The 57,671-nt window shown below is 38.2% G+C and carries 59 protein-coding genes, 1 rRNA gene and 1 pseudogene (1 of these 61 running past the window's edge); 18 read left to right on the top strand and 43 right to left on the bottom strand.

Translation table 11 applies throughout. The features are described 5' to 3' along the window. Both DZB84_RS19655 and DZB84_RS19660 read right to left on the bottom strand, forming a co-directional pair. Positions 1-88: ribosomal RNA gene (locus DZB84_RS19655) — 16S ribosomal RNA — on the bottom strand; the annotation flags it as partial. A 291-nt stretch (positions 89-379) separates the two neighbouring features. Next, positions 380-1,249, bottom strand: a complete 870-nt coding sequence (locus tag DZB84_RS19660) for a nucleotidyltransferase-like protein (protein WP_116354022.1) — start codon at positions 1,247-1,249, stop codon at positions 380-382. Between the two features lie 141 nt (positions 1,250-1,390). Between DZB84_RS19660 and DZB84_RS19665 the strand changes: the two genes are divergently transcribed. After that, a complete protein-coding gene (locus DZB84_RS19665) occupies positions 1,391-1,759 on the top strand; it encodes a YgzB family protein (RefSeq protein ID WP_116354023.1) in 369 nt (122 codons plus the stop codon). 23 nt (positions 1,760-1,782) lie between these two features. Here the strand turns inward: DZB84_RS19665 and perR are convergent, their stop codons facing one another. From perR to bcp, 15 genes are all read right to left on the bottom strand, one after another. Further along, entirely contained in the window at positions 1,783-2,226 is a 444-nt protein-coding gene (gene perR / locus DZB84_RS19670; RefSeq protein ID WP_116354024.1) for a peroxide-responsive transcriptional repressor PerR, read from the bottom strand. Positions 2,227-2,361: 135 nt separating this feature from the next. Next, the gene (locus tag DZB84_RS19675) at positions 2,362-2,910 is read right to left on the bottom strand and encodes a cob(I)yrinic acid a,c-diamide adenosyltransferase (RefSeq protein ID WP_116354025.1); all 549 of its coding nucleotides are present in this window, start codon (positions 2,908-2,910) and stop codon (positions 2,362-2,364) included. A gap of 1 nt (position 2,911) precedes the next feature. Beyond that, a complete protein-coding gene (locus DZB84_RS19680; protein ID WP_116354026.1) occupies positions 2,912-3,868 on the bottom strand; it encodes a D-2-hydroxyacid dehydrogenase in 957 nt (318 codons plus the stop codon). Between the two features lie 367 nt (positions 3,869-4,235). Then, positions 4,236-4,976, bottom strand: a complete 741-nt coding sequence (locus DZB84_RS19685; protein WP_116354027.1) for an ABC transporter permease — start codon at positions 4,974-4,976, stop codon at positions 4,236-4,238. 16 nt (positions 4,977-4,992) lie between these two features. Then, on the bottom strand, positions 4,993-5,709 hold the full coding sequence (locus tag DZB84_RS19690) for an ABC transporter ATP-binding protein (RefSeq protein WP_116354028.1): 717 nt from the start codon (positions 5,707-5,709) through the stop codon (positions 4,993-4,995). Positions 5,710-5,887: 178 nt separating this feature from the next. Further along, positions 5,888-6,646 (bottom strand): ABC transporter ATP-binding protein, encoded by a 759-nt coding sequence (locus DZB84_RS19695; RefSeq protein ID WP_116354029.1) that lies wholly within the window; start codon positions 6,644-6,646, stop codon positions 5,888-5,890. Between the two features lie 13 nt (positions 6,647-6,659). Beyond that, complete coding sequence (locus DZB84_RS19700; RefSeq protein ID WP_116354030.1) at positions 6,660-8,966, bottom strand: ABC transporter permease; 2,307 nt, start codon at positions 8,964-8,966, stop codon at positions 6,660-6,662. A gap of 33 nt (positions 8,967-8,999) precedes the next feature. Beyond that, positions 9,000-9,632 (bottom strand): TetR/AcrR family transcriptional regulator, encoded by a 633-nt coding sequence (locus tag DZB84_RS19705; RefSeq protein WP_116354031.1) that lies wholly within the window; start codon positions 9,630-9,632, stop codon positions 9,000-9,002. 160 nt (positions 9,633-9,792) lie between these two features. Then, entirely contained in the window at positions 9,793-11,010 is a 1,218-nt protein-coding gene (locus DZB84_RS19710; protein ID WP_116354032.1) for a sensor histidine kinase, read from the bottom strand. 21 nt (positions 11,011-11,031) lie between these two features. Further along, positions 11,032-11,742, bottom strand: a complete 711-nt coding sequence (locus DZB84_RS19715; protein ID WP_116354033.1) for a response regulator transcription factor — start codon at positions 11,740-11,742, stop codon at positions 11,032-11,034. 881 nt (positions 11,743-12,623) lie between these two features. Then, a complete protein-coding gene (locus DZB84_RS19720) occupies positions 12,624-13,643 on the bottom strand; it encodes a siderophore ABC transporter substrate-binding protein (protein WP_116354034.1) in 1,020 nt (339 codons plus the stop codon). Between the two features lie 211 nt (positions 13,644-13,854). Further along, positions 13,855-14,622 (bottom strand): iron ABC transporter ATP-binding protein, encoded by a 768-nt coding sequence (locus DZB84_RS19725; protein WP_116354035.1) that lies wholly within the window; start codon positions 14,620-14,622, stop codon positions 13,855-13,857. Continuing rightward, positions 14,619-15,572 (bottom strand): iron chelate uptake ABC transporter family permease subunit, encoded by a 954-nt coding sequence (locus DZB84_RS19730; RefSeq protein WP_116354036.1) that lies wholly within the window; start codon positions 15,570-15,572, stop codon positions 14,619-14,621. Before DZB84_RS19730 ends, DZB84_RS19725 begins: the two co-directional genes overlap by 4 nt. Continuing rightward, a complete protein-coding gene (locus DZB84_RS19735; RefSeq protein ID WP_116354037.1) occupies positions 15,562-16,515 on the bottom strand; it encodes an ABC transporter permease in 954 nt (317 codons plus the stop codon). The genes DZB84_RS19730 and DZB84_RS19735 overlap by 11 nt, the downstream gene beginning before the upstream one ends. Positions 16,516-16,738: 223 nt before the next feature. Beyond that, positions 16,739-17,209 (bottom strand): thioredoxin-dependent thiol peroxidase, encoded by a 471-nt coding sequence (gene bcp, locus DZB84_RS19740; RefSeq protein ID WP_116354038.1) that lies wholly within the window; start codon positions 17,207-17,209, stop codon positions 16,739-16,741. A gap of 137 nt (positions 17,210-17,346) precedes the next feature. Here bcp and DZB84_RS19745 point away from each other — a divergent pair, with 137 nt between their 5' ends. After that, positions 17,347-18,633, top strand: coding sequence for a glutamate-1-semialdehyde 2,1-aminomutase (locus DZB84_RS19745; RefSeq protein WP_116354039.1), 1,287 nt, complete (start codon positions 17,347-17,349; stop codon positions 18,631-18,633). 165 nt (positions 18,634-18,798) lie between these two features. Here DZB84_RS19745 and lepB read toward each other — a convergent pair whose 3' ends face one another. After that, positions 18,799-19,410: a signal peptidase I gene (gene lepB, locus DZB84_RS19750; protein WP_189655316.1), complete on the bottom strand. Its 612-nt coding sequence runs from the start codon at positions 19,408-19,410 to the stop codon at positions 18,799-18,801. Between the two features lie 600 nt (positions 19,411-20,010). Between lepB and DZB84_RS19755 the strand changes: the two genes are divergently transcribed. After that, complete coding sequence (locus tag DZB84_RS19755; RefSeq protein ID WP_116354041.1) at positions 20,011-21,087, top strand: FUSC family protein; 1,077 nt, start codon at positions 20,011-20,013, stop codon at positions 21,085-21,087. 29 nt (positions 21,088-21,116) lie between these two features. On the opposite strand, the gene nikC is transcribed toward DZB84_RS19755, so the two are convergent. The 5 genes from nikC to DZB84_RS19780 all read right to left on the bottom strand — a co-directional run bounded on the left by nikC (position 21,117) and on the right by DZB84_RS19780 (position 26,784). Next, on the bottom strand, positions 21,117-22,007 hold the full coding sequence (nikC, locus tag DZB84_RS19760) for a nickel transporter permease (RefSeq protein WP_116354042.1): 891 nt from the start codon (positions 22,005-22,007) through the stop codon (positions 21,117-21,119). Positions 22,008-22,021: 14 nt separating this feature from the next. Continuing rightward, positions 22,022-23,026 (bottom strand): ABC transporter permease, encoded by a 1,005-nt coding sequence (locus DZB84_RS19765; protein WP_116354043.1) that lies wholly within the window; start codon positions 23,024-23,026, stop codon positions 22,022-22,024. Between the two features lie 85 nt (positions 23,027-23,111). Next, positions 23,112-24,746: an ABC transporter substrate-binding protein gene (locus DZB84_RS19770; RefSeq protein ID WP_116354044.1), complete on the bottom strand. Its 1,635-nt coding sequence runs from the start codon at positions 24,744-24,746 to the stop codon at positions 23,112-23,114. An 84-nt stretch (positions 24,747-24,830) separates the two neighbouring features. Beyond that, on the bottom strand, positions 24,831-25,796 hold the full coding sequence (locus DZB84_RS19775) for an ABC transporter ATP-binding protein (protein ID WP_116354045.1): 966 nt from the start codon (positions 25,794-25,796) through the stop codon (positions 24,831-24,833). Then, entirely contained in the window at positions 25,768-26,784 is a 1,017-nt protein-coding gene (locus tag DZB84_RS19780) for an ABC transporter ATP-binding protein (protein WP_116354046.1), read from the bottom strand. Before DZB84_RS19780 ends, DZB84_RS19775 begins: the two co-directional genes overlap by 29 nt. A gap of 232 nt (positions 26,785-27,016) precedes the next feature. Here DZB84_RS19780 and DZB84_RS19785 point away from each other — a divergent pair, with 232 nt between their 5' ends. Beyond that, a complete protein-coding gene (locus tag DZB84_RS19785) occupies positions 27,017-27,628 on the top strand; it encodes a hypothetical protein (RefSeq protein WP_116354047.1) in 612 nt (203 codons plus the stop codon). A 58-nt stretch (positions 27,629-27,686) separates the two neighbouring features. Here DZB84_RS19785 and DZB84_RS19790 read toward each other — a convergent pair whose 3' ends face one another. The 4 genes from DZB84_RS19790 to DZB84_RS19805 all read right to left on the bottom strand — a co-directional run bounded on the left by DZB84_RS19790 (position 27,687) and on the right by DZB84_RS19805 (position 31,406). Then, a complete protein-coding gene (locus DZB84_RS19790; RefSeq protein WP_116354048.1) occupies positions 27,687-29,438 on the bottom strand; it encodes an ABC transporter ATP-binding protein in 1,752 nt (583 codons plus the stop codon). 81 nt (positions 29,439-29,519) lie between these two features. Then, positions 29,520-30,050 carry a nucleoside tri-diphosphate phosphatase gene (gene ntdP / locus DZB84_RS19795; RefSeq protein WP_116354049.1) on the bottom strand — a complete coding sequence of 177 codons (531 nt, stop codon included), beginning with the start codon at positions 30,048-30,050 and terminating at the stop codon, positions 29,520-29,522. 178 nt (positions 30,051-30,228) lie between these two features. Next, positions 30,229-30,483: a YgaB family protein gene (locus DZB84_RS19800; protein WP_116354050.1), complete on the bottom strand. Its 255-nt coding sequence runs from the start codon at positions 30,481-30,483 to the stop codon at positions 30,229-30,231. A 746-nt stretch (positions 30,484-31,229) separates the two neighbouring features. After that, the gene (locus DZB84_RS19805) at positions 31,230-31,406 is read right to left on the bottom strand and encodes a gamma-type small acid-soluble spore protein (RefSeq protein ID WP_116354051.1); all 177 of its coding nucleotides are present in this window, start codon (positions 31,404-31,406) and stop codon (positions 31,230-31,232) included. Between the two features lie 184 nt (positions 31,407-31,590). Between DZB84_RS19805 and DZB84_RS19810 the strand changes: the two genes are divergently transcribed. Then, a complete protein-coding gene (locus tag DZB84_RS19810) occupies positions 31,591-31,818 on the top strand; it encodes a cytosolic protein (protein ID WP_116354052.1) in 228 nt (75 codons plus the stop codon). Positions 31,819-31,831: 13 nt separating this feature from the next. Here DZB84_RS19810 and mutY read toward each other — a convergent pair whose 3' ends face one another. Then, complete coding sequence (gene mutY, locus DZB84_RS19815; protein ID WP_116354053.1) at positions 31,832-32,911, bottom strand: A/G-specific adenine glycosylase; 1,080 nt, start codon at positions 32,909-32,911, stop codon at positions 31,832-31,834. 201 nt (positions 32,912-33,112) lie between these two features. Between mutY and DZB84_RS19820 the strand changes: the two genes are divergently transcribed. The 3 genes from DZB84_RS19820 (at position 33,113) to DZB84_RS19830 (ending at position 34,667) form a co-directional block, all read left to right on the top strand. Further along, complete coding sequence (locus DZB84_RS19820; protein ID WP_116354054.1) at positions 33,113-34,096, top strand: metal-dependent hydrolase; 984 nt, start codon at positions 33,113-33,115, stop codon at positions 34,094-34,096. 161 nt (positions 34,097-34,257) lie between these two features. After that, positions 34,258-34,416 (top strand): small, acid-soluble spore protein K, encoded by a 159-nt coding sequence (locus DZB84_RS19825; RefSeq protein WP_116354055.1) that lies wholly within the window; start codon positions 34,258-34,260, stop codon positions 34,414-34,416. 98 nt (positions 34,417-34,514) lie between these two features. Continuing rightward, positions 34,515-34,667 (top strand): YpzG family protein, encoded by a 153-nt coding sequence (locus DZB84_RS19830; RefSeq protein WP_116354056.1) that lies wholly within the window; start codon positions 34,515-34,517, stop codon positions 34,665-34,667. A 35-nt stretch (positions 34,668-34,702) separates the two neighbouring features. On the opposite strand, the gene DZB84_RS19835 is transcribed toward DZB84_RS19830, so the two are convergent. Further along, positions 34,703-35,020, bottom strand: coding sequence for a YfhH family protein (locus tag DZB84_RS19835; protein WP_116354057.1), 318 nt, complete (start codon positions 35,018-35,020; stop codon positions 34,703-34,705). A 1-nt stretch (position 35,021) separates the two neighbouring features. After that, entirely contained in the window at positions 35,022-35,843 is an 822-nt protein-coding gene (gene recX, locus DZB84_RS19840; protein WP_116354058.1) for a recombination regulator RecX, read from the bottom strand. Positions 35,844-35,942: 99 nt separating this feature from the next. Here recX and DZB84_RS19845 point away from each other — a divergent pair, with 99 nt between their 5' ends. The 6 genes and pseudogenes from DZB84_RS19845 to DZB84_RS25570 all read left to right on the top strand — a co-directional run bounded on the left by DZB84_RS19845 (position 35,943) and on the right by DZB84_RS25570 (position 39,791). Continuing rightward, complete coding sequence (locus DZB84_RS19845; protein WP_116354094.1) at positions 35,943-36,851, top strand: TIGR01777 family oxidoreductase; 909 nt, start codon at positions 35,943-35,945, stop codon at positions 36,849-36,851. 327 nt (positions 36,852-37,178) lie between these two features. Beyond that, on the top strand, positions 37,179-37,736 hold the full coding sequence (locus DZB84_RS19850) for a GNAT family N-acetyltransferase (RefSeq protein ID WP_116354059.1): 558 nt from the start codon (positions 37,179-37,181) through the stop codon (positions 37,734-37,736). Positions 37,737-37,827: 91 nt separating this feature from the next. Continuing rightward, on the top strand, positions 37,828-37,947 hold the full coding sequence (locus DZB84_RS19855; protein WP_116354095.1) for a YfhE family protein: 120 nt from the start codon (positions 37,828-37,830) through the stop codon (positions 37,945-37,947). A 105-nt stretch (positions 37,948-38,052) separates the two neighbouring features. Then, positions 38,053-38,241 (top strand): YfhD family protein, encoded by a 189-nt coding sequence (locus DZB84_RS19860; RefSeq protein WP_116354060.1) that lies wholly within the window; start codon positions 38,053-38,055, stop codon positions 38,239-38,241. Positions 38,242-38,741: 500 nt separating this feature from the next. Further along, positions 38,742-39,254 (top strand): annotated as a pseudogene (locus DZB84_RS25565) (peptidoglycan recognition protein family protein); the annotation flags it as partial. 54 nt (positions 39,255-39,308) lie between these two features. Beyond that, positions 39,309-39,791, top strand: a complete 483-nt coding sequence (locus DZB84_RS25570; protein ID WP_278186156.1) for a peptidoglycan-binding domain-containing protein — start codon at positions 39,309-39,311, stop codon at positions 39,789-39,791. Positions 39,792-39,908: 117 nt separating this feature from the next. Here DZB84_RS25570 and larC2 read toward each other — a convergent pair whose 3' ends face one another. Continuing rightward, a complete protein-coding gene (larC2, locus tag DZB84_RS19870; RefSeq protein WP_116354062.1) occupies positions 39,909-40,382 on the bottom strand; it encodes a nickel pincer cofactor biosynthesis protein LarC2 in 474 nt (157 codons plus the stop codon). Between the two features lie 101 nt (positions 40,383-40,483). Then, complete coding sequence (gene uxaC / locus DZB84_RS19875) at positions 40,484-41,884, bottom strand: glucuronate isomerase (RefSeq protein ID WP_116354063.1); 1,401 nt, start codon at positions 41,882-41,884, stop codon at positions 40,484-40,486. Between the two features lie 311 nt (positions 41,885-42,195). Between uxaC and DZB84_RS19880 the strand changes: the two genes are divergently transcribed. Then, positions 42,196-43,182 (top strand): LacI family DNA-binding transcriptional regulator, encoded by a 987-nt coding sequence (locus DZB84_RS19880; protein WP_116354064.1) that lies wholly within the window; start codon positions 42,196-42,198, stop codon positions 43,180-43,182. A 30-nt stretch (positions 43,183-43,212) separates the two neighbouring features. Here the strand turns inward: DZB84_RS19880 and DZB84_RS19885 are convergent, their stop codons facing one another. The 5 genes from DZB84_RS19885 to DZB84_RS19905 all read right to left on the bottom strand — a co-directional run bounded on the left by DZB84_RS19885 (position 43,213) and on the right by DZB84_RS19905 (position 48,769). Continuing rightward, positions 43,213-43,953 (bottom strand): response regulator transcription factor, encoded by a 741-nt coding sequence (locus DZB84_RS19885; RefSeq protein ID WP_116354065.1) that lies wholly within the window; start codon positions 43,951-43,953, stop codon positions 43,213-43,215. Next, positions 43,928-45,778, bottom strand: coding sequence for a sensor histidine kinase (locus tag DZB84_RS19890; RefSeq protein ID WP_116354066.1), 1,851 nt, complete (start codon positions 45,776-45,778; stop codon positions 43,928-43,930). The genes DZB84_RS19885 and DZB84_RS19890 overlap by 26 nt, the downstream gene beginning before the upstream one ends. A 117-nt stretch (positions 45,779-45,895) precedes the next feature. After that, entirely contained in the window at positions 45,896-46,918 is a 1,023-nt protein-coding gene (locus DZB84_RS19895) for a TRAP transporter substrate-binding protein (RefSeq protein ID WP_116354067.1), read from the bottom strand. 57 nt (positions 46,919-46,975) lie between these two features. Continuing rightward, positions 46,976-48,271, bottom strand: coding sequence for a TRAP transporter large permease (locus DZB84_RS19900; protein ID WP_116354068.1), 1,296 nt, complete (start codon positions 48,269-48,271; stop codon positions 46,976-46,978). After that, complete coding sequence (locus DZB84_RS19905; protein WP_116354069.1) at positions 48,272-48,769, bottom strand: TRAP transporter small permease; 498 nt, start codon at positions 48,767-48,769, stop codon at positions 48,272-48,274. Between the two features lie 251 nt (positions 48,770-49,020). Here DZB84_RS19905 and DZB84_RS19910 point away from each other — a divergent pair, with 251 nt between their 5' ends. Beyond that, positions 49,021-50,367, top strand: a complete 1,347-nt coding sequence (locus tag DZB84_RS19910; protein ID WP_116354070.1) for a hypothetical protein — start codon at positions 49,021-49,023, stop codon at positions 50,365-50,367. Between the two features lie 67 nt (positions 50,368-50,434). Here DZB84_RS19910 and DZB84_RS19915 read toward each other — a convergent pair whose 3' ends face one another. The 3 genes from DZB84_RS19915 to DZB84_RS19925 all read right to left on the bottom strand — a co-directional run bounded on the left by DZB84_RS19915 (position 50,435) and on the right by DZB84_RS19925 (position 53,088). Next, positions 50,435-51,460 (bottom strand): Gfo/Idh/MocA family protein, encoded by a 1,026-nt coding sequence (locus tag DZB84_RS19915; RefSeq protein ID WP_116354071.1) that lies wholly within the window; start codon positions 51,458-51,460, stop codon positions 50,435-50,437. 149 nt (positions 51,461-51,609) lie between these two features. Next, positions 51,610-52,566 carry a DUF4097 family beta strand repeat-containing protein gene (locus DZB84_RS19920; RefSeq protein ID WP_116354072.1) on the bottom strand — a complete coding sequence of 319 codons (957 nt, stop codon included), beginning with the start codon at positions 52,564-52,566 and terminating at the stop codon, positions 51,610-51,612. 3 nt (positions 52,567-52,569) lie between these two features. Next, a complete protein-coding gene (locus tag DZB84_RS19925; protein WP_116354073.1) occupies positions 52,570-53,088 on the bottom strand; it encodes a DUF1700 domain-containing protein in 519 nt (172 codons plus the stop codon). A gap of 238 nt (positions 53,089-53,326) precedes the next feature. Between DZB84_RS19925 and DZB84_RS19930 the strand changes: the two genes are divergently transcribed. Together DZB84_RS19930 and DZB84_RS19935 are read left to right on the top strand one after the other, a co-directional pair. Then, on the top strand, positions 53,327-54,520 hold the full coding sequence (locus DZB84_RS19930; protein ID WP_223254516.1) for a sensor histidine kinase: 1,194 nt from the start codon (positions 53,327-53,329) through the stop codon (positions 54,518-54,520). Then, entirely contained in the window at positions 54,521-55,171 is a 651-nt protein-coding gene (locus tag DZB84_RS19935; protein WP_116354075.1) for a response regulator, read from the top strand. A 54-nt stretch (positions 55,172-55,225) separates the two neighbouring features. Here DZB84_RS19935 and DZB84_RS19940 read toward each other — a convergent pair whose 3' ends face one another. The 3 genes from DZB84_RS19940 to DZB84_RS19955 form a co-directional block, all read right to left on the bottom strand. Next, the gene (locus tag DZB84_RS19940; protein ID WP_116354076.1) at positions 55,226-56,419 is read right to left on the bottom strand and encodes a DEAD/DEAH box helicase; all 1,194 of its coding nucleotides are present in this window, start codon (positions 56,417-56,419) and stop codon (positions 55,226-55,228) included. A 325-nt stretch (positions 56,420-56,744) separates the two neighbouring features. Next, on the bottom strand, positions 56,745-57,470 hold the full coding sequence (locus tag DZB84_RS19950; protein WP_116354078.1) for a polymer-forming cytoskeletal protein: 726 nt from the start codon (positions 57,468-57,470) through the stop codon (positions 56,745-56,747). A gap of 16 nt (positions 57,471-57,486) precedes the next feature. Further along, positions 57,487-57,671: the 3' portion of a YhbD family protein gene (locus DZB84_RS19955; protein WP_116354079.1), read on the bottom strand. Its footprint extends 442 nt past the window's final position; only the last 185 of its 627 coding nucleotides appear in the window; the start codon falls outside the window, past its right edge; its stop codon occupies positions 57,487-57,489.

Below are 57,671 nucleotides of genomic sequence, written 5' to 3' on the forward strand. Positions count from 1 at the left end.
GGAGCAAGCTCCCTCAGATTCGCTCGACTTGCATGTATTAGGCACGCCGCCAGCGTTCATCCTGAGCCAGGATCAAACTCTCCAATAAGAGTATTGATTGCTCAATAAGTTTGTTACTTAGAATTAAAACGTTGACGCTTGTATTGTGTTCAGTTTTCAAAGGACTTTTTTTGACTCGCCTCTCAGAAGCGACTTTATTAATATATCATGGTGATTTATTAATGTCAATAATATTTTTCAAAAGTTTTACCGGCTGATTTCTCTTTTTCAGCGGCGAAATCTAATATAACACGGGGATTGATTGTCCGTCAACAGTAATTGCAAATATTTTATCAAAATAATAAAAACCCCTTCAATAGTATGAAGGAGTTTTGGAACGTTACTTATTTACACTATAGGTTCTATGGTAGATACCTTTTCCTTTTGTTTCGAGTTTTTCTACATTAATAAAATGTTTATCTACAAGGAATTCGAGATATACTTCAAGATCCACTGAGTATACTTTTAACTCGGGAATTTCCATCATCTCCCCGAATGTCCAAGAACCACTTCTTTGAGATAGAACATTTAAAATATGGTTAGCTCCACGTTTTGCTCTAGAATGAATGAGAAATTCACTTGCAAGGAAGAGAAGCTCCAAACGTTTTTCAAGTGTCTCTTCACTTTCTAAGAGTTCAATATATAATTTATAAATTTGTGGATCAATTTGTTTTACTTGGGTCCAGACGGTTATTTCAGGATGAAAGCCATTTTCAATAATAGCTAGCCGTGCTAGATGATGAAGTGCATGAATGACATAATTATAGGCATCTAAATGTTGGTTTGCATTAAAAAATGCTTTACCGTCCTGGTACCGACGAATTAGTTTGGCAAATTCGATTCCCATTTTAATTTGTCGTTCCTCTGCTGGAAATTCATGCAGCTTGTTCCTTAAGTCAGTAATATATTCATTTCGATCAAATAGAACTTTTCCGTTAACAATCCAGTCTACGATTTTTCGATTAGAACCGAATAAAAGCCATTCTTTTAATTGACTTTCTTTTACTGTATACAAAGTTGCTTTGTTTTTATTGTAGTCATAATGTTTAATAAACACATTTTTCTCTGCCTCTTTTACGATTACGAGTAAGGCTAAGTCAAAGTGATCCGTATGTGTAAAAGCATCCTTCCCCTTTTCGATCAGAATAACCCCTAGCGTATTGGGTTGGCTTGCTCTTTCTTGGTAAAGAGGTCGAAGTAAATCCTCCATTTTTGATTTCCTCCATTCAAATCCATTGCTAATATATTTCGACGCACCAAAAATAAAACCCTGCACATTTTATGTAGAATCTTTTTTTATTTTTATCTTTCTTTTTTTATTGTATAGTATAGAAAGGAGGTTAGATTAACAATGGGTGTAAAATATTCTAGTAAAATTAATAAAATTCGTTCTTTTGCTCTTGCTCTGATCTTTGCAGGATTTATTGTCATGTACGGGGGAATCTTCTTTAGAGAAAATGTTGTCTTAATGACAATCTTTATGATTCTTGGTCTCATTTTTATTTTAGCAAGTACAGTGGTATATTTCTGGATCGGCATGCTTTCAACTCGAACCATCCAGGTGGTCTGTCCTTCTTGCCAAAAGCCGACTAAAATGTTAGGTCGAGTGGATGTGTGTATGTATTGTAAAGAACCATTAACTCTTGATCCAGAGCTTGAAGGAAAAGAGTTCGATGAGAAATACAATAGTAAAAAATATAAAAAAGTAGAAAAAAGCTGACAGGATGACCTGATCAGCTTTTTTTAGTGTGCTGCTTTCTTTTGACATTCTTGACACGAGCCGTAAATTTCCATTCTATGATGACTAACTTTAAAGCCAGTTACATGTGCAGCCAATGCTTCCACTTCATCTAAACCTGGGTAATGGAAGTCCACAATTTTACCACAGTCTTCACAAATCACATGATAGTGTTGTGTCGTGATAAAATCAAAACGGCTCGATGAATCTCCGTATGGTAATTCCTTTACTAAACCAACTTCACGGAATACACGAAGATTGTTGTACACAGTAGCGACACTCATGTTAGGGAACTTTCCTTCAAGTGCTTTATAAATATCATCTGCAGTCGGGTGACTCATTGAATGAATTAGATACTCTAATATCGCATGACGTTGCGGAGTGATTCGAACTCCGGATCCTTTCAACGTATCAAGCGCTTCTTTCAAATGATTGTCTGACACCGCCATGCACCTCTTTTCTAGTAAACATTATTACTTTATAATCCTTATAATTAGTGTATCTTGCTTACACTACTTTTGTCAACATATCTACCATTACTATATGACTAATCCCATTAAAATACGCTTATTTTACTGATTATTTCATTGATGGAGTGTAGGTTCACTTTGGCCAAGATTATGGTTAACATAACGCGCGGCAACAAATAGAAAATCTGATAGGCGGTTTAAGTAAGAATTCACCAATGGATTTACATCTTCCCCAATAGCTACAGCGTTTCTTTCAGCTCTTCTCACGATTGTTCTTGCAACATGGAAGGCTGCTCCCGCTTGACTACCACCAGGTAAAACAAAGTTGGTAAGCGGAGGATTCTCAGCATCCCATTTATCAATTGTTTCTTCCAATAAGGTAATGTCCTCTTCGGATACCTTCCACTTTACTTCCTTTCCTGCAGGCGTCGCTAACTCTGCACCGACGTGAAACAAGGTCGTTTGGACTTTTTTAAAAACCTGCTCAATCTCTTCTTTGCCTTCGAATTGAAGTTCATTTAGGTGACCTAAGGCTAATCCAATCATGGAATTTGCCTCATCACATGTTCCATACGCTTCAACACGTAGATCTGTTTTTGAAACCCGCTGCCCATATACCAATGAGGTTGTCCCTTTATCCCCTGTTTTTGTATAGATTTTCATCTTAATACCCCCGGTTCAAGTCAATTTTATTAATAAATTCACTGCCACCTAGCTTATATATATGAAGATTTTTTTCAAAAATTTCAAAGGATCTTGGTTGATAAAACTTTGACTTACTTGAAATATGCGGGGTTACGGTCACATTTTCAAGTGTCCAAAATGGATGATCACTTGGAAGTGGTTCCTGTTCAAATACATCTAGGACTGCATGTGCAATCTTTTTGGATTGTATCGCTCGTAGTATGACCTCATCTTTAACTAAATCGCCGCGTCCAATATTGATAAAAACGGATTCCTTTTTCATTCTGTCAAAATGGGTATCGTTCAGAATGTATTTTGTTTCGTTCGTGCTTGGAAGAACCGAAACTAGATAGTCAGCTTTCTCGCAAATATAATTGAGCTTATCATATTGGACCATTTCATCTATGTATTCATGCTTGTTTCCACTGCGATTTAATCCGATCGTCTTCATGCTAAAAGCTTTCGCTAATCGTGCAATTTCACCACCGATGGCACCAACACCTAGGATTCCAATTGTTTTCCCATGAAGCTCGCCAACTGGAAAATGAGTAAGTCGATCCCAGCTTTTACTCTTTTGTTGCTCAACAATGATCATATTCTTCTTTGTGACATGTAGCATCATCGAAAGCGTGTATTCAGCCATCGGGATTTTATGAATCCCTCTTACGTTTGTGACAAGGATTCCTTTTTCCTGAATCGCTTGAAAAGGCATAAGCTCAAGTCCAGCTGAAATCACCATGATCCATTTTAGTTTGTTAGCTTTTTCAATATGCTCCGGGGTTAAGTCTTCCCCGTATGTAAGTAAGATGTCTGCGTTATGTAATTCAGGTAAGGCTTTTTCTATATCCTCACAATAGATAAATTCTTCATCCGGAAACGCCTTTTTCATGTTTTCAGTAACTTCCTCAATTGGAATAAATGTTGATAAAATTCGCATAATTACGCCTCCTTCCTTACTATAGTATCAAGTTTGGTGAAAAGGTGGAAGGGAAAAAAGTGCAAGTGCCTTGATCAGCCCCGACAAGCACAAGACGAGACAGCGAGAAGGTTGCTCTTTGATCTTCTTGATGGATTGGCTTGTGACCTCGAGCTGCTCAAAGCAAAGCTTTTCGCAAGATACTCTTAGAAGACTATTCAGGGTGAAAACTGGCTAGGCACTGGAACTAGATTAAGCAAAAAAAGGTGCGAGATTTCTCTCGCACGAAAATACGCTAACATCTGAGGAGGTATGCCCTACACTTATAAGATACGTACGTTATATGGAAAGTGTATGGACGTTTGACACTACCTTTAAAAAATAGGCATTAATCGGTCCACTTGAAGTATTTTAAACCGATGACTGTTGATACAATTAAAATTCCTACTAAGATTCCGATGTCAAGGAGTGCATCTGTTGTGAAAAGTGTTCCATTCCATCCATCTCTTAGAACATTCACGACATATGTGAGTGGTACGACGGTAGCAATCTTTTGTAATACTTCTGGATATGTTTCTATTGGGATGGTTGCACCGGATAAAAACATCATCGGATACATTGCAATCATGGCAACTCCTAATGCCGTTTGCATCCGCTTTGTCACACTTGAAACGATAAAGCCGATTGAGAAAAATGTGATGGAGCTAAATGTTAAGGCTACAAAAAATTCAAGAGGATGTGCTGTTAATTCTGTGCCAAACCCAAACTTAGCGATTAATAAAATTTCAATCGCACCAACATAGATCGCGATAAACCCTTTTAAAATTGTTGCTGTAAAAATGGCATTTTGGTTAATAGGTGTTCCTTTTAATCGTTTGTAAACGCCTTTTTCACGATCAATCACAATTTGCAGACCCATTGAGAAAAAGGCTGTTGTAAAAATAATGATGGCAATCATGCTTGGGATATAGGCTTGAAAGTAATTTAGACCCTCATATGTGTTTGATTCAAACATTAGTCCAAATACGATGAAGCTAACAGCTGGGACGATAAAAGTAAACAGTAATGGTAAAGTCTCGCGAAAAAATAATTTTAATTCCATTTGCGTATGTGTAAGAATAGATTGCATGTGTTATTCCTCCTTATTATTGGGAAACGGCATATTTTAGATAAACATCTTCCATCGTTCCTGCACCTTGCAGGTAAAAATCGATTAAATTCTGTGGTTGGTCACAGGCTACTAATTTTCCATTTTTAATCATCGCAATTCGGTCACAGTGCCTTTGGGCTTCATCCATATAATGTGTGGATAGAAGAATCGTTTTTCCTTCATCACGATAGCGATTGATGCATGACCAGAGGTCGCGTCTTGCTTGTGGGTCTAAGCCGGTTGTAGGTTCATCAAGAAAGATGATCTCTGGATCGTTTACGAGTGCTAATGCTAAGGATGTGCGTTGCTGCCAACCACCTGATAGATTCTTAACATATTTGTTTAGATAAGGTTTAAGCCCGAGTGTTTCAATGATTTCCTGTAAGTCTCGCTTTTTATCGTAATAAGAGCTGAATAGTTTCAAAGCTTCCTTGACTTTGATTCGGTCATAAAGAGCTGTTTGTTGAAGCTGGATTCCAATTTTTTGCTTAATTTCATTTGATGCTTCTTCGACGTTCATACCAAGGACTTTTACTGTTCCTGAATCTGGTTTGCGAATGCCCATCATAATTTCGAGCGTAGTTGATTTCCCGGCACCGTTTGCACCGATGATTCCAAGTACCTCTCCTTTTTTAACTTGTAGTGTAATGCTGTCCACTGCTTTTACGTCCCCGTAGCTTTTTGATATATTGGTAAGTTCAATCACATTCATGCTAAGGTCCTCCTTTTACTTTCGCTTTGTTTTGTTATTCTTATCATAGACAGCGAACCTTAACTCAACCTTAAGTGAGTCTTATATCATTATTAAGATTCATGAAAAAAGCAAAAAGCTTGGATTATATACACTATCCAAGCCTTTTACGATATCTATGAAATTGTGAAACAACATATCATATTCCGATTTCTAACATTTTCGCTGTAACATCTTCAACTCTACGCTCCATATCCGTCCCGTCAAACTTCGGAAGCTTCAACTCAGTCACAATATTTCCGTCTCTCATAAACAGAATACGTTCAGACCGTGCTGCAACCTTCACATCATGAGTGACAAGCATAACCGCGGTGCCGTCTCCATTGATTTCGGAAAATAAGTCCATAATCTCCTGCGCAGATTTTGAGTTAAGCGCTCCAGTTGGCTCATCACCGAAGATAATGTCCGGACCATTCATAAGCGCACGACATATTCCTGCACGCTGAAGCTGTCCTCCCGAAACTTGGGTAATGTCCCGCTTTTCAAGCCCTGCAATTCCCACTCTTTTCATTAGTGAGCCAGCTTTCTCTGAAATCTTTGCAGCATTTTTTCGATTATCACGCATAGATGGCAGAATAATATTGTCAATAATGTTTAAGTTTTTCAGCATTGTCGGCTGTTGAAAAACGAATCCCATTTTATTCCGACGTATATCCGAAAGCTCGTTCTCCGAGCACGCCGATAAATCTTTACCGTCAAATAGGACCTTACCACCATTCACACGATCTGTTCCACTTAGTGCAAACAATAGCGTTGATTTTCCAGAACCTGAGGGTCCCATAATCGTAACAAACTCACCCTTGTTTATTTCAACAGATACCCCATCAAGAACATTACGCTGTTCATTTCCTTCACCGAACATTTTTACTATATGATCACCGATCAGAATCTTCTTCATTTGCCTACTCCTCCTATTCCTTAATATGTTCGGAAATTTTTGTTTGTCCTGCATTCGATGTGCCGAACATTGTTGCAAAAAGAACCATGACTGCCATCATCAGCGGACTAAGCAGATAGGCTTGAATCGGATTAACCATAAAATCAAACGACGATGCTCCAAACGAAGAGATAAGCAGGCCCGCAAAGACCTCTCCGAGTGTGTTCGCAAGAAGCGTTCCGAGTACAATTCCGACAATCAGTACAAAAAACGAACGTGAATAATACTGTACCTTAATATCCGAATTGCTAAAACCGAGGGCCTTCAATAAAGCAATGGAATACCTGTCCTTTGCAATCAGCATCTTCATGAACAACAGTGTAACCAGTATCGTGATCACCAGCGCAACCGCAATTGCGGAGTATGAAGCCATTTCGACAGCACTGATTGTCGATCCTAGAGTTTGAGAAACAAATTCATCGATGTCTGAAGTCTTCGCAAAATCGAACTCGTCCGAGTATGCTGAAACCTTGCTGTCTACAAGTGAAATATCTGAGAGTTTGACACAGATGATGGTCCACATGATGTTTGCTGAACTGTCGGAGAATACTGCCTTTGCAGTTTTACCACCATTTGTAACGTCTGAATATATGCCAGTTACAGTAAGTGCTTTTTCATTTCCCTCACTCAATAGCGTAATGATATCTCCGACTTTTTTCCCCATCTCTTCCGCATTTATAGATGAAAAGGCGATTTCATCATCACGGACAGGCGCTCTACCTTCAGCATACTCGATAGGAAATACCGAATGGTCACCGAGCTCAACTTTTATATTTTCCTCTGTTCCGTTATTTGTTTTTACCTTGAAAGTCTTTGTTGTCATAACAGCATACTTTGAAACGGAATTGTCGTGTTCTATCGCATTTACGATTTCGTCCGTTTTATCAGAATTATTGGTCTGAATGCGGAGATCATAGCCTCCAATTCCCATATATTGAATGAAGCCCTTTGAAGATATCGTGTTGTACAGGTTCTGCGGAACAATAATGATAAATGACGCAATTACAAGAACTATCAACATTGTTGTGTAAAGTCCCTTTCGCGCGAGAACATCCTTAATTCCAAGGAATATATTCGTGTTAAACCATCTGTTTTGATTTAAAGAAAAACGCTTTGCGCTCGCTTTCTTTTCCTGAGAAGTCCCAAAGCGTATGGCCTGTGCAGCGGATATTTTTCTAAATTTCTTCAAAACAAAGTTTACATAAGCCACAATTGCTAGAAATACAATCAGGATGCCTATGATTCCTAGAACTAGGGCATAAGAAGCATTTTCACTTTCCCCCATATACAGCCGAATATTTTCAAGTAGTTTTCCTTTTAATAAAAGCGAGAGAATAAACCCAAGAATACTACCAACCGCAGCTATGCTTACGTATTTAGCCATATAAATCTTCTTTATGTCAGAAAGGCGAAGCCCTATTGCTTTCATCACTCCAATTTCACGGTAGTCGTCTTCGATTTTTGCAAGTAGTGTAAAACGTATGCTCATAAATGCGATGGCAACGACTAGTGCGCTTATCAGAAGGATTACCGCAATCATCATCCCATCAGAAATGGCGTTCATCATTTTAAATAGAGTATAAGTCACGGTTGGTCCATTCGCTTCAAGTCCTGCAGATGCATATTCCGACTCAAATTCTCCTATTTTCGAGAAATCGTTTAGTCTAAATTCAATCAGATACTCGAGATCTCCAAGGTCCTTTAGCTCTGCGTAATCCTGGTTGCTTACGAGAAAACGCTTTGATGCAGAGAGCGAGGAATTCATGGTCGAATCACGGAGAAATCCCGCAACGGTAAATTCTTTCCCGCTTATTACTGCTATTTCACCGACCTTTGTAGTGTTGTCCCTCATATAGGCAACTGGAACATAAATCTCTCCATCTGACACATTGATGATGTTCCCGTTAAGATCAAGAAGATAATCAAATTGCTCATTTTGGATGCTTAAGCCGTTATCCTGAACACTGTTCGCAAGCGAGTTGTATCCTAAACTGATCTGTGAACCATCCATACCTAGAAACTCCACAATCTGGTATTCTTCGACTTTATCATTTTCTTCTGCAAAAGAATGAAGTCGATTTCTATCTATTTCACCCGCATGCATTTGCATAAAATGTGGCGCTTCGGCTTTTGTCATTAGCGCGTCTAGCGCACCTGTTAGATTAACGATGAGTATCGCCGCGAGTGAAACAAGCATGGATGCTGCAGCGACAAAAATCATAGTTGTAAATGTTATGACTTTGCTCTTTACTATGTCATTTCGGATTAGTCTAAAATACATATGTCACCTCTGTTTTAGCTTCTTGAGCAAAATTTACTTGCTTTTCTCGCTACCAAACATTTGCATAACGCTCATCAGGCTTCCACGTTCTGCACCGAGTAGCCTTTCTCCGTTGAATATTAACGCTTGTATCCGTGAGGCACGTTCCTCATTGGTCATCTCTACTAAATCATCATCCAAAACGATATTTGCATACGTAACAAGCATTTCCATACATTCATACGGATAAGGCGTGTTAAACAGTCCGGTTTCAATACCCTCTTGGATGATACCTGTCAGGATGGGCGTTACTCCATTGATGATGACTTTTTGAATTTTCTGATGCATAAGTGCGTTTTGTGGCTTATGAATGTGATCCATCATTTCCTGATTGCTTCCACCACTTACATTCATTGATAAAACAACGCGTATCATACGCTCAACTACAGGAATACTCTTGTCTGCTGCTACTTCCTGTGCAACGCTAATAAGTCGAACACTATACCGGTCAATTAATGCATTCATCACATCTTCCTTTGATTTGAAATGATAATAGAGTGTTCCGCGTGCAATGCCGACCTTTTTGAGAATATCGTTTGTACTCGTTCCATCAAAACCCTTTTGACTGAACAGCTCGTCAGCAGCATCCAGTATTTCGTTTCTACGTTCCTCTGCTTCTTTTCTCAAGATTCGTCCTCCTTTACAGACCGACTGTCTGTCGATAAAATAATAGCAATCTACTTTTAACGGTCTACCTGTTATGTGTTAAGGTTTTGTAAAGATTTGGGTATTTTACCAAAATAAAAAAAAGACCAAATCTGTTGGTCTGTTTACGCATTTGAACTATTTACTCAATGGGAAGTTCAATTATAAAGTTCGTTTTTCCTCGGTTTGGAGAAGTGTCAACTTGAATGGTTCCGTCATGGAGTTCGATGATTTTTTTAGTGATGGCGAGACCGAGTCCAGAGCCCCCATCATTCATTCTGCTTTTATCCCCTCTTACAAATGGCTCAAATAAGGTTTGGGCAATGTCATCACGGATACCAACACCATTGTCACCGACTTCAATGAAGATACTAGTTTCTGTTTGAAATAATCGAAGGTAAATCTCAGTGCTCTCAGGATTGTATTTATTTGTATTTTGAAGGAGATTCGATATGGCTCTGTTTAGTAGTTTCGGGTCGAAACGAACCATTATTTTTTCATCAGGAATATCGATATCCAGCTCCATTTTCTTTTCTTCAAATAAATCAAAATGCTCCACAATGACCCCACGGTAAAATTCACAAATGTCTTTCAGTTCTTTCTGAATGGGAACGTCTGGGCTATCTAATTTAGAAAACATAAAGAGTTCATCAATTAAAGATGTCACCCGAATGGATTTGTCGTAAATGTATTTTAAGTATTTTTCCGTTTGGTCTTCATCTGATACTACACCTTCATATAGCGCTCTGGAATATCCTTGAATCGTCGTAATTGGCGTTTTTAAATCATGAGAAATATCGGCAAGCATTTGCTTTTTGCTTTCTTCCAATCTCGTCATTTCACGATTTTTCTTCTCTAATTCTTCTGCCGTCCTTCTCAAGTTTTCACTCATTTCCTTGTATTTGATTGATCCCTTTATCATAAAAGGGAGAATACTTCCACCAAATAGGGGTGGGCCTAAATTTAGAATCGTGTAATATTCTCCGGAAAGGACAACCTGGTAGATAAGGATTAGACTAAAAAACGTGAACAGGCCACACACGACATACATCCATTGTATAGGTAGCCGCACAATCTGGTACACCGGAATGAAAATCATGTAAATATACAATGGGTCATACATAAAACCAAATACTAGAATAATTGAAAGTTGGACAAGAACGAATGCAAGTATGTGCTGTGAGCTCCAGTACGCCTGTCGGTATGCTACAACAAGCACAGCCATCAATATCAAGCCAATTAGTAGTTTCTCCTGTGATTCTTGAAATAGAAAGAAGAGTGGAAAGACCAGGTTCGCAATATATAAAAATGGTATGATCCCTTCTTTTTCAGGAAAAATCCGATAGAATATTTTTTTCATTTATCTCTTCCTTATAGGAGTCTATTTTTGGTCGACAAATTTATAGCCTAATCCTCTAATCGTTTTTATGTAGTTCGGTTTTTTCGGATTTTCCTCAAGCTTTTCTCGTAGCTTTGAGATATGGACATTGATCGTGTTGTCCTCCTCGCCGCCCATGTAATAATCATCCCATGCTCGTTCAAAGATTTGTTGTTTCGTATAAACCCTTCCAGGAGAACTCATTAATAATTCAAGGATGCGATATTCGATTTTGGTGAGCGTTATTGTGGTGTCTCCTTTAATAGCCGAAAACGAGCTTTCATCTAAAATGATATCGCCCACTTTTAACTGAAGGCTTTCACTTGTGGGTGCAGCCTCCTGCTTGTAGCTATAACTTCTTCTAAGCTGAGCCTGAACCCGTGCAATCACTTCTAATGGATTAAATGGCTTTGGAATGAAGTCATCTGCTCCAAGCCCAAGTCCTAAAATTTTATCGTTATCGTCGTTCTTTGCAGAAATAATGATGATGGGGATATGCAGGTCCTGTCTCACTTTTTTAATAAGTTGATAGCCGTTAATGTGTGGCATCATTAGATCAACAAGCATGAGATCGATATTTTCGGTTTGAATGATTTGTAGCGCTTCTCGACCATCAAAAGCTTCTAGGATTCTATAATTCTCCTTTTCCAAATAAAGACTAAGCAGCTCTACAATCTCCGGTTGGTCATCCACGATTAAAATGGTACGAATCATCAGAGTACCCCCTTCTTCCATACAATTTCCATTTTTATTTTCAGTATAGCAAAAATTTATTGGATCTTGGTGAATTTTTTTGTGGGTTCGTTCATTTGTGAGGCAATTAGCATGCTTATTACTCTTGGCTTGTACTAGAATAGCTCGCTTGCGGGACATGCTCTTTGGTTTTTCACCTTAGCATGTACCGTGAAACCCTTCTTGCGGGACATGATTTTCGAGTTTTTCCCCTTGCATGTACTGTGAAACCCTTCTTGCGGGACATGCTCTTCGGTTTTTCACCTTAGCATGTACCGTAAAATCCTTCTTGCGGGACATGATTTTCGGTTTTTTCCCCTTGCATGTACCGCTAGATCCTTTTATCTCATGACTTTTGGAATTTATTTGAAGAATCCATGTGATAAAAACACTTTATGCTATGACTTTTGGAGATTATTGTAAAAACCTATAACATAAACAACATATATGACACGACATTTGGAGATTACTGTAAAAGCCTATAGCATAAACGAATTATATATTAAGACTTTTGGAGATCATTGGAAATACCCATACCATAAACAATCTATATGTCATGGCATTTGGAGATTACTGGAAAAACCTATGGCGTAAACGAATTATAAGCTATTGCTTTTGGATATTATTAGTTACCCATAGCATAAACCAATTGTTTGCTATGACTTTTGGAGATTATTGTAAAGTGCCACAGCATAACCGATTTATATCGCATTACCTTTGGACATTACTTCACAACCCCATGTCAGACCTCACTATCTACCACAAACACTAGAAAACTCTCACCTCCCGCCGCACCCCAAACAAAAAAGCCGCCCAGATTATCAGTTTTCACTGACGTTCTGGACAGCCTTTGTCATGCTAGCTTATTTTAATTCAGCTAAGATTTCATCGATTTTGGCAAGCTCAGATTGTAAGCCGCCACCGCTTAGGTACCATAGGACACCATCTAAATACACGATCTTTTTGTTTTGATATGCTTGTGTTTTTTGGATGATTTTATTTTCCATATCTTTATCAATATTTGATTGGCCACCTACTGCTGCTGTACGGTCGATAACAAACAATACTTCTGGATCAAATTCAAGAATGGCCTCAAAACCGAAGTTAGATCCGTGAGAAGATGATGCGATATCATTTGTAACTGGCTTAAATCCGTAAATATCATAAATATAACCAAAGCGAGAGTTTTGTGCGAAACCAGATAATTTGCCTTCATTGTACATCGTTACTAATGAAGATTCATAGTTGCCAGATAAAGCTTTCACTTCTTCTAAAGCTGCATCAATTTTTGCAATTTGCTCTTTTGCTTCAGCTTCTTTATCAAACATTTTCGCTGCTACATCTACAGAAGCTAAAAATGTGTTCCAGTAATCATCCTGAGAAGTTCCCACGAATACGACAGGAGCGATTTCACTCAATTCCTCATAATATGGTGCTTGTCGACTAGAAATGAAAATGACATCTGGACCAATTTCGGCAATATCTTCAAGTAACGGTTCTTTTAACGTTCCGACATTTACATATTCATCGCTAGCATACTCTTCAAGGCTAGCTGGTAAGCTAGAATCTTGAGGAACTCCAACTACACCTTCAACACCAAGCGCATCTAATGTATCTAAGAATCCATAATCAAAAACAACCATTTTTTCTGGCATTGCATCAAATGTTACATCTTCAAAGTTTACAGTCCCTGCTTCTTCACTTTCAGCTGATGTGGTTGTTGGAGAAACTGTCATTGGATATTGACCTGGTGCTTTATTTGTTGTTTGTTCTCCGGCTACATTATCCTTTGTTTTTTCCTTTGTCGCCTCATCGTCATTCCCACATGCCGTAAGCGCTAACGACAGTGCTAAAACCGCACTAGCTAATTTCCATTTTTTCATGTATATACCTCTCCTTTTTATCCATTATGAATTTTAATTAGAAATGAGAATCATTATCATTGATAACAATTCTCATTATAAAAGCATATCGAACTTCCGTCAATACAAAATGAACAAATTCTTCAAAACTTTTATTCAGCACAAGAGCAAAGATTCAGAACGCCACTTCCTCACCTTTAAAAAAAGACCTAGAGACTTTATTCCCTAGATCTTATGCATGTGAATTGAAGTAGACGCAAATGCGACAGCCATTTTGTTCTTGGATTGGAATATCCATGTCGTAGATCTCGCGTAAAGCATCTGAATTAATAATTTCATGGGTTGGCCCATTTTTAACCAACTTGCCGTTTTTCAATGCGACAATTCGATCTGAATACACAGATGCAAAATTAATATCATGTAAGACTATCACAACGGTTTTTCCAAGCTCATCCACGAGCTTCCGCAAAATCTTCATAATTTGGACGGAGTGCTTCATGTCCAGGTTATTCAATGGCTCATCAAGCAACACATAGTCCGTGTCCTGTGCAATAACCATCGCGATAAATGCACGCTGTCTTTGTCCACCTGATAATTCATCTAAAAATGTATCTTGAATATCGAGTAAATTCATATATTCAAGAGCTTGGTTAATGAATTTTTCATCTTCATCAGTAAGGCGACCTTTTGAATAAGGATAACGTCCAAATGCAACAAGCTCACGAATCGTTAAACGTACATTTAAGTAGTTGGATTGCTTTAGAATTGAAACACGTTTTGCGAACTCAGATGACTTCCACTTTTTTACATTGTTTTTATCAAGTAAAACTTCACCCGTATCAGCATCTAATAATCGACTTACCATAGACAGAAGCGTGGATTTACCTGCACCATTCGGACCAATGAACGATGTAATTGTGCCCGGCTCAATGGTCACAGAGACATCTTCGATTACAGGCTTTTTTCCAAAATACTTCGATAATCCTTTGATTTCAATCATTGTGCTGACCTACTTTCTTTTAATAGTAAGAAAATGAAGTAAATACCACCAATAAAGTTAATGATGACACTTAATGTGGTACGTAATTCAAAAATATGTTCAACAAGGAACTGACCACCCACAAGGGCGATGATACTCATTAAGCTTGCCCCTAAAATTAATACGGAGTGTTTATACGTCGTTAAAAATTGATAGGCTAGATTCGCTACAATTAAACCGAAAAATGTAATCGGACCAACTAGTGCAGTTGAGGTTGCAATTAATACCGATGATAGAATTAAAACGTTCATTACCATGCGGTCATAATTGACACCAAGGTTCATCGCATTTTCACGGCCAAGTGACATAACATCTAACTTATCCATAATAAGATAACCGTAAATAAAGGCAAGAAGTAAAATACCAATTGCAATATATAAAAGCTCCGCCTTTACATTTGTAAAGGTTGCGAATAAGCGACTTTGTAGACTTAAATATTCAACTGGGTCAATCATTACCTGTAAAAACGTAACGAGACTTCCTAATAGTGTTCCAATAATCATCCCAATTAATAGAAGTAAGTAGATCGGATGCTTATCAGACCGGAATAAGAATCGGTACAGGATGAGCGCAAATAATACCATTGCGATAATGGCTGCGCCAAAGTTTAAATACTTATTTAACACCCAAATCGACATTGAACCAGCAAAGAAATAGATTAAGGTTTGGACGACTTCATACATCGAGTCAAGTCCCATCATGGATGGAGTCAGAATCCGGTTTTGCGTAATCGTTTGGAACACAACGGTCGAATACGAAATTGCGATTCCTGTAACAATCATTGCCGTAACCCGAGTCATCCGTTTAGGGAACGCATAATCAAATCCACCTTTCAAATCATAAAATCCATATAGCAAAACACAAATAATGGCAAGAATGGCTAAGAGAATCAATTTTTTACTATTTCGCATATGCTCTCCCCCTAAACAACATGATTAAGAAGATCGCACTGCCGATTACTGCAACTGTTACATTGACTGGAATCTCGTAAGGATGGACAATAATTCTACCTAAAATATCACAGATTAATAGAAATACAACTCCAAGTGCTGCTGTATGAGGAATCGTCTTCCGCAAATTATCTCCTAAATAAAGCGATACAATATTCGGTACAATTAATCCTAAAAATGGAATGACTCCAACTGTTAATACAACTGTTGTCGAAATAATAGCTACGAGGACAAGACCAATATTTAAAACAACTTTATAGCTTAACCCAAGGTTTTTCGCAAAATCCTCTCCCATACCAGCAACGGTAAATTTATTCGCGAAAATATACGCCAAAATAACAGCTGGTATAGCGACATATAAAAGCTCATAACGACCTGCGATTACCAATGTGAAGCTTCCCATTAACCAGGATGAAATGTTTTGAATTAGGTCTGCTTCATATGCAAAAAATGTTGCAATGGATGATAAAATATTTCCGTACATAATCCCGATGAGCGGAACGAAAATGGCATCCTTGAATTTAATTTTATCTAATATTTGCATGAACAGTAGTGTACCTATTAAAGCAAATACAAAGCTAAAAATAATCTGTTGTGTATAGGACACATTTGTAAAGAACAACATGGAAATTAAGATTCCAAGCTTTGCTGCATCTAATGTACCCGCAGTTGTTGGGGATACGAATTTATTTCTACTTAAGCTCTGCATAATTAATCCTGCAATACTCATCCCTGCTCCCGCTAAAATGATCGCCATTAAACGAGGAACTCGACTAATCAGGAAAATTTGTGTCTCATCTGATTCCCAATTGAGTAAATCCATCGGTGTGATATCAATAGCTCCAATAAATAACGAAATGAAGGAGAGAACAATGGCAGCGATTATTAACATCCATAGTCTCATTTGAAAATCCTCATAACATGTATTTTCTTAGTAATATAATTGAAAACGATTATCATTACTAATAACTTCATTATAAGTAAAGAATATTGTAAAATCAACCTTCAAATAGGAAAACGAGTGGCTCCGATTACGCCACCCGTAACACTTCGAAACGCTGTCCCCACTTACTTTCTAGTGATACCCCGGTGAGGTTTCGGGAGCATTTTCACAAAAACTTCATAAATTAAGATAGATTTTCCTTTATGTACGTGAGAGCTTCCTCAACATGTCCTTTGACCGAAACTTTACGCCACTCTTTTACGAGATTTCCTTCTTTATCAATGATAAAGGTAGAGCGCTCAATCCCCATGTATTCCTTACCGAAGTTTTTCTTCAGCTTCCAGACTCCATATTTTTCTGCTACTTCGTGCTCTTCGTCTACTAGTAATAAAAATGGTAGATCATATTTGTCGATGAATTTTTTATGGCGATCAAGTGAATCCGTGCTAACACCAAGTATTACAGTGTCAAGCCCGCCAAAGCTTTCGTGTGCGTCTCTGAAATCACAAGCCTCTGTCGTACATCCTGGTGTCATATCTTTTGGATAAAAATAAAGGACAACATTTTTCCCTTTAAAATCTGCTAATGAAACCGTTTCTCCGTTGCTTGCTGTTGCAGTAAACTCGGGTGCTTTTTTACCAACTTCAATTGTCATCGTTTTTACCTCCTGTTTTTTCCTATTAAGAATAGGTTACATAATTTCGAATCGATATACAAATAACTGGATTTGTTCCTATTCGATTTAGTGCTAAAATAGAAACGTTGAGTTCAAAGCTAGGAGGATTATAATAGATGAATCATTCAAAATCAGAAGAACTATACAGTGAAGCACTCGAGCATATCGTTGGAGGTGTTAATAGTCCATCGCGTTCATACAAAGCTGTTGGCGGTGGTGCACCAGTAGCAATGGAACGTGCAAAAGGTGCTTATTTTTGGGATGTTGACGGGAATAAATACATAGATTATCTAGCAGCATACGGTCCAATCATTACCGGCCATGCTCACCCACATATTACAGAGGCGATTACAAAAGCAGCTGAAACTGGTGTACTATACGGAACTCCAACACCACATGAAGTAAAGTTTGCAAAAATGCTGAAGGAAGCTATGCCAGGAATGGACAAAGTGCGCTTTGTCAACTCTGGAACAGAAGCTGTCATGACGACAATTCGTGTCGCTCGTGCTTATACAAATCGAACAAAAATTATTAAATTTGCTGGCTGCTATCATGGGCATTCAGACCTTGTTCTAGTTGCTGCAGGCTCAGGTCCTTCAACACTTGGAACTCCTGATTCTGCAGGTGTTCCAAAGAGCATTGCCCAAGAAGTAATCACCGTTCCATTCAATGACATCGAACCGTTTAAAGAAGCACTTGCAAAATGGGGCTCCGAAATCGCGGGCGTTCTTGTTGAACCAATCGTTGGGAACTTCGGCATCGTGGAACCGAAGGAAGGCTTTTTAGAACAAGTACTTGAGCTTTCCCATGAGGCTGGCGCACTCGTCATTTTTGATGAAGTCATCACAGCTTTCCGCTTTATGTATGGTGGCGCTCAAAATCTATTAGGCATCACCCCTGACTTAACTGCCCTTGGTAAAATCATCGGCGGCGGATTACCAATCGGTGCATACGGCGGTAAAAAGGAAATTATGGAACAGGTTGCCCCACTAGGCCCTGCATACCAAGCTGGAACGATGGCCGGAAACCCAGCATCCATGCTTTCCGGAATTGCTTGCCTAGAAGTCCTTCAAGAAGAGGGCTTGTACGAAAAATTAGATCAACTAGGTGCGATGCTTGAAGAAGGAATTCTTAAGCATGCTGTTACCTACAATGTGCCAATTACGATTAATCGATTAAAAGGTGCATTGACTGTTTTCTTTACGGAGGAAAAGGTAGAGAACTATGAGCAAGCTGAGAATACAGACGGAGAAATGTTTGGCCGCTTCTTCAAATTAATGCTGAGCCAAGGCATTAATCTTGCTCCATCCAAATATGAAGCATGGTTCCTCACCATTGCTCATACGGAAGAAGATATTGTAGAGACATTACAAGCTGTGGAATATGCTTTTAAGAATCTATAAAGTGAGTTGGGAGAACCTGCCGGGTGGCTAACGGGTTCGGTTTTCAAGTAGAAAATGTAAAATAGAAGCATTAATAACGTGTGTTTTAGCGGACATTTTACAGAGATTCTGGTAACAAATTTAGCACAACAAAAGACATCGATTTATCGATGTCTTTTAATGATTTTATTTAGCGTATCCAACTACTTTTCCAATGAGTTTTTCTTCTTTTAGTACCAGCATTTTGCCTCGAAACCAATCATCTCCGATTAAATAGTATTCATCATCTGAGAGTTTTACTTCTCTCATACTCGTTTCGAAAACTTCCATCATACCTTTTTTATCGTAATCATTTCCTTCGTTATCCATCATTTCAAAATAACCTTTTTCATCCAAACCAAGTCTATGTGCTTTACCGTAAAATGTATCTAACATTTGACCGTTAATATAAATCTGTCCATTAGTTATTTTAATTTTTTCGCCAGGCAAAGCAACCACTCTGGATATGTCTTTTTCTCCACCCTCATTATCGAAAAAAACAACATCTCCTCTCGAAATATCAGCCACACTGTTGTTTGTCTCAATCGTTAGAGTTTTATCAAAATAATCGTGATTACCTCTGTCCATATTATCGGACATATGGTGATGTGTTATCATTTCAGAACCAAGGTTTTCAATAACCGTAACATCTTGGGTTGTATTTTCATCTGTAAGTGTTTCTGATGATGCATTAATGGAACAACCTAAAATAATTAAGACTGTAAATACCATTAAAATGAATACAAGAATTTTATTCACATTGTCACTCCCTTTTAGAATATTCACCATCTTTATTTTTTACAAATTATACCATAGACAAGTATTATTTACTTGGCTAATTGATACACAATTAGCAGACGTTTAATAACAAATTTCGCAGACTGTCTGAGAGACAGCAGACTCACGTTTTTTGCTACGCTAATTTATCTGTTAAAATGGAATAAATATAAAGTGAAACCCCATTAAATCAATGAAAAAAGGTAAACCAATTACTATGCTAATTAGCTTACCGTTTTATATTCTTATTTTTCTACCTATAATCCAAACCCGTTACCGGGTGGCAGGTTCTTCTTTTTTTTGGGGTATTATATCGGGAATTGCGTTTTATTTATGATATTTTCGCTTTCCATGGGATATTTACGTCTCGAACGTCAGATTTACGACTTACTCTTAATATTTCCGTCCCAGCCAGTGGATTTGCTTCTCCATTTCAACATCTGCTTCTTTGTCAACCTTTCTACTAGGACATGTTTCCCTTGCTATACGCATAAAATCATTGTATGATACTGTATTGGTTTAGATTATGCAGAAAAAGCTAAGTATAAGAAAACAGCTTTTTTATAGAAAGGATTCGAAAAAATGAAATTTGGTGCCCGCATGCTAAAAACGGGAATTGCCATCACACTTGCGTTAATGTTAGCGAAGCTTTTGGATTTGCCTTCGCCAGTATTTGCAGGGATTGCGGCTGTTTTTGCGATTCAACCTTCGATTTACCGCTCTTATTTAACAGTGATTGAACAGGTTCAAGCAAATGTAATTGGTGCAATCTTTGCCATTTTATTTGGATTGTATTTTGGCAATAATGCTTTTATCATTGGACTTACTGTCGTACTTGTTATCGCGATTAACCTTAGGTTTAAGATGGAAAAGACAATCTCAGTCGCAATCGTAACAGTGATCGCGATTATGGAAAGTCCGAGCGAACAGTTCGTTCAGTTTGCCAGTTTAAGATTCCTCTCCATTTTACTGGGGATCCTATCGGCATTTGTTGTTAATCTCGTTTTTCTTCCACCTAAATATGAGAAAAAACTATATGACGCAATTGTTGAGCAATGTGAGGAAATTTTCAAATGGGTACGAGTTAGTACAAGACATGCTTCTGAGTACAATACATTAAAAGATGACATCGATAAAATTAAAGAAAACATCATTCAGATTGATCAGCTATTTCTTCTTTATAAAGAGGAACGGAATTATTTTAAAAAAGTAGAATATGAAAAGTCTAGAAAGCTTGTTTTGTTTCGACAAATGATTACTTGTACAAATCGAGCATTGGATACACTTAAAAAACTGCACAGGCATGAAAATGAACTGCAAGAATTGCCGATACCGTTTCAGCAATTATTTGTAAAAGAAATCGATGATCTCCTCCATTTTCATGAGCAAATCTTGTTAAAGTTTGTTGGTAAGGTGAAGGTTCAAGCCCCTGAAGAGTTAATGGAGGATTTTTCTTTCGATCGAAAAAAAGTCATTGATACATTATTCGCACAACACCGACCAGGCGATGAAGAACATGAAGAAGCCTGGTACCACTTAATGACACTTGTTTCAGCCATCTTTGAATACTCGGAACAACTCGAGAGATTGGATACATTGGTAGATAGCTTTCAAAACTTCCACAACGAGGTAATTGTGGAAGAAGCAAATAAAGAGTAAAAAACAGCTAACATGAGTTAGCTGTTTTTCTATTGCTTCATTTTAGGATCCAGTGCATCTCGTAACCCGTCACCCATTAAATTAAATCCAAGCACGGTGAACATAATGGCGATTCCCGGAAAAATCATTGTCCACGGTGCCTGTGTTAAGTAATTTTTTGAATCGGCAAGCATCTTCCCCCATTCGGGATTTGGTGGCTGTGCTCCCATTCCAAGAAAGCCAAGTGCTGCAGCTTCAATAATGGCTGTTGCAATTGCCAGGGATGCCTGGACGATAATCGGTGCCATACTATTTGGCAAAATATGTTGAAATAAAATTCTCCTGTCTCTCATCCCGACGGCTCGGGCCGCAGTAATATATTCTTCTTCTTTTACACTTAGCACCCTCGATCGAATCAACCTTCCGAAGTTTGGCACATTAATGATGGCAATGGCAATTAACGCATTGCGGAGTGACGGTCCAAGAATCGCAACAATCGCAAGTGCTAATAAGATACTTGGAAATGCTAGTAAAATATCAAACATACGGCTTATTAAATTATCTACCCATCGACCGTAATATCCTGCAAGAATTCCAAGCAAGCTTCCAACAATGGCTGAACCTAATACCGCAAAAAAGCCAACCCGCAATGATATTCTAGCCCCATAGATGATTCTTGATAAGATATCCCTTCCAAAATCATCTGTTCCAAGCCAATGGTCACTGGATGGTGCCTGAAGTCGATTTGCAAGATTTTTTTCATCGATCCCTTGAGGAGCGATGAGCGGTGCAAAAATGGCAAGAATGATAAATAAGAAAACAATACAAGTCCCAACAAGGGCTAATTTATTTTTACAAAAGCTTCGCCACGCTTCCTTCCATGGCGACACAGCCTCATCCCTTTTTCCCATATTCAGATCTTTTTGTGCTAGCTCTGCCATCTTCTCCCCCCTTCCTAGCGATATTTAATTCGCGGATCGATAACCGCATATAAAAGGTCAACGATTAAATTAATAAAAACAAAGAAGGTCGCAACCACTAAAATACCTGACTGAATTACCGGATAGTCACGGTAATTGATGGCTTCATAAATATATCGTCCAATTCCTGGCCAGCCAAAAATGGTTTCCGTTAGGATCGCTCCTCCAAGCAATAAACCGGTTTGTAAACCGATGACCGTTAAAACAGGGATAACTGCATTTTTCAAAGAGTGCTTGTACACGACCCAGAACATTTTTACTCCTTTTGCACGTGCTGTTCGAACAAAATCTGACCGCATGACTTCAAGCATGCTTGAACGCGTAATCCGTGCGATTATTGCCATTGGAATAGTTGCTAGCGCAAAACTTGGGAGAATTAAATGCTTTAAGACCGTTACAAATTGGTCTGTTCTCCCATTCAGTAATGTATCGATTAAATAAAGGCTTGTGACCGAATCAACAGGGTCACGCACATTTTCTCTGCCAGTCGTTGGCAGTAAATCTAGCTGCAATGCAAATGCCCATTGTTCCATTAAACCTAACCAAAAAATAGGCATGGACACACCAATTAAAGCAAGGACCATTGCAATGTAATCGAACCATGAATTCTGAAACCAAGCACTTATGATACCAGCGTTAACGCCTATTACAATTGCAATAATCATCGCAACAATGGTTAACTCAATTGTAGCTGCAAGATATGGCCAAATCTCTGCACTTATAGCAGTCTTGGTTCGGATGGATTCCCCTAAATCACCAGTCAACAGACCCTTTATATACTCGAAATATTGAATGTACAACGGTTGGTCCAGTCCCAGTTTTGTGGTTAATGCGGCGATGGACTCCTCTGTTGCGCGCTGGCCAAGCATGATTTGTGCAGGATTTCCCGGAATTAGGTGAATAATTGAAAAGACGACAAGTGTCATTCCAATCAACACTGGGATGACCATTCCGATTCTTCTAAGCGTATATGTGAACAAGGTTATCACCCCTTTTGTTTGAAAAATAGACACCAAAGAGGAGTGATGAAAACTCCCCTTTTACATGTCTCAAACTTTCAATTTCTTATTCGAACTCAACCTTCGTTAAAATATCTGAACCAGTTGGGTGTGGGAGTAGTCCTTTAAGATTTTTCTTTCCAGCCAACAATGGTGTTGAGTGAACAAGTGGTGCCCAAGGTGAATCGTCATGGATGATTTCCTGTGCTTTTTTGTATAATTCATTACGTTGCTCTTGATCAGGAATGGTTTGGGCTTCAATTAAAATATCGTGAAGCTCATCATTGCTGTAAAATGAATAGTTATTGCTTCCAATACTGTCCTTATCCAATAAGGTATAGATAAAGTTATCTGGGTCCCCATTGTCCCCTGTCCAACCTAACATATAGGCATCGAATTCACCTTTAGCCGCTTGCTCTAAATACGTCCCCCAGTCAACCGATTTTATTTCAGCTTTTACACCAATTTCTGCAAAGCTTGATTGGATGACTTCTGCAACCTTCATTCCATCAGGCATATAAGGGCGTGGTACCGGCATTGCCCATAGGTCCATTTCAAATCCGTCTGCGAAACCTGCTTCAGCTAATAATTCCTTTGCTTTCTCTAAATCATATGGATATGGGTCAATTTCATCATTGTAGCCTTCCAATGCTGGCGGAAGTGGGTTTTTGGCAGGCTCTGCAAGTCCACCATAAAATGCCTCAATGATTCCTTCTTTATCAATGGCATGGTTAAGTGCTTGACGAACAAGTTTATTATCGAATGGTGGTCGAGTAACCGTAAAACCTAAATATCCAACGTTCATAGATGGACGCTCAAATGTTTGAAGATCCGGATTTCCTTGAATCTGTTCAAGGTCAGATGGGTTCACTCCATCCATTAAGTCGATTTCGCCAGCTAGCAATGCATTTAAACGTGCAGAGTTTTCAGGGATTGACCTAAAAATGATTTTTTCTAGCTTCGGATAGCCTTCCATCCAATAATCCGGATTCTTTTCTAACGTAATTCTGTCGTTTTCTTTCCATTCTACAAATTTGAAAGGACCCGTACCAACTGGGTTCTTCATAAAATTATCACCATGTTCCTCAAGCGCAGCCGGGCTTGCAATCCCAAATGGAGACATCGCTAAGTTCTTTAAGAAAGGTGCTTGAGGACGATTTAGCGTGAATTTTACAGTATAATCGTCTTCGGCTACTACCTCTTTAATCACGTGGCCTTCCTCCCCTTTAAAGCCACCAAACATGGTGTAGTAAGGGAATTTTTCAGCATCTCCATTCATCCAACGTTCGAAGTTCTTAACCACTGCTTCTGCATTAAAATCTGTCCCATCATGAAACTTAACGCCTTCACGTAGCTTCAACGTATATTCAAGACCATCTTCTGAAGGTGTCCATTCCGTTGCCAGACCTGGTTGTAAGGTTGTATCTTGCTCTCCATAATTAATTAACGTTTCAAAAATATTCACTGTAACCTTAAAGGTTTCCCCTTCTGTTGTTGTAATCGGGTCTAAAGACACAGAGTCCCCACCGCGCCCAAATACAAGCTCAGTTTGTACCTCTGCTGATGGTGTTTCTCCTGTTGGTTTTTCTCCCTCATTTGGACTTTCATTTCCTTTTTCACTTCCTCCATTACAGCCGACTAAAGCTGTTGATACTAGGAGTAGGAATAGAAACGAGAGTAGCACGCCTTTCCTCTTAAACAAAGAAATTCCCCCTTAAAAGCTTTATTTTTTATCATGAATGCTGCGATTCATCCCATTGGTAAATTCAATAATGAAGAAAGTCCGTTAATAGAGATGACAAGCAACATAATGACCGTCTTCCACTTCCTTAAACTCTGGACGCGTCGTTTTGCATATCTCCATGCAGCTCCGACACCTTGTGTGAAACGCACATCCTGCAGGTGGATTGGAGGGGCTTGGTATCTCCCCGGTAATACCTACTGTTTCTTTTTTATAATCTGGATCCGGAATTGGCACCGCTTCTAACAATGCTTCTGTGTATGGATGAAGAGGCTTGTTATAAAGCTTTTCGCTTTCTGTCAATTCTATGATTCTTCCTAAATACATGACGCCCACTCTATCACTTATATGCCGGACTACCCCTAAATCATGTGCAATAAATATATAGGTCAAGCCATATTTCTTCTGTAAATCTTCCATGAGGTTTAACACCTGTGATTGAATCGAGACATCGAGCGCAGAAACAGGCTCATCGGCAATAATAAGGGATGGATTGGTCATTAACGCCTTTGCAATACCAATGCGTTGACGCTGACCTCCACTAAATTGGTGGGGATAGCGCTTTGCATGATAACTACTTAAACCAACAACCTCTAGCATTTCTCGTACTCTACGTTTTCTTTCCTTTTTGTCGCCAATCCCATGAACAATCAGGGGTTCCTCTAGTATTTTTTCGACTGTATGTCTTGGATTAAGGGATGCATATGGATCCTGAAATATGATTTGCATGTCACGCCTTAGCTTTCTCATCTCAGAGATTGATAGATTCGTAACATCCTTCTCGTTAAATAGAACCTTGCCTTCCGTTGGTTCCAAAAGCCGCAAAATTAGTCGTCCTGTTGTGGATTTTCCACATCCACTTTCCCCAACGATTCCTAATGTTTCACCCTTATTTACAAAAAAGGAAAGCCCGTCAACCGACTTTACGTCTCCTATCTTTTTTCCAAACACGCCCCCCTTGATTGGAAAATACTTTTTTAAGTTATGGACTTGTAGTAAAGGTTGTGTCATGATTGCTTTCCTCCTCTCCAAACTGTAAAAAGCAACGAACACGATGCCCGTTATCATCGACATTGTAAAGATCAGGATTATTTATAAAGCAGCGGTCAAACGCATACTCACAGCGTTCTGCAAATCGACATCCCTGTTTTACCGAACCTGGCTTTGGCACATTCCCCGGAATAGAATAAAGTCGCTCATTTTTATTGCGGATATCGGGTACAGATTTTAATAAACCTTTCGTATATGGATGCTTAGGATGTTTAAAAATGGACGAGACTTTCCCTTCTTCCACAATCTTTCCAGCATACATAACAACGACCCGCTCACAAATTTGGGCAACAACACCTAAATCATGGGTGATCAACATGATCGCCGTATTCATTTCATCGTTTAATTTTTTCATCAGCTTTAAAATTTGCGATTGGATTGTAACGTCTAACGCTGTTGTAGGCTCATCGGCAATTAATAGTTTTGGATTGCAGGCCATAGCCATTGCAATCATCACTCTTTGCCTCATCCCCCCTGAAAGTTGGTGTGGGTAATCGTTCATTAATTCTTCAGCGCGTGGGAGACCGACCCGTTTCATGATTTCAATTGCTCTTGCACGCGATTTTTTCTTATCCCATTTCATATGAATCTTGATTCCCTCTACCATTTGATCCCCAATCGTAAATAGAGGATTGAGAGATGTCATCGGCTCCTGGAAGATCATTGCAATGTCATTCCCTCTAATTTGACGCATCTTTTTCTCAGAGAAATGAACAAGATTTTCACCATTAAAGATAATTTCGCCTCCTACAATCTTTCCAGGAGGAGTTGGAACTAGTCCCATTATTGATAACGATGTGACACTCTTTCCGCATCCTGATTCTCCGACTACTCCTAAAATTTCTCCTTCGTTTATATAAAAATCAACATCGTCAACTGCTGGTATTTCCCCTTCATCGGTAAAGAAAGAGGTACGGAGACCCTTGACCTCGATTATTTTTTCCCCCATCCATTCCACCTGCCTTTACAAGAAGTTTTATTAACAAGTTGTCTCAAATATTACCTCAATGTAAAAAAAGGCTTCGAGATTCGAATGGGATTTTCCGCTACTATTCGACACCATTTCCCTGGAAATAAGAATGTTTGTCGAATGAAAAAAGACATGGATATTTACGGGTGTGGATTTAACAGTATTTTCCTTTCTGTTAAAATGTAGATAAACAAAGAGTTGAGGGGGAATTGTGATTAAATTTTATAAACTGCTAATTTTAAGTACTATAGCCATGATTATCATTTCAGGATGTCAATCAAAGGCAAATACACAAGTTGAAATAAAAATGAAAAGTGAAGAAGAACAAAAAGAGATAGTGGACACTTATACTTTCGATGATTATAAGAAGGTGTTTGATGAAGCTGTATCTGAAGCAAATAAATTAGAAGATGATGAACAATTAAGGAAATGGATTATTAGAACATTAGCACAAGAAAAAGTGTACTATGAAACAGATTTAACTGATGTGCAAGTAATCGAACTATCTAAACAAGCAATGGAGAGAGAGAAAGTATGGAAGTCAATTGCCAAAGTTGAATATGGTATTAACGTAACTGATGAAGAAATTGATCATTATATTAAAGAAGGACCCGATACAAGCGATTTGCCACAACACCTAGCGTATGCAGATGCGTTAGGGTTATCCTTAGAAGAACTTAATCACGATTTTGACAGAGATATTTATGAAAAGAATGTTATTTGGTTAAAGCTAAAACCTGAACTAGAGAAAAAATACGCAACGACTGACAATAATCAACAGGTCGAAAGGTATGAAGAGGAAGTAAAAAAACAACTAAATTAACTATTAAAAAGGCATTGGTTATCCCAATGCCTCTTCGTTCTCCAAAACCTACCATCTTTTAATCATCTAACTGCTGAACCTGGAATAGGTCGTAATAATGTCCTTTTTTGCTCATTAATTCAGAATGCGTCCCGATTTCGACGATTTCCCCGTGTTCAATGAGGACAATTTTATCTGCATGTGTGATCGTGGATAATCGGTGTGCAACGATAAAGGTGGTTCGATTTTTAGCGAGTTCCTCTAGTGATTCCTGAATAAGATGCTCACTTTCAAGATCCAATGCAGAAGTGGCTTCATCCCAAATTAATAATGGTGGATTTTTTAAGAATACACGTGCAATCGCAATCCTTTGTTTTTGACCACCTGATAACTTAACGCCTCTTTCCCCTACTTTTGTATCATAGCCGTGTGGAAGATTTTCGATAAATTCATGGGCATTAGCCGCTTTGGCCGCTTCAATAATCTCCTCGTCAGTAGCACCTGGTTTTCCAAGCAGAATATTATGCTTAACCGATTCACTAAATAAAAAGGTATCTTGATGAACCATCCCAATTTTATCGCGGAGGCTTCTTACCTTAAAGGAGCGGATATCCGTTCCATCTAATAGAATCCTTCCATCTGTTACATCATAAAACCTTGGAATTAAGCTAACGAGTGTCGATTTCCCGCCGCCACTCATTCCAACTAAGGCAACGGTTTCCCCGCTTTTAATATCTAAATTGATATTCTTCAATACAATTTGATCATCGTCATCATCCCCATATGAGAATGAGACATTTTCAAACTTCATTTTCCCAGATACATTTTTACATTCAACTGCATTTGGTCCATCGACGATATCATATTTTTCATCAATAAATTCAAAAACACGGTCCATTGACGCGAGAGCTTGTGTTAATGTTGTCGATGAGTTCACAAGTCGTCTTAGCGGATTATAAAGTCGGTCGATATATGCAACAAACGCAACTAAGGTACCGACTGTTAGATTCCCTTGAATGACCTGATATCCGGCATATCCAATTACAAGAAGTGGTGCGATATCAGTAATGGTGTTCACGACCGCAAAGGTTTTTGCATTCCAGTTTGTATGGTCTAATGCTTTCTGAAGAAAATTACTATTTTGCTTATCAAAAAGCTTTTGTTCATGGTCTTCAATTGCAAAGCTTCGGATAACAGGAATCCCTTGAACCCGTTCATGAAGATAGCCTTGCACCTCTGCAAGCGCCTGAGAACGAGATCTTGTGAGATGGCGAAGTCTACCATAAAAATACTTAATCGAGAAGCCATAGAGTGGGAACAAAATGATAGACACGATAGTTAACGGGATATCCAATGTCAGCATAATGCCAATGGCAATAAAGATGGTAAAAAGGTCGAGCCACAGGTTCATCAATCCAGTGATAACAAATGTCTTTGTTTGCTCCACATCATGAATAACCCTTGAGATCACTTCACCTGCTCTTGTGTTGGCATAATACCGAAGACTGAGCTTTTGAATATGATCAAACAGCTGGTCGCGGATATCATAAAGAATTTTACTGCCGACCCATTGCGCATAATATTGGCGATAGTATTCGACAGGTGGACGCAGTACAAGAAAAATAAAGAACATAATTCCCATTGCAAGGAAAAGCTTTGATAGTTTTTCATCCTGTGTAAGGTCTGCTGCGATGACATCATCCAATACATATTTCAGTAATAATGGTGTCAGCATCGGAATCGAAAATTTTATAATCCCAATGATGATTGTAATCAAGATTTGAAACCGGTACGGTTTCACGAATTTCAAATAACGTCTAGTACTCCCCAAACCCCTGACCTTCCTTCAAGTTGTTGTGCTAAAAATATTGAAAACCTGTTGCTATATTTTCAACAGGTTCTTCTCAAATTATTAACTTCGATAAGTTAAATAGCGTTCATACCAAATATCAATAAAATCTGGTGCGAATGGACCTTTTCGTCCACGAATCCATTGGATAAGCTTGTCTACATTATTTTTTAAAATCTTATCGATTACATCTGGATAATTCATTTCACGACGATGTTTTTCATATTCATCCTCATCTAGCAGGATAAATGTCATATCAGGGAAAACCTTAATATCCAAATCATAATCAATATATTTCAACGCTTCGTCATCAGAAATGAATGGTGAACTGATATTACAATAATAATACACTCCGTCCTCACGGATCATTCCGATAATATTAAACCAATGGCGCGCATGAAAATAACATATAGCCGGTTCACGTGTAATCCAAGTACGACCGTCGGATTCAGTCACGGTTGTGCGATCATTTCCGCCAATTATAAGGCTCTGTGTTCCTTTTAGCACTCTCGTTTCTTCCCACACACGGTGAATATGACCATTATGTTTATAACTATGGATTTGTATTTTATCTCCTTCCATGGGAATACCCATTCTCTCTCCCTACTTTCACTTTGGGCAGCTTTGTCTTATACATTTCAAATTTCATTTATGAAATCTCCCGTATCGAAAGTATAAAAAACAAAGAAAAACCTTTTTCTATTATTATAACGGTTCAACTAGTATTTTAAAACAAAAGAGCCATCGGAAATTTTCGATGACTCCTCTTAGTTTAGACTGTTTGATGCATTTTGCCCTGATAGGACCGGATGACCTCTTCGGTTTGTTTTTGAAATAAGTCATGAATTTGCATAAGTTCTTCCTGCATACGCTGAATCTCTTCCTGTATCGTTTCGAGCTCTGTTTCTTTTTGGAGTTCTAAAATTTGAGACTCTAGTTCCTGGCATCTCTCAATTTCGGATTGAATGAAAAGTAGCTTGTCCATTGTTTTTAGCTGTTCACCAACAAGGTCATTAAAATTGCTCATCTTGTAATCCTCCTATTGTCTATGAGTGCGTGTTCAAAAAGGAGGATGAAAAGGACCAAGAAGTTCGAGGCGGTGCAGGTTTGAGTAGCGGAACGTATGTAGTAAATACGTGAGCAACGGAAAAGCAAGCCAACGAAGAAATTCGATGTGTCATTTTCACCGGACTTTTTGAACATCCCTCTATAACCATCATTATTGTTATAACCTATTATTTCTTTAAATAGACTTAATTTCCTTTGTCTTTGTATGTAGTTATATAGGAGGTTTTGTCACATTAGAAGGAAAAAATCTTTCATCTGGTTTATGAAGGACTTTTCGAGCTTGTTGCCGCGGCAAAACTGTCTTCATCCAACTTATGATGTCTTTTTCCGGGGTAATCCCGCAGTGAAACGGTCTTCATCCCGCTTATGATGTCCTTTTCGGCGATGTTCCCACGGCCAAACGGTTTTCATCCCGCTTATGATGTCCTTTTCCGGGATTTTCCCACGGCAAAACGGTCTTCATCCAACTTATGATATCCTTTTCCGGGGTGGTACCGCAGCGAAACGGTCTTCATCCCGCTTATGACGGACTTTTCGATCAAACTCCCTCGCCGAAATGGTTTTCATCCCGCTTATAAAGAACATTTCAGTCAAATTCCCTCGCCGGAATGTCCTTCATTCAGCTTACCATCTTTGGCGCACTAAAAAACACTTCCAGCGGATGCTTGGAAGTGTTTTGTGTTAAGTATAAAAATCTTGTTTATGTTAGCCTTGTCCTTTGTTAGACTGAGACTGTTGGTTCTGACGTCTTACTTCTTGAGCGTTAGTTTCGCTAGCAAACTCAGTACCGAATTGACCACCAGCACCTTGAGATTGAGCGTTTTGTTGTCTTACTTGCTCAATGTTTGTTCCAGCTGAAGATTTGTTTGGTTGTTTAGCCATTTTTATCACCTCCACGACCATTAATTTGTCCCAGAAGTGAAGTTAATATCCGTAAAAAAATATATTTGATTTTTAGGATAATTTTTCTACAATTGGATAATCTTATTATGAACAAAGGAATTAATAGTGTGTGTTCAAATAGAGAGACGTTTTGAACATCCCATCAAAAGGAGGGTAATTGAAGATGTATTCTGGTCGTGACATGACTCATTTATCAATGATCCCAAAAAATGAATGGAAGGAAAGCGAACTAGCTTTTTTCCACCATTCCTTTCAACAAATTGTTCCATATTTAAATGCGGAGGGGCAATCCCTGCACCGCGAAATTGTCCAGGAAATCGAAGCTAGAGGCGGTTTCCATCGTAACCATGACTACACGAGTGATATTAGGATGTCGTATGACACTGAATGAAAAAAAAGCTTTCTCATCGATTGAGAAAGCTTTTTAATATTTTTTGATGAGAGACAGGGAATGTATACTCCTCCATCCCCTTTAAACTAACCAGTTTCAAATGATCTGTTTCAGCTACGGAGCCTTCAATTCTCCCTTCAAAAACAGTGATATTCCAAATTAAATGGGAAAACACATGTTGAATCGTTGTAAATGCTTGTCCAATTTTCGCATCAACTTCATATTCCCTTTTTATAAATTCACCTAACTGTTCTTTTGGTGCTTGAAGGTCTAAAATTGTTTCGTGATTTGGAAACTCCCATAAATTTGCTAAAAGTCCTTTTTCCGGACGTTTATGAATTAAAAATCGACCCTCTTCGTCCTGTAGGACAACTGCTGCCATTGAAACAGCGGTAGGAGCCTTTTTCTTACTTTTAACAGGAAGTTCCTTTTGGACTCCCTCAGCAAAAGCTCTGCAATGTTCACGAACCGGGCATAATAGGCAGGCGGGGTTTCCAGGAACACAAATCAAAGCGCCTAATTCCATTAATGCTTGGTTAAAAGCAGACGGGTCTTCTTTTGAAATCAGTTCTCTTACTATGTCTTCAAACAATTGGCGTGTTTTCGGTTTTGCAATGTCATCCCAGACGGAGATAATCCTTGAAAGAACGCGCATCACATTACCATCGACGGCTGGTTCAGGTATTCCATACGCAATACTTAAAATGGCTCCAGTTGTATAGGGTCCGACACCTTTTAGACTTGAGATTTCCTCCACTGTGTTAGGTACTTTGCCACCATACTCCTGTGCCACTTCTTTAACCGCCGCGTGTAGATTTCTCACCCGTGAATAATAGCCCAAGCCTTCCCAAGCTTTAAGAACTTTTTCCTCGTCAGCTTCCGCAAGTGCCTCAATTGTCGGAAACTTGGAAATGAAATTCTCAAAGTATGGAATGACGGTATCGACTCTTGTTTGTTGGAGCATAATTTCAGAAACCCATACTTTATATGGGTCCTGATCCTGTCGCCAAGGAAGTTCCCTCTGTTCGTTCTCAAACCACTCAATTAAATCTTTTTGAAATTCATTTATCGAAAAATTTTCTAACATTTTCATTAATTTTTACCATTCCCTCTCACAAGGTGTTATTATTATCAAAAACGCCTAGCGTTAACTGCTTTATTTGAAAATCCGCTGAGGTCTTTACCCATATTCAGCAGTAGTCCACAACAGCTGAATAAAGGTATCATAATTTATTTAAATATATGATTTTGGTTACATTAATCTTAGATACGTATGGAAAAGGAGGTCCCATTTTTGGACACAGGAACACATATTGTTATGGGTCTTGCTTTGGGTGCTATTGCCACTCTTGACCCAGTTGTTACAGCCAACCCCGCTACTACTCATGCTGTTCTCTTTGGAACGCTTATTGGTTCACAGGCACCAGACCTTGATACCATACTTAAATTGCGTAACAATGCTAATTATATAAAAAATCACCGTGGAATAACACATTCCATTCCGGCCGTGCTACTGTGGCCAATTTTAATCACAGGAGCCCTTTTATTCTTTTTCCCTGGGGCTAACCTTCTGCATCTTTGGATTTGGACCTTTATTGGAGTCATTCTCCATGTGTTTGTCGATATTTTTAATGCATATGGAACACAAGCATTACGTCCTTTTTCACATAAATGGGTTGCTTTAGGCGTTATCAATACATTTGATCCATTTATCTTCCTGATTCATTTAGCAGGGATTGTTGTTTGGAAGCTTGGCTTACATCCGGGAGTTACTTTTTTCTCGGTCTATGCCATCCTGTTTGTCTATTATATCATCCGGTTTCGAATGCGAAATAAGGTCGAGTTAGGGGTTCGTGCTAAAATCGATGAAGATATCAAAGAAATCATCATTTCGCCAACGTATCGCTTTAATCAATGGCATATTGCAGTCGTGACCGATAAATATTTTTATGTTGCACGCTCCAAAAACAATGAAATTATTATTCAGGACCGATTTGTAAAGCGCCCAATTCCTGATACTCCGGTAGTAAATGCGGCGAAAGAAGACAAGAACTTGGCAGCCTTTCTTCACTTCTCACCTGTGTATCGTTGGGAAATCGACGAGTATGATGATTACTATGAGGTTCGCTTTATTGATCTACGTTATCGAAGCAAAGGGCATTATCCATTTGTTGCGGTCGTTCAATTAGATCTTGATTTAAATATTATAACATCCTATACTGGCTGGATTTTTAGTGAAGAAAAGCTTCGTAAAAAGCTTGATCTCCTTCCAAACTGACCAATTCTCCCCATAACAACGATTGTTATGGGGATTTCCATTAATTCACGTTGCTTTTTTTACATGTTAAGAAGGCATGAACTCCATACTAGTAATACGTGTTTAAAGGTGAGAGTTCCCTTTTTACACGATGCCCAAATGCCCTTTTAGGAGGTATTCGTATGCGGAACAAAAAACGAGGATTCCCAAATCAGAATCGTAATAAGTTTCAGGGTGAGCCAAGAGCAAAGGCTGAATACGCTTCAACAAGAGCAGATGGTTCCATTAACACACATCCACAGGAGCGAATGAAAGCTTCAGGTGAACGACACGATTTTTAAACCAGGAGTTTTTTGACTAAAACACCACATCATGTGGCAACTCTTTGTTCTCCACCTTGTGTGGGCCTAAAATCGAGTTTAACTCGGAGGTGCGTGTAATGGGTAAAAAAGGATATAAACGCAACGAATACAACAATCCGTTCCAACAAGCATGGGCTAATCCAAAACATGCTTGGGCACAGGTGAATGGAGAAACAAGACTAACTCAAAACCTCATCATATTGGAGCGAGAGACTAGAAAACGCTCCTAGAACATCGAAAACCAGAGAGATCCTTCTCTCTGGTTTTATTTTTTCAGAAGTAATGAAATCGGTAATGCCTCTTCTTTGTCCTCTTGCCCGACACGATGCCCCCAAGCAAATACTCCGTTGAGATAATGAATCTTAAAATAACTTCCAGGGTCGCCATCGATTTCATATTCTTCCCCTTTATTAAAATCCGCTGGATTTAGCATATACGCCTTAGCCATCGCTGCTTTACGTTCAAGGACAGCAAGTTCATTTACGATTCCGAGCTGTTCGGCTTTACGTGCTTGTTCTTTTAAGTTTGCAATTTCTTGTCTTAATTCAAATTCTGTCATTTGACTATATCGTTTTTCTTGCATGTCAGTTCTCTCCGTCCTTCATGTGTTCAATGAGTTTGTCGATCATATCTAAATCAAAGCCTTTTCGGAAAAGGGCTGCCTTCATTTTTTGTTCATATTCCCATCCATCCAATTTTTCATATTTACGATGGGCTTTCAACCCTTGATGCTTTAGGGCTTCCCACTCTTCATCCGTATCTTTTTCGGTTTCCGCTTCTTCCATGGCGATTTGAATAACATCCCATGAATAGCCTTTCCTTTGAAGAGTTTGCTCAAGCTTTTGTTTGGTTTGGCGTTCTGAAGCTTTATTGCTTTTAGGGATCGTTTTTATAATCAGTTTAATGGCTTTTTCAATTTGCTCGTCCATTGAAAAAAGATCAAGACTTTTTGTTATGATGTCCGGGTCAATTCCTTTTTCAAAGAGCTCTTGTTTGATAACCTCAGGTCCCTTTGAAGTTGTATTGATTTGCGTTTGAACATAGGCTTTTGCAAATTCGTCATCATTCACATATTTATACTCAGCAAGCTTATGCATCACATCAGGAATAATTGGATCATCTACTTCCTTCTTCTTCAGATAATCAATGACTTCCTTCCTTGATCGCATTCTATATGATAAAAAGTTCAACGCCAAATTAAAGGCTTTCTTTACTTCATCCTCAAATTGGATTTCTGTAATATCAAGGTCATCCAGTTCCATCCCTTTTTTGAGTTGAAAGGAAATTAGAATATCTTGATCAACGCTAAAAGCATATTCTTCACCCTTGCCATTCCCGTAATCAAGATAAATATTAAAGCGTTCCGTGTTTTTCTTTTGAGTTGTGATTTTTGCTATTATCGCCATTTGAATTACACCTCCCTATAATAGTAGCACAAGATTTTTGAAGGATATATGGAAAACTTATTGAATTATCTAGGAAAAGAGATGGAAAGGAAGAAAACCATGAAAATTGCAATTGCAGGAGGAACAGGCTTTGTCGGGAAAAGCCTTACAGATTATCTTTTAGACCAAAATCATGAAGTATTTATTTTAACAAGAAATGCAGCCAAAGCAAGTCATCACCCTAGGCTATCTTTTGTAGAGTGGCTAAAGGTGAATAGTGCTCCTGAAATTGAACTTCAGTATGTTGATGCCGTTATTAACCTGGCGGGAGAATCCTTGAATAGTGGAAGATGGACGGAAGCCCGTAAAAAAAGAATCTTGGAGAGTAGGGTGACTGCAACAAAGGAAATTGTTCGCATCCTCTCTTCATTACAAAAAAAGCCAAAGGTATTATTGAATGCAAGTGCAGTAGGTATTTATGGAATCTCTGAGAGTGAGACTTTTACGGAAGATGTTACTCAGATTGGGAATGATTTTCTCGCCAATACAGTTTCTGCTTGGGAACAGGAAGCAAATCAAGCCACTACATTGGGTGTGAGGACTTGTTTCTTACGATTTGGAGTTGTGCTAGGTGCTAACGGCGGTGCCCTAACACGGATCGTCCTCCCCTATCAGTTTTTTATCGGAGGTACAATTGGCTCTGGGAAACAGTGGCTATCCTGGATTCATATTGATGATGTATTAAAAGGAATTGATTTTCTTTTACATCAGGAGAACGTAAGTGGACCTATTAATTTCACGGCACCAAATCCAGTGCAAATGAAGGAATTTGGTCAAACGGCAGGAACCGTTCTTCATCGACCACATTGGCTTCCTGTACCCGGATTTGCTTTACAGCTTTTACTCGGTGAAATGAGCATTTTAGTGCTGGAAGGACAAAAAGTACTTCCTAAAAAACTTGTTGAAAATGGTTTTTCTTTTACTTATGAAACTGTTGAAAAGGCATTAAACGACATTTTCAGAGGGTAATTCGACACAAGGGTGCAAAATTCCACAGAAAGGTCGAAATTACCAATAATTTGATACAAAAATTTCACAAAAAACCTATTTATTTTTACAAAAGATTCGAGTATGATACCTTAAGTGAAGTAAAATTATTTAACTAACAAATCAAATAAAAAACTTAAATTTGGCCAACGCAAAATGGCTAACTTTAGGGAAGGCAAATGGTGCGCCACCAGTTTCACTGGTTCTAGTGGGTTCGATTCCCACCCCGAAATTTTTTAATGACACAAAAAATTTCGAGGGTGGATCCTGGCCACAGGTCCGGTCTGTCCTCATTTGGAGGGGAAACTGATGCTAAAAAAGCGTGAACTTCAAGATAGTCAAGCTCTTTATGACTTAATGGTGCACCCGGATGTCTTTCCTTTTGTGCGTCAAAAGGCATATTCTTACGAAGAGTTTTTATTTTTAACCAAGCAAACGATTGAGGCAGAAGAGCGAGGTGAACTAATTTCACGTACCATTTTAGATGAGTGGGGCTCTCCAATCGGAACGATTAATTTATTCGATATCCAAGAAAATGCAGGTTTCCTTGGCACTTGGCTTGGTAAACCATTTCATGGTAAAGGCTACAACCAACCTGCTAAAGATGCATTCTTTGCTGAACTCTTTTTTGAACTTGGGATTGAAACGATTTTTATGAGAGTTCGTAAAGTTAATCAGCGCTCGATGATGGCCGTTCAAAAACTCCCATATGTTACTCTAGCAAATGAAACGCGAAAGTCTTTACTTGATGAACTCAACGCCAACGGCGATATTTACAACCTATTTGAAGTATCAAAGGATTTATATACATTACACACGATGCGTGTTGGACATATTTCTGAAGAAGAACATTTGAAGGAAGCTTAAACTTGAACCCGTTTTTTAACGGGTTTTTTGTTTGGAATTTTTTTGGATGGATAAAATAATACTACATTACTTAGAAAGTGAGGGAACTTTGATGCCAAAAGATAAAAGGCGTGAAAAGTCGAAAAGCACATTAAGCAGTATGCAGGCTGTAACTTATTCTAGGGAATTTAAAATGGCAGATCGTGCCGGCGGGTATACGACGAAAAAGTAATACATATCAGTATCTTCCACTTATGAAGCCTGCCATCAAGGTCATCCTATAATTGAGTAGGTTGTCTAAGCGACCTCTCCATTATTGGTTAGGATGGTGTTGATAATGGGACGTTCAAGAGGACAAAAAACACGAGATAAAAACAAAGGGAGCCTACCACAGGTTCCAAAGAATATGAAATCAGACGGTCGTGATGTCGAGTTCTCACGTGAACTTGCTGACCAGGATGATTTAGAGGCACTAGCACGTTCTAACGCAGCAGATGCTAAAGCGAAGAAACGGAAAAAGAAATAGGGTTTAATACAAACCAGAGGGAGGAGAAGAGCTATTCCCTCTGGTTTGTTTTTAAAATGAAGGAACATTGTTTTTAAGACCATATAAGTGATTCATTTGATTGTTTTGTCCGAATTGATGCTTTTATTTGGACTCTGCATGCTTTTTTCCTTTCACCTCTGTCCCAATGAGTGCTTCATTTAGACTCTTCTACCCAGATTTTCGCTTCCTCTGTCAAAAGCAACGCCTTATTCTGACACTCTCCCCCGCTTCCATCTACTCCTTGTCCATATTCATAGCCCATTTTGTCTGCACACCCTAGGTTCCTCCTACTCCTTGTCCAAATTTTAATCTCATTTTGACATTACGCTCATAGTCACTTCCACTTCTTGTCCGAATTAACCTCCATACCAACAATAGGCTTGTCAACACCAGGAACCAAGCCTATTTTGGCACGTTACAAACATTAAAGGCATAAAATAAATGGATTGTAATACTCATAGTTCATGGAGGTGAATGAAATGGAGTATCCAATTACTAGAGATTATATTCGTTTTGGAAATTCACGTTCTGGTCAAAAGATTTCAAAGGTCCGTTTTATCGTAAGTCATGATACAGGGAATCCAGGTTCAACGGCCTATGGAAATCGAAATTATTTTGACCGATCACAGCCAAGTGCTTCTGCCCATGCGTTTATTGATGATAAATATATATTAGAAATCATTCCACTTACTGAGAAAGCCTGGCATGTCCGCTACAATGTAACGACAGATAATAGAATGTTTGGTGATGATGCAAATGATGCAGCCATTGGTGTGGAGTTTTGTCACGGAGGGAAAATTAATTTCCAAGAGGCATTTAATCGATATGTCTGGTACCATGCTTATTTATGTGACAAGTTCAATTTAGATCCAAAAAGACATATCGTTGCGCATAGTACTTTAGATCCTTCGCGTAGATCAGACCCACAGAATGCGCTGCGGCCACATGGTGTGTCTTGGGAAGAATTTATAAATGATGTACAAGAATCATATAATCGCGATTTTAAAGGAATTCCGACGAGCAACCCAAAACCTGTTGTTGCAGGAGTGTCAACACGACTTCCAATTCGAAGAGGTAATACAGGTGCCTTTGTTAAGGAAATTCAACAAGATTTAATTAAAGCTGGTTTCCCATTACCTCGTTATGGTGCGGATGGGAGTTTTGGTCCTGAAACAGAGACTGCAGTCATGCGGTTTCAAAAACGATATGGGTTAGCCGTGGATGGTCTAGTTGGTCAAGCGACTTTGAGGAAGCTAGAGGAAGTTATTAAGCAGGGCAATTCAACCCACGAAGAATTCCCACTTCCTGATGGCGTTTGGGGACGTGGGGACAAGGGCGAAGAGGTTCGCATGATCCAACGTGCCTTAAAGCATATCAACTTTGATCCTAAAATGATTGATGGTAGCTATGGTCCGTTAACGGAGGATGCTGTTCGAAGATTTCAATCGATGTATGCTGCTCTTGCCGATGATGGGATCTATGGACCGAATACGAAAAAATATATTCAGCTGGAATTGAATGATATGTAAAATGTAACCCACTGGCGTCAGTGGGTTATTTCATTTTTGAAGCTAGCGGCAGTATTCCTAAAATAGTGAAGGGCCGGCTCCAAATAGAGCCCGTATTTCCCCCACAAACAACCGCAATCACCTATTATTAATCTCCTTCCACACCTCTTCATACACTTTTTTCAATGGAACGCCGTGTTCTTCGGCTATACGGCGACAATCTTCATATTCAGGAGACTTTTGAACCGATTCTCCCGCGAAAATTCCTTCTTTGATCGTGACTTTTCCCCATTTTGTGATTACTTCTGTAAAAATTCGCTCGAGGCGGTGAACAGTCAATGGATAATACCGTAAACCTAGTGTGGTGGTCTCAGCAAATAGGATTTCCTTCATTTTATCTAATTTATTTTTTGAGCAAAGAAGCTGAAGAAGGACAGCTGGTCGGTTTTTCTTCATATAGATTGGGGTGTAGTAGACGTCATTTGCCCCTGCATCAAATAATAAATCCATGAGATAGCCGAGCCATTCGCCAGACATATTATCAAGATTTACCTCAAGCTTGATCATTTCGTCGTCAACATGCTCATGATTTGGTGGAAGTTTTTTGTCCATGATTCCCTTCCCTTTCATTCGAAAATTCACTACCGCTAGTATATCATTGAGAGATGAAAATAGCCCGCCAAACTGGCGAGCTATCAACGGTTGTTCATTTTTTAAAATTCAAAGTACTCTTTTGCATTTTGGTAGCAGATTCCTTTAACAACATCTCCTAGTAAGTCCATGTCGTTTGGAACTTCTCCGTCTTCTACCCATTCTCCGATTAGGTTACAAACTAAACGACGGAAATACTCATGTCGAGTGTAAGATAGGAAACTTCTTGAGTCTGTTAGCATCCCGATGAATCGGCTGAACAAGCCAAGGGCTGCTAATGCTTTCATTTGCTCAAGCATACCTTCTTTTTGGTCGTTGAACCACCAAGCTGTTCCGAATTGCATTTTACCTGGCTTACCTCCACCTTGGAAGTTACCGATTGTTGTTCCAATGATGTAGTTATCGTTTGGATTTAATGAATACAGAATCGTTTTTGGTAGTAAATCATCAGTAGCAAGTGCATCAAGGAATTGGTTTAATGGTCGAGCTAATTCACCATCATTGATGCTGTCATAACCAGTGTCTGGTCCTAGTTTGCCAAACATTCGTGTGTTGTTGTTACGTAATGCGTGAATATGTAATTGCATCGCCCAGTCGCGTTTTGCATACTCTTTTCCTAAGAAAACCAATGTATAGGATTTATACTTAGTCTCTTCTTCTACAGAAACCTTTTCACCTTTGAATCCTTTTTCAAATGCTGCTGCCGCTTCTTCCTTTGTTGAGTGCTCATACATCATTGTGTTAAGAGCATGGTCAGATACACATCCGCCAAGTGAATGGAAGAATTCAATTCGGTTTTCTAATGCTTTTAAGAAATCATCATAGCTTGAAATTTCAATTCCCGATACTTCACTAAGCTTCTGCACCCAACCAACAAATGTGTCTTGGTTGATTTCTAGCCCTTTGTCAGGACGGAAGCTTGGTAATACCTTTACATCGAAGCTTGCATCTTCTGCAATAAGCTTGTGATATTCTAGAGAGTCGGTTGGATCGTCAGTTGTACAGATCACTTCTACATTCGACTTTTTAATTAAGTCTCTTGCACCGAAGCCTTCGCCTGTAAGCTTACTGTTTACTTTTTCCCAAATAGCTGGAGCTGACTTTTCGTTTAAAATTTCATGAACGTCGAAGAAGCGTTGAAGCTCAAGATGAGTCCAGTTGAATAACGGGTTCCCGATTGTCATTGGAACTGTTTTCGCCCACGCAACAAATTTATCATAATCTGATGCATTGCCTGTTACATACTCTTCTTCAATTCCGTTCGCTCTCATAGCTCTCCACTTATAGTGGTCACCGTATAGCCATGCTTCCGTTATATTTTTGAAGGTTTTGTTTTCATAAATTTCCTGAGGACTTAAATGGCAGTGATAATCAATAATCGGCAGATCTTTTGCGAAATTATTGTACAATGCTACCGCAGTGTCGTTTGACAGTAAAAATGTTTCATCCATAAATTTTTTCATCGTGTCCACCTGCTTTTTATTTTTTATAGTAACCCAAAAGGTAGGAAATAATAAGGAAGTCTATAATTCCATTATTTAGACCATACCATATGTAAATCTTATGAAAGCGCAAGCAATCGTTTACAATTTTTTCTTTATAAATTAAAATAACAACGTTGTTATTCCATCTTCATCTTAAATTAAACAAAGCATGTTTTCAAGCCCTTTTACCGATATTTTCAAATATCAATTGTAAAAAAAGAAGACTAAATGATATTATTTTTAATAACGTTGTTAATTATAATATGATCTAGAATAATAGGTGGTTTTTCATGAATATCACAATCAAGGATATTGCTCAAGTGGCAGGTGTCAGTTACTCTACTGTCTCAAAAGCGTTGAACAATAGCCCTTTAGTAAAACCTGATACGAAAAATAAAATTATAAAAATCGCTAAGGAACTTGGATATGAGCCAAACTTTGCTGCCCAACAGCTGGTATCTAAGCAATCAAAAGTCATTGGGTTAATTTGGCCAACCTTAGAACGGATTGCCCCTTCTACATTAGTCACAAAAATCAATGAAGAAATAAGGGAAAATTCCTATTCGATGATCTTATCTATCAACTCCATCGAAGAATCACTAGATATGTTTAAGCGATTTCAGGTGGATGGGGTGATTGTATTTGATGAGCAGAATCATGACATTCTAGATTCGGTCACCATCCCACTTGTAACGTATGGAGTTAGTCGAAATCATAACCATTCCGTAATCGATGTGAATTATCAGGCTGCTATGGAAATGGCAATAGGGTATTTATATCATCTTGGGCACAGACATATTGCCTATGTCGGTGATTTTTCCCCAATTGATGACCGACAATCCGAAAAATTTCTTGGAATCAAAAAAGCGATGAATACCTTTAACCTTCCGATTACCAATCAAAATTTTATCAATACAGCTGGACTTGGTTGGTATGATGGATATGTAGCTACCAAACGATTACTATCAAATACTTCCACGCCAACCGCGATCGTGGGCTCAAGTTATGATATCAGCGCTGGGGTTGTTCGTGCATTGCGAGAGGCAAACTTCATTATCCCAAAGGATATTTCTGTGATAAGTTACGATAATATCCCTCAAATGGCGAATTTAGAGATCCCTTTAACGAGTGTTGGTGTGCCTGTTGAGGAAATTGCAAGCAATATGGTAAATACCCTTTTAAACCGAATAAAGACAAAAGAAATGACACCATCTATTAAACATTTAACCCCTAAAATAAATGAACGAATTTCCTGTGCCCGATGCAAACATATTTAGAGGCTAGATTATTTCCATCTAGCCTCTTTTTTATTGCTCAATGTTTATTTTCCGGTAATCAGAGGGAGAAAGTCCCGTTATTTTCTTGAAGTTATTGCTGAAGTAAGCCACATCCGCATACCCAAGTCTGTCCGCAATTTCAGACATTCTTAAGGTGGTGTTTACCAATAACTTCTTACCTTCTTGTATTTTAATTTCGGTCACGTAATCAACAAATTTTTTATTTAATTGTTGCTTGAACAATTGACTTAGATAGCTTGGATTCATGTGAACATGATTTGCCGCATCCTTTAAATTCAGTTGGTTTATAGGTGTTTTTGAAATGTATTCTAGTACTTTTTCAATTGTAGATGCTGGAAGATTTTCTTCAGTCCCGTCTTTTTCTTTACTCTCAGAATTAGAGCTTTTTTCCAACCACTTTTCGAGGCAAGCTCTTAACTCTTCCTCATCGATTGGCTTTAATAAATAATCAAATACACCGCTCCGAATCGCTTGCTGGACAAATTGAAATTCGTCATGAACACTTATGACAACAACATCCATTGTATGATTAAGATTATTTAGCTCTTTTACGAATTGAATGCCATCCATAATCGGCATACGAATATCAGTTAGGATTAGATCTACCTGATTTTCTTTTACCCAATCAAGTGCTTCAAGGCCATTGCTACATTCGTGAACGACTTTTAATGGTAGATTTAATTGATTAATCGTCCATATTAATGCTTTTCGTACCCATCTCTCATCATCCACGAGTAAAATCATTTTCATTTGACACCACATCCTTATCTTCAATGAGAGGTAATGTGATATTTACTTGAGTACCGACCCCTTTTTGACTTTCTATTGAAACTCCATACTGTTCACCAAACAAATATCGTATTCTTTGATGAACATTCATAATCCCTATGTGCTGCCCGTCTAAGTTAATTGTATGCTGTGCTAGTTTTCGGTCCAACTCTTCTAAAACTTCCTCGTCCATTCCTTTTCCATTATCAATAATTCGAATGATATAGTTCGCTTCCGAGGATAATTCTACTTTAATGGTAATCTTGATATTTTCAAAATTCGTTCCAAATGCATGAGCAAAGCAATTTTCAAGGATTGGTTGAAGGGAGAATTTCACAACCTTTTGATCCTTTACCCAATCTGGAATTACAAATGAATACGTAAACCGTTCCTCAAAACGATACTTTTGAATCTGCAAATACAGTTCCGCAACTTTTATTTCTTCCCCAAAACTTACGATGGGTAAATTATTTCTTAAATTATATCGTAACAGCTTTCCTAGTGAGTACGAAATACTTGCAATCTCTTCTTTCCCCTCTTCTAGTGCCATCCCCCTAATGGTTTCAAGGGAATTATGCAAAAAATGCGGATTAATCTGTGACTGAAGTACCTTTAATTCGGTCTCTTTTTTATAAAGTGATAGTTCAGCTTCATTTAGCTTTGAAACATAGACTTCCTCCAATAGATTTGAAAGTCTTTCAACTGTATTATTAAATCCACGTGTTAATTGACCAATTTCATCACTTGATTCAACTTTTATTCTTCCGCTTAGGTTTCCAACTTCAACTTCCTTCATATAACGCTGTAACCTTCTTATTGGTCGAACGATTCTTACGGTAAAAACTGTCCCCCAAAAATAAGCGAAAATGAGAGAAATAACGATTGTCCAAGTAATCACGGTTCCTATTTCTTTGATAGGACCTCTTAAATCTTGGTATGGAACTGCTGTGAAAAATCTCCACCCAAGATTTGAAGAGAGTGAATAGGAAACGAATTCCTTTCGTCCATTCTCAATAATCAATGAACCACTTTCTTCTACACCCAATTTTAATAGCTGCGTGTATTCAACCCTTGTACCAAGCTTATGTGAATCAGGATGATACACATAATGCCCTTTATTATCAAGAATAAAAAAATACCCATTTTCACTTAATGTGACCATACTCGAAATTTCTCGAATTCTCCTAAAATTGATATCGATTACAAGAATGCCTATGGGCTTCAATGTATGTGGATTGTACAGTCGTCTTACTAGGGAAATAACCGGTTCCTCTTTGTCCTTAATTTTTAACGTCCTACTTACTAACATGACCATGCCAGTCTTAGGTAACGATGAATACCAATATTCATCTTCTATTTTTGTGGCTGGGTAATAATTCCGCTGCCCTAGTGTATCAATGACAAGCCCATTATCTAGTATGGCAGTGATGTTTGAAATGTCAGGTCTTGAATACGCTGCGTTTTTTAAGACATTTCTAGCTGATTCTGCAACTTCTTGATTATTTAGTGCATGATCTGTTCCTAATAAGACTTTAAAGTCTGGTGAGTTAATAATTTTTAAACTAGTAATTTCAAAATCCTGTTCATAATATTCGATATGAGTCTCTACCTGCTCCATAATTTGTCTACTTGATTGCTCAAATTCTTCCTCTAATTGTATGGAGGATGTCTTATAAGAAATTAATCCGACAGCTAGAACTGGAAAAACCACCAGAATACTAGAAAAGACAAAAAGCTTTGTCATGATTGATTTATTTTTCAATAAGATATAACGTTCAATAAACCCTAAAATTTTATTTCCTAGCATTCTCTATTTTTCCTTTCCGAAAGTCTAGATGTCCTCTTATCTTTACATCATAATGAAAAATGCCCACCTAGTAAATAGCGGTTACTCCTAGGTAGGCTGTCTTTCATATTTATTTTATTACTTTGCAGCTTCTACTGCTTTAGCAATTTCTGGGTATGATTTTGTAAACTCATCAATGATAGGTGTTACAGCTTCTTTCCACGGAGCTACATCACTAACTTCTGTAATTGTCACACCTGCATCTGTGATTTTTTGTAAAGATTTTTTCTCATAGTCAGCCCATGCTTGTCTTTGTGTTTCTACTGAGTCAATAGCTGCTTGTTTGATGATTTCTTGATCTTTTTCAGAAAGCTTATCCCACGCAGTTTTACTCATTAACAATACTTCAGGAATACGTGTATGACCATCCATAATAATGTGTTTTGCTTCTTGGAAATGGTTTGATGAGTCAAAGCTTGGTAGATTGTTTTCTGCACCATCAATGATTCCAGTTTGTAGAGCCGAGAATACTTCTCCATATGGCATTGGAGTTGCACTTGCTCCTAAAGCTTCCATTAATTTGATGTTCATTTCACTTTGTTGAACACGGATTTTTAATCCTTTTAAGTCGTCAATACTTGCTAAAGGATTCGTTGAGTAGAAGTTACGAGAACCTGAATCATAGTAAGCTAGACCTTGCATTTTTGCTTCCTGTAAACCATCTAATAGTGCTGTTCCAGTTTCACTATTTAAGAAATTCCATAAATGCTCATCGCTATCGAATAGGTAAGGAACTGAGAACACGGATAAATCATCATTAAATTCTGCTAGTGGACTTGCATTTGTTCTTGCAAAATCGATCGCACCAAGTTGAACCTGCTCAAGAACTGATTTTTCATCTCCAAGCTGTCCAGATGGAAATACTTCAATTGTAATTCTACCGTCTGTTCTTTCACTTACTAAATCAGCAAATTTTTGGTCCCCAATGACTGTTGGATAATCCACTGGGTGGTTATCCGCTAGGCGTAATGTAAGCTTAGCTTCTTCTTTTTTTGAACCTTCATCAGATGACCCAGCTTTATCTTGTCCACCACATGCTGCAAGGACAGATGTAGCTAAAAGCGTACTTGCAATAATCCCCATAAATTTTTTGCTTTTCATCCTTGTATACCCCCTAAATAATGTTTTTTGTTTTTTATAATTACACCTATCTCAAGGTTAGTTGGCAAGCAGATTTGGAAGCCACATAACAACCCCAGGAACATAAGTGATAATTAATAGAACGATTAGTAGTGCATAGAAAAATGGCATCATTGCCTTTGTACCCTGCGCGATCGAGACTTTACCTATCGCACATCCTACGAATAAAACGGTTCCAACAGGTGGAGTTAATAATCCAATACCTGCATTAAGGATTAGAATAATACCAAATTGTACAGGATCCATACCAAAGCTTGTGACTACTGGTAAGAGGATTGGTGTCATGATTAAAATCATTGGTGCCATATCCATTGGCGCACCTAGTAAAAGTAAGATAATGTTAATGATTAATAGAATGATAATTGGGTTATCTGAAATACCTAGTAATAAATCTGTTACTGCAGCTGGTATTTTTAAGAAAGCTAATAACCAACCAAATGCTGCAGAAGCTGCAATCAAAAAGAATACCATTGATACTGTTTTTAGTGTTTTCTTTAGGATTGGCCATATCGTTTTAAATGGTGCATCACGATAAACACCAAACGCTAGAATGAAAGAATATAAGCAAGCTAACGCACCAGACTCAGTAGCTGTAAAGATTCCACTCATAATCCCACCTAAAATAATGACTGCTGGGCTTAGCGAAAGAATTCCGTGAAGAAGAATATTACCAATTTGATTTCTTGGTACTGGCTCAGCTTTTTGATACCCACGTTTTACTGCAATGATGTAACCTGTAATACATAGTGCAGTTAGCATGATTACTCCAGGAACAATACCTGCCATAAATAAGCTGGCAATGGAAACGCCTCCAGCCGCCAACGAGTATAAAACTAAGTTATGACTCGGTGGAACGACTACCCCTTGGATAGCAGATGCAATGGTAACACCTACTGCATAATCCGCTTCGTACCCTTTCTTTTTCATCATTGGAATCATAACAGACCCTACTGATGAAACGTCTGCAACAGCAGAACCAGAGATATTTCCGAAGAATAGTGAGGCTACGCTATTTACCATAGCAAGTCCTCCTCGAATTCTACCAACCAATAAGGTTGCTAGGTTAACAATCCTGGTGGCTAATCCTCCGGCACTCATTATTTGTCCTGTTAAGATAAAAAATGGTATGGCCAGTAAGGAGAAGGAATTTATCCCTTGCACCATTTGTTGTCCAATAACCGGTAAAGGTATATCTAAGTAAAGTACTGTTAGCAATGATGAAATAACAAGTGTGAGTGCGATTGGAAATCTAAACAAGATCAACAGAACGAAACTCGACACCAAGATAATAGTTGCAATCGCGGTGGTTGTCACCTACATCCCCTCCTCCAATTCTTGATATCTTGCTGTATCTACATTGAATAGATGTAATAGTGAGTATAAACATATCATGAACCCAGTTACTGGCATCGTTAGATACGTAACACTACTTGGAAGCTTTGTTGCTGGAAGAGTAGAATCCATCATCAGAACCGTAAATTGCCATCCTTGAACAACAAGATAAATTCCAAAGGCAAAGACACTTAGATGAATAATATAATCTAATACTTTGTTAAACCCTTTTGGAAAAAGATTAGTGAAGGAATCAATCCCCAAATGAACGTACTCGCGAAAACCAATCGCAATCCCCATAAAGGCGAACCATCCTAATAATAATAGCGTAACTTCTTCTGACCAAAAAAACACGAAGTTAAAGAAGTATCTAGTGACAACTTGCGTCGTAACAATAACGACTAGAAACACTAGTGTTATAAGCGTAAATTTCTCGAAAACGTTATCAATTATTGAATATATTTTTTTCAACAGATTCATATGTTTCCCCCCTTATTCAAAAGAAAGCGTTTTCTCAATTCAAATATTACTTTTTTGAGAATATTTTTGAAATGTTATTTTTTTAGAGAAATTTGTGTTTTTTTTAGGTGGGGAAGATAGAGCATTATAAAAATGGGGTTTTATGAATATAAGTAATGGGGAGTATTTTTTAATTTCGTACACAATCATTTCTTTGACTGCTATAATGTGAATATTCAATCGAAAACAGCAAGATACGTAGGAGAGGTCACATGTTATTTTTATATGGCTTATTATTTATATCTTACTTTATTAATCTTATCATTAATGTTGATTGGCTCTCCTATTTTATTGGGGTCATAGCGATGGTTGCATGGCTTGTATCGATTAAAGGTTCATCCAAGCTATTTAGCACCATCAGTGTTATTTTTGTCGGGATTGGAGTATTCGTGTTTTTCTTTGAGGGACGAGTTGTAACTGAGCTTCCATTGTATATGTCGTCCATGATCCCGCTATTAGCTATCTTTTATGTACTTCCTTTTATTAATTCCATTATCATTGTCGGCCGTTATGACCAACAAGTTAGTAAACTATTAAAGGTTCGCATCCATCATCTTGGACAATTATATGGACGAACATCCCTTGTGACCTTTTTATTAGGTGGGTTTCTAAATCTCGCAACTCTTCCTCTTGTAAAGGCTGTTATTGAAAAAAATGTATTGCAGTTTAGTGAAAAGCTACGAAATAAATTTATCGCACAAGCGATGCTTAGAGGATATGTACTTAGTATTATTGTCTCCCCCATGGAATTACTGGTGATTTTAACAATTGAATATACGCATATTCCATACCTTCATATTTTACCATGGTTAATCCTATTTACCTTGATCTTACTTTTGTTCAATTGGCTGTTCGGTCACTTTTCATATAAGAAAAACGATTTTGCTGGAGTGGATGAGCAAATACCCGCTACTAGTCCGAAGCACCTTATGAAACAAAAGGTCTTTTCGTTAGTGATCTATTTACTTTTGTTTATGATTGTGATTGTGGGTGTCAATAAGCTTTTAAATAATGGATTTCTACAAACCATTGCGATTGTGATTGTTCCATTTTCGTTTATGTGGGCGATTTTGATTAAACGTTTAAAATCCTATATAACATACGCGATTCCATTATGGAAGACGCGTACCATTGGCTTAAAAAGTAATTTGGTCCTCTTTTTAGGGGTTGGATTTTTCACAAGCAATTTAGGAGATTCCAGTTTTATAGATTACTTGCAAGAGCCTTTTACCAAGTTAAGCCACTATCCGTTATTCTTATTTTTGTTTATTCAGTTTCTATTCCTTGGACTCGCACTTACAGGATTTCACCCACTGGTAACGTTAAGTATCTTAACTGCGATTTTAGAACCTATTTTACAGGTTGTTAATCCATTATCTTTAAGTTTAGTGCTCATTTCATCGGCTTTATCGACAACGATTGCGGGGCCATTTAATGTTTCTGTTTCGATTACTGGAGATTTGTTACATGTTAATTCATATAAGGTGTCCTTATGGAATATGGGCTTTGCGTTTTTATTTAGTGGAGTCGGTACGGTTATGGCATTGTGTTTATTATAAAAAAACAGCCCTGCTCAGTTTCATTCTGGGACAGGGCTGTTTCACATCTACGACATTTCATTTGTCGTTACAGTTTGACAGGTCTTCCATCTCTTGCCGATTGGTAGATAGCAAGGATTAATTCAAGTGATTTTTTCGCCTCTTCACCAGTCACAAGTGGTTCCCGATTTTCTAAAATGGCTTGCGTGATGTCTGTGTATTGTTTGACGAAGGATTGATTCGATTTTACGATATTAGATGACACATTTGTTTCCATTTCGGTTTGTTTGTTCTCGTATTCCAACCCACTTTTAAACTTCCATTCTTTCACATGGTCATTTTCGATAATGACACTTCCGTTTGTACCAAATATATCAAGTGTGGTTGAAAATCCTGGATAAGCCGTTGTATTCCCTTCAATTAGACCTAATGCACCGGATTTGAATTTAACAGTCGCTACTGCAATATCCTCGACTTCAATGCGTTCATGTGCACGGGTTGCCGTATAGGCATAGACCTCATCAACTGGACCCATCACGTAAAGAAGCAGATCAATGTAATGGATCGATTGGTTGATTAAGGCACCTCCACCATCCAATTCCCATGTACCACGCCATGCCCCACTATCATAATATTCCTGTGAGCGATAGATCGTTGTGCGTGCAGCACCAAAGTTCAGTTGTCCAAATTCTCCTTCGTTCAATACTTTTTTAACATCTTGAACGGCTTCATCGAAACGATGCTGGAATATACAGCTTAAGGTGACGTTAGCTTGTTTACATGCATCAATGAGTTGATTTGTTTTATCTATCGTAATATCAATTGGTTTTTCAACAACAACATGCTTCCCTGCCTTTGCAGCTGCAATCCCAAGTTCGGCATGGGTTCCACTTGGTGTAACGATAGCAACCATTTCAATTCCGGCATTTGTTAAGAAGTCCTGGTAGTCTGTGTAAGGCGTGATATTGTATGTATCTGCCAGCTTTTGAACGGTTTCCTTGTTTCGTGAATAGACTGCAACAAGTTCAGCGTTTGGCACTTCAATAATACTTTTCATATGAGTATTCGCAATGCTACCGGATCCGACGATTCCGACTTTCACCTTTTGGGTCATAAAACCAGCCTCCTAAAATAATTCGATTATTACTAATAGTATAGGCTCTTTTATTTCAGAATGTAAACGTATATCATTTTCAAAAAATGAAAAAGGATAAACAATACGCTCAGTCTTGTTTACCCTTTTCGCTACATGTTGTGCTGTAATTATCTTATTTTGAAGTCCCCAGAGCTTGTTCTTGCAGTAATCTGATATCCCCCTACTCCGATTTCACCCAGAATTCGGTGTTCTGATTTTTCGGAAAACTTCATTCCCTCCATAGTAGCATTTCCATCGCCTGAGCTACTTTTAAAATCAACTTCCAAGGCATCAGGTATTTGTACTAAGCTTACATCGATGTCACCGCTGCTTGCTTCCATTGAAATATCACCTGTTATTTCTTCTGCATCGATTATAATATCCCCAGAAGATGTGTTGATGTTCATTTTTTTAGATGTTTGATTGTTTGACTCAATATCTCCACTACTTGTTAGTAATTCAATTTCCTTTGCTTTATTATTTGTTGCCGTAATATCACCGCTACTAGTTTGAATGTCAATAACATTTCCAGTCGTATCCTTAACCCTTACATCTCCACTTGATGCTTCGAGATTCAGGCTTCCTTTAATCATACTATTCATTATTTCAATATCACCGGATTGTGTTTCGATCGTCATTTCTTTCGCATCAATTTCTTCGACAGCTATATCACCTGAAGATGCATTCATTTGAATCAAATCGTACATTTTTTCTGGGACTTCTACATTAAGGCTTACACGCGTGAAATTAAACATCATGAATTGGAACTTGTTTTTCTTTTCCATTGTAATTTCTACTGAATCACCGACTTCGTCAATGTTGAGCTTATATAAAGCCTTACTCTTTTTACCTACTTTCCCTGAAAACTCAACCTCAATCTGGTCTTTCTTTGCAGGAATAACATTGACATCAACAGCTGAATCAATAATTATATTTGAAACCCCTTTAGAAGAAACCTCTTGTTTTTCATTGACATCTACTGAACTAAAGGTAAAAGCCTCCACTCCAGAATTATTCAACGTGATAATTACGCCTAAAACTCCGATTAACACAAAGATTAACGCTCCATACATTATTTTTCTCATTGTTTATTCTCCTTTTATTAATCCTAAATTCCAATTTACATACATGGAAAAAATCTTATATAGTCCTTTTCCTGCTTTTATCATTCCTACACCAAGCAGAATGCCGATTCCACATAGCAGAATCGAAATAAAAAATTCCAAGCTAGTGAACCCTCCAACAAACACCTGAGTCACAACTAAAAGAGGTGATACCACAAAGCAAAAAGACATAATCCAAAGTGAAAAATAGATGGAAATAACCGCAATCGCTGGACCTAAAACAAATATGCTGTTAAATAATATCAAACTGACTAAAGCAAGAATCATTCGTCCGCTATTTCGATAAGATTTTTTTTCTACTAAATGGGGTACTTCGGAATTGTCTTCTAATGCAACTGGTTCCATAAAGCTTGAATTCACGTTTCGATTTTCTTTGGCTACATCGATAAGATCCTCATATAGTTCAATTAGCTTTTGTCGGTCATCAGCAGGCAGCCCTTTCAAACGTTCTTCCAATTCCTGAAGCATTTGGTCTTTATTCATATTTCTCGGTCCCTTCTAACTTCCTATGACCTTATCATACAAAGTAAAAGTCATATGACCAAAGTGAAGCCAGTCACAAAATTACAAGTGAATGAAATTATGGCGGAATGACCCCTACTTACTTTGTCAAATTGATTTGCATAAATGACATTTTTCATTTTATAGACTACTAGAAATCCCCAATTTCTTGTAATATAGGTAGAGATAGGAAAAAAGTCTTGGAGATTGAGGTGTGGATATGAAAAAAACAGACCCTGATTGGATCTGGATTGACTGGTTTATTTTTTTCCTAAGGCTTTGCTGGTATTTATCCGGCATGCTCTATTTCTATATTCATATTGAAACTCTTGGTGATTTACCATATTTATTATTTGTTTGCATTTTAACTGTTTGTTATCTTGTACCACATCTGTTTTGGAGGCCTGGTTATAAAAATCCTATCTTATACCCAATCTCTGAGCTCGTCCTTACTGGAGGAGCATCCATCTATTTAAACATCTATTTACAGGTGAATCTTGGAACCTCCGTGATTTTAATGTCCTTTTTAATGATTGGCTACCTAGCTACAAAGAAGACTGTTAAATGGACATTTCCATTATTTCTAATCATCTTTCCATTGCCACGTCTATGGTCACTGGACACTGTTTCTTATTTGCTACAATACTTTGATATCTTTATCTTCTTAGGCTTCGGCGCTTGCTTCAATTATGTCATCCAATCACAACGTAGAACAGACCGAATCATTGAAGAAAATAATAAGCAATATAGGTTGATTCAAGAACAGAATAGAGTGTTACAGCAATATGCTGAGCAAATTGAAAAAGTCACTCTGCTAAAGGAACGGAATCGGCTTGCAAAAGAGCTTCACGACACCATCGGTCATCATTTTACCTCTGTCACAGTAGGCCTTGATGCTGTTTCTTACTTACTAGAAACGGATATTGAGAAAGCAAAACAAAGGATTGAATTATTAGCTAACGTTTCACGTAGTGGTTTACAGGATATAAGGAAGCATATCCATGAAATCGCTCCCTCTGAAAGTGAAGAGAAATTATCTATTTTATTAGAGCAAATCGCTACCAATTTCAAGGAGAATACTGATACAGATGTTCAGTTCCATAAGCATGGAACCGAATATCCAGTTACACCTTCAATTAAACTTGTATTTATACGCAGTTTACAAGAAGCCCTTACAAACGCAAAAAGACATGGTGATGCAACAAAAGTTGTTATTCATTTTCTTATTTCACATTCCGCCGTTACTCTATCTGTTGAAAACAACGGTACTCCAATTGAGACACTAAATCCCGGATTTGGATTAACAGCAATGAAGGAACGGATTGAAGAATTACATGGAGACCTTGCGATAACAAATGGAAAATATCGTGGAGTTAAGTTAACAATTACAGTACCTATAAAGGAGATAGTCTAAATGAGTATTATTAAACTCTTACTTGTGGATGACCAGGAGCTTATTCGTGAAAGCCTATCAATTGTTTTGAGTATGGATAATGAAATTGAAATTGTTGGATTAGCAAAAAATGGTATTGAGGCTATTGAACTTTGTGAACAGCACAAACCTACAATCATTCTCATGGATATTAATATGCCTGAAATGAATGGAATTTCTGCAACCAAAATAATTAAGCAGCGTTGGCCGGATATAAAAATTATCATCTTAACCACCTTCCAAGAGGTGAATCATGTTATTGATGCATTAAAGATAGGTGCAGAAGGCTATTTGCTAAAAGCGATACATCCAAAGGATTTGCTTTCTGGTATAAAACTGATACATAAGGGCGGTACACTGCTTCCACAAGATTTAGCAAGACTTCTCGTCCAACAAATTAACAGAAACGAAGGCTCTAGCACACAAGAGAATATTACAAGATACAATTTAACAGAGCGTGAAGAAGAGGTGCTTGAATGCCTTGCTTTGGGACTTAGTAATAAACAGATCGCGCAAAAGTTATTTTTATCAGAAGGTACCGTTAAAAATTACATTTCTAATATTTACCACAAACTAGACGTAAAGGACAGGTTCCAGGCGGCATTAAAAGCACAGCAGGAAAAGTTAATATAAATCGTTTTTGAATTAAAACAAACCATCCTGATTGGGATGGTTTGTTCGATTTAATTATGATTTTCTACTATTTTTAGTAGTTGGGGATTTTCGCGTTTTAGGTAACACTTTTTTTTCCTCACGAGCGTCTACTATATCACCTTTGTAAAAATCCTTTTTACTAAATGTGATCCCCAGGTCATGCCCCATTTTTTTGAGGAAACTTTCCTCACGTGAATTGACGATGGAGATGACTACACCTTTTTTCCCCATCCGCCCTGTTCGGCCTGAGCGGTGAACATATTGTTCTGTTGTTTTTGGAAAGTCAAAATGAATCACATAGGTGACATCCTGAATATCTAGACCCCTTGCCGCTACATCTGTTGTTAGCAACAACGGAATTTTTCCAGCACGGAAGTTTTTCATCGATTGCTGTCTTTCCTGCTTCTTTGCTTCCCCAGCAAGTACCGCAACATCAATATGGTTATAGGTTAACTTAGCTTCAATTTCTTCTACTTTATCGAGACTTTTTATAAAAGCAATAGCCTTATCTGGCTCGGTATACATAATTTTGCGAAGCACATCGATTTTGTCCCGTTGTTCACATAGGAAATAGATATGTGATGTGTTTTCCTGGTTGAGAGTTTGTTGTACCCGAATGATCTCCGCATTGTTCATCAAGGAATTCGCAATCTTTTCTGTTTGATCAGAGATTGTCGCTGAGAAGAAAAGGATTTGGCGATCCCTTAATGTTGATTTGATAATGCTTTGCACATTGGATAGATGTTCATTTGAAACGAGCTGATCCGCTTCGTCGACAATGACGGTCGTAACCTCGTGCATCTTCATTTTTTTCATTTTGATAAGTTCGATGATTCGGCCTGTTGTTCCAATGACGATTTGCGGACGTTCTTTCAGCTTTTCGACCTGTTTTTTAACATTTGCACCGCCAATAAAGGACGCGCTTACGATGTTTGTGCCTTTCGTCCATTTTCGGACTTCCTCCAGGATTTGCATGACGAGCTCACGGGAAGGAGCAAGGATTACAATCTGGATGCCGCTCTTTGCTTCGTCGAGCTTCTGAATAGCAGGAAGTAAATACGAAAGAGTTTTCCCTGTTCCTGTCGGGGATTCACAAATAACGTCCTTCCCTTCAAGGATCGCGGGAATCGCTGTTTCCTGTATCGCTGTTGGAGCTTCAAAGCCTGACTCCTGCCAGACTTCCTGTATAAAAGGTTTCATTTCTTCTAATTGAGACCATTTTGACATTGTTATGTACCTTCCTTATACGTACTTGTATGTTTAGACTATTGTATATTCTAACTATCTTTTGGCTTAAGTGCAAAAAATAGTTTGATCGAGGGGATTTTTTGGTTTATTGGGGTTAGTTTTTGTGCTGGGAATGGATGACTTCTATGATGCATCTGTTTGGAGTACCACCAACTTCCTAATAACTGGTATCTGGGGGACTCCTAAAGTAAATGGTACACCTCCAACTGGAGTTCAATACCCTTTTAAAGCCAATTCACGTTTTCCTTACACAAAAAATATGCCCCTCACCTAGAATGAGGGACATTAACAAAACATTGTTCTATTAGATCTGTTTTGCTTCAATTACTTTTGCAGATGGGTCCTGCGAGAATGTACCTTTGTATTCAACTACGTCAATATGACAGTTTGGTCCAATGGTGACGTTATCTCCTCGAACCATTTTGGCATTTGTATATTCAATTTCAATTTCATCTGCCTCGATTATTTCCGTTGTTAGCGAAACTGGATAGACCGCTTTAAAAAGATTATTAAGGAAACCAAAAATTCCTTTTTGAACTTTAATGGTTCGACCACCAATTTCTTTTGCACGACATTCACCGGCAATGGAGATATCGATTACGTCCGCGTTTAATAATCCTCCGATTACAAAACCGCCTGTGCCTTTGAACTCCTCAGCCTCACAATCTTCTGCAATCGTGGCTTTACCACGTATTTTTATTTCTTCCGCTTTTAAGCTTCTGCCGATTTTTCCGTTACCTGATATCTTCATATTATTAATTTTTGCATCACCTTGAATTTCACCAGCACCTTCAATGGTAAATTGCTCAAATTCGATAGACCCTTCAATGTTTCCGTTGCCGCTTATTTTTCCTTCATTTCCTTTGACATTCCCGATAACGGTGCCAGTTCCATTTATCGTAAAGTCATTACATTCAATGTCCCCTTGCACATTCCCTTTACCGTTAATCAATACTTTATTAAAGCTGCCACCACCGGAGGACCCCGTTCCGTTAATAATTAAGTTTCCTTGGTTCTCAAAATTCACCATATTTTAAGCCTCCCAATTAGATTAATTTCGTTCTCAATTCTTCCATTTCATTTGTAAAAGCGATTTTGACGATTAGTTTAGTTCCTTGGTCCATTACAAAATCTGTTGTACTTTGCACGATAAAACAGGTTGAAACTCCTAGCTTTCGGACGATCACCAGTTCACCGTAGCTTTGTTTTTCTTTTGAAAAATAATCGTTTG

This window comes from Bacillus sp. HNG (genome assembly GCF_003400205.1).
GTDB lineage: Bacteria > Bacillota > Bacilli > Bacillales > Bacillaceae_L > Ferdinandcohnia.

Coding starts and splice junctions, on each gene's coding strand:
- DZB84_RS19660 (WP_116354022.1), bottom strand. CDS start 1,249: ATGGAGGATTTACTTCGACCTCTTTACCAAGAAAGAGCAAGCCAACCC.
- DZB84_RS19665 (WP_116354023.1), top strand. CDS start 1,391: ATGGGTGTAAAATATTCTAGTAAAATTAATAAAATTCGTTCTTTTGCT.
- perR (WP_116354024.1), bottom strand. CDS start 2,226: ATGGCGGTGTCAGACAATCATTTGAAAGAAGCGCTTGATACGTTGAAA.
- DZB84_RS19675 (WP_116354025.1), bottom strand. CDS start 2,910: ATGAAAATCTATACAAAAACAGGGGATAAAGGGACAACCTCATTGGTA.
- DZB84_RS19680 (WP_116354026.1), bottom strand. CDS start 3,868: ATGCGAATTTTATCAACATTTATTCCAATTGAGGAAGTTACTGAAAAC.
- DZB84_RS19685 (WP_116354027.1), bottom strand. CDS start 4,976: ATGCAATCTATTCTTACACATACGCAAATGGAATTAAAATTATTTTTT.
- DZB84_RS19690 (WP_116354028.1), bottom strand. CDS start 5,709: ATGAATGTGATTGAACTTACCAATATATCAAAAAGCTACGGGGACGTA.
- DZB84_RS19695 (WP_116354029.1), bottom strand. CDS start 6,646: ATGAAGAAGATTCTGATCGGTGATCATATAGTAAAAATGTTCGGTGAA.
- DZB84_RS19700 (WP_116354030.1), bottom strand. CDS start 8,966: ATGTATTTTAGACTAATCCGAAATGACATAGTAAAGAGCAAAGTCATA.
- DZB84_RS19710 (WP_116354032.1), bottom strand. CDS start 11,010: ATGAAAAAAATATTCTATCGGATTTTTCCTGAAAAAGAAGGGATCATA.
- DZB84_RS19715 (WP_116354033.1), bottom strand. CDS start 11,742: ATGATTCGTACCATTTTAATCGTGGATGACCAACCGGAGATTGTAGAG.
- DZB84_RS19720 (WP_116354034.1), bottom strand. CDS start 13,643: ATGAAAAAATGGAAATTAGCTAGTGCGGTTTTAGCACTGTCGTTAGCG.
- DZB84_RS19725 (WP_116354035.1), bottom strand. CDS start 14,622: ATGATTGAAATCAAAGGATTATCGAAGTATTTTGGAAAAAAGCCTGTA.
- DZB84_RS19730 (WP_116354036.1), bottom strand. CDS start 15,572: ATGCGAAATAGTAAAAAATTGATTCTCTTAGCCATTCTTGCCATTATT.
- DZB84_RS19735 (WP_116354037.1), bottom strand. CDS start 16,515: ATGAGACTATGGATGTTAATAATCGCTGCCATTGTTCTCTCCTTCATT.
- bcp (WP_116354038.1), bottom strand. CDS start 17,209: ATGACAATTGAAGTTGGTAAAAAAGCACCCGAGTTTACTGCAACAGCA.
- DZB84_RS19745 (WP_116354039.1), top strand. CDS start 17,347: ATGAATCATTCAAAATCAGAAGAACTATACAGTGAAGCACTCGAGCAT.
- DZB84_RS19755 (WP_116354041.1), top strand. CDS start 20,011: ATGAAATTTGGTGCCCGCATGCTAAAAACGGGAATTGCCATCACACTT.
- nikC (WP_116354042.1), bottom strand. CDS start 22,007: ATGGCAGAGCTAGCACAAAAAGATCTGAATATGGGAAAAAGGGATGAG.
- DZB84_RS19775 (WP_116354045.1), bottom strand. CDS start 25,796: ATGACACAACCTTTACTACAAGTCCATAACTTAAAAAAGTATTTTCCA.
- DZB84_RS19780 (WP_116354046.1), bottom strand. CDS start 26,784: ATGGGGGAAAAAATAATCGAGGTCAAGGGTCTCCGTACCTCTTTCTTT.
- ntdP (WP_116354049.1), bottom strand. CDS start 30,050: ATGGGTATTCCCATGGAAGGAGATAAAATACAAATCCATAGTTATAAA.
- DZB84_RS19800 (WP_116354050.1), bottom strand. CDS start 30,483: ATGAGCAATTTTAATGACCTTGTTGGTGAACAGCTAAAAACAATGGAC.
- DZB84_RS19805 (WP_116354051.1), bottom strand. CDS start 31,406: ATGGCTAAACAACCAAACAAATCTTCAGCTGGAACAAACATTGAGCAA.
- DZB84_RS19810 (WP_116354052.1), top strand. CDS start 31,591: ATGTATTCTGGTCGTGACATGACTCATTTATCAATGATCCCAAAAAAT.
- mutY (WP_116354053.1), bottom strand. CDS start 32,911: ATGAAAATGTTAGAAAATTTTTCGATAAATGAATTTCAAAAAGATTTA.
- DZB84_RS19825 (WP_116354055.1), top strand. CDS start 34,258: ATGCGGAACAAAAAACGAGGATTCCCAAATCAGAATCGTAATAAGTTT.
- DZB84_RS19830 (WP_116354056.1), top strand. CDS start 34,515: ATGGGTAAAAAAGGATATAAACGCAACGAATACAACAATCCGTTCCAA.
- DZB84_RS19835 (WP_116354057.1), bottom strand. CDS start 35,020: ATGCAAGAAAAACGATATAGTCAAATGACAGAATTTGAATTAAGACAA.
- recX (WP_116354058.1), bottom strand. CDS start 35,843: ATGGCGATAATAGCAAAAATCACAACTCAAAAGAAAAACACGGAACGC.
- DZB84_RS19845 (WP_116354094.1), top strand. CDS start 35,943: ATGAAAATTGCAATTGCAGGAGGAACAGGCTTTGTCGGGAAAAGCCTT.
- DZB84_RS19850 (WP_116354059.1), top strand. CDS start 37,179: ATGCTAAAAAAGCGTGAACTTCAAGATAGTCAAGCTCTTTATGACTTA.
- DZB84_RS19855 (WP_116354095.1), top strand. CDS start 37,828: ATGCCAAAAGATAAAAGGCGTGAAAAGTCGAAAAGCACATTAAGCAGT.
- DZB84_RS19860 (WP_116354060.1), top strand. CDS start 38,053: ATGGGACGTTCAAGAGGACAAAAAACACGAGATAAAAACAAAGGGAGC.
- larC2 (WP_116354062.1), bottom strand. CDS start 40,382: ATGGACAAAAAACTTCCACCAAATCATGAGCATGTTGACGACGAAATG.
- uxaC (WP_116354063.1), bottom strand. CDS start 41,884: ATGAAAAAATTTATGGATGAAACATTTTTACTGTCAAACGACACTGCG.
- DZB84_RS19880 (WP_116354064.1), top strand. CDS start 42,196: ATGAATATCACAATCAAGGATATTGCTCAAGTGGCAGGTGTCAGTTAC.
- DZB84_RS19885 (WP_116354065.1), bottom strand. CDS start 43,953: ATGAAAATGATTTTACTCGTGGATGATGAGAGATGGGTACGAAAAGCA.
- DZB84_RS19890 (WP_116354066.1), bottom strand. CDS start 45,778: ATGCTAGGAAATAAAATTTTAGGGTTTATTGAACGTTATATCTTATTG.
- DZB84_RS19895 (WP_116354067.1), bottom strand. CDS start 46,918: ATGAAAAGCAAAAAATTTATGGGGATTATTGCAAGTACGCTTTTAGCT.
- DZB84_RS19905 (WP_116354069.1), bottom strand. CDS start 48,769: ATGAATCTGTTGAAAAAAATATATTCAATAATTGATAACGTTTTCGAG.
- DZB84_RS19910 (WP_116354070.1), top strand. CDS start 49,021: ATGTTATTTTTATATGGCTTATTATTTATATCTTACTTTATTAATCTT.
- DZB84_RS19915 (WP_116354071.1), bottom strand. CDS start 51,460: ATGACCCAAAAGGTGAAAGTCGGAATCGTCGGATCCGGTAGCATTGCG.
- DZB84_RS19920 (WP_116354072.1), bottom strand. CDS start 52,566: ATGAGAAAAATAATGTATGGAGCGTTAATCTTTGTGTTAATCGGAGTT.
- DZB84_RS19925 (WP_116354073.1), bottom strand. CDS start 53,088: ATGAATAAAGACCAAATGCTTCAGGAATTGGAAGAACGTTTGAAAGGG.
- DZB84_RS19930 (WP_223254516.1), top strand. CDS start 53,327: ATGAAAAAAACAGACCCTGATTGGATCTGGATTGACTGGTTTATTTTT.
- DZB84_RS19935 (WP_116354075.1), top strand. CDS start 54,521: ATGAGTATTATTAAACTCTTACTTGTGGATGACCAGGAGCTTATTCGT.
- DZB84_RS19940 (WP_116354076.1), bottom strand. CDS start 56,419: ATGTCAAAATGGTCTCAATTAGAAGAAATGAAACCTTTTATACAGGAA.
- DZB84_RS19950 (WP_116354078.1), bottom strand. CDS start 57,470: ATGGTGAATTTTGAGAACCAAGGAAACTTAATTATTAACGGAACGGGG.